Source organism: Janthinobacterium sp. FT14W (genome assembly GCF_009208755.1).
GTDB classification, from domain to species: Bacteria; Pseudomonadota; Gammaproteobacteria; order Burkholderiales; family Burkholderiaceae_D; genus Janthinobacterium; species Janthinobacterium violaceinigrum.
Genome location: NZ_WFLL01000001.1, coordinates 229482 through 285656 on the forward strand (window position 1 = coordinate 229482; position 56175 = coordinate 285656).

Below are 56175 nucleotides of genomic sequence, written 5' to 3' on the forward strand. Positions count from 1 at the left end.
GTGTCGCGCGCTGCCTCTTTTTTAACGCCGAGGATCTTGCGGATGAATTTTTTAATCATTGAATAAGTGGAGTGATGGCCAGCCGTGGAGGGATGCGTGTGCGCTCAAAGCGGTGTTGGGATTGGTCGCGACAGGGTGGGTAACGACGGACAGCAAGGGAATATCGTTGTGTGAATCGCTGTAAAAATAGCTGCGCTCGAACTGTCCCAGGTCCTTGCCCATCTTTTCCAGCCAGGCATGGGTGTGGGTCAGCTTGCCCGCGCCCAGGGTCGGCGTGCCCAGCAGCTTGCCCGTGACATTGCCCTCGGCGTCATATTCGGGCATGGCGGCCAGCAGGTGCTCGACGCCCAGCGCATCGGCGATGGGCTTGGTGATGAAATGGTTGGTGGCCGTGACGATGGCCAGCAGGTCGCCCGCGTCCTGGTGCTGTTTCAGCAGGGCCACGACTTCGGGGCGGATGGCCGGCAAGACCACTTCGGCCATGAACTGCTTGTGCAGCGCTTCCAGGCGTTCGCGCGGGAACTGCGCCAGGGTGCCCAGGGAAAACTCCAGGTATTCCACGGGGTCCAGGGTGCCGGCCTGGTATTGCGCGAAAAATTCGTCGTTGCGGCGGGTGAATTCGGCGGCGTCCACGGCACCGATGCGTACCAGGAATTCGCCCCACTCGTGATCCGAGTCGATGGGCAGCAGGGTGTGGTCGAGGTCAAACAGGGCCAGATTCATCATTCTTTCGCTTCCGCCTGCAGCAACTCGCGCAATAAAGGCAAGGTGATCGGGCGTTGGGTTTCCAGGGAGTAGAGGTCGAGAGAGTCCAGCATCGTCGACAGCGAACGCATGTCGCGCCGGAAATGGGACAGCAGATAGGGTAACACGCCCGGCGATAAGGTCAAGCCGCGGGTGGTGGCCGCCTGGGTCAGGGCGGCGATTTTTTCATCGTCCGTCAAGCCGTGGATTTGATAGATCAGGCCCCAGCCCATGCGCGTGCGCAAGTCTTCGCGTACGGGCAGCACGGCCGGCGGCACGGCGCCGCTGCATACCATGAATGCCTTGTTGGCGCGGATTTCATTGAACAGGGCAAAGGCGTCGATCTGCGCCAGCGGCGACAGCTTTTCGCAGTCGTCGAGCAGGTACAGATCCACGTCAGGCGAATACACGAATTCGGACTCGATCGAGAATGGCGAAATGTAGCGCGCGCGCTCGGTGCTGGCCAGGGCCTTGAGCAGATGGCTCTTGCCGGCAGCCAGTTCGCCCCACAGGTAGGCAAAATGTTCGCGCGAGGTACGCGCGGCGAAGTGGCGCATCAGCTGCGCCACTTCGGCATTCTGTCCCACCTCGAAGGTATCGAGGCTGTGCGCCTGGTCTGTGCCTAAATCGAGCACCAGTTGTTTCATGGCGTACGCCTTGTCCTGTTTTTCATTACTGCATGTGCATCGTGGTATTGCTAGGTTGATATGATATCCGCTTTTATTAGGTATTATAGAAGCTGCTGGAGAGGTAGTGGCGTCTTAGATGCTTAAAAGCGACCATCAGGACGGCAGAAGCGGGCAAAGCCAGCAGAACGCCGACGAAACCAAACAGTTGTCCGAAGGCCAATAAGGCGAAGATCACGGCCAGCGGATTCAATCCGATGCGCTCGCCCACCAGGCGCGGCGTGAGGAAAAAGCCCTCGATGACCTGGCCGCAGCCATAGATGACGGCCACGGCGATCACGCCGCTCCAGTCGGCAAACTGCAGCAGGGCGGCAATCAGCGCCAGCATCAGTCCCAGGCCGAAGCCCAGGTAGGGTATAAACACCAGCAAGCCCGTGATGATGCCCACAGGCAATGCCACTTCGAAGCCGGCGATGGCCAGCGCCACCGAGTAGTACGTGGCCAGCACCAGCATGACGAGCAGCTGGCCGCGCAGGTATTGCGCCAGCAGGGTATCGACTTCCTGCGCCATGCCCACCGTGCGGCCCACCCAGCGGCGCGGCACGGCGCCGGCGATGCGCGCCAGCATCGGGTGCCAGTCCAGCAACAGGTAGAACAGCACCACGGGGATGAGCACGACGGTGGCCAGCCAGCCCAGCACGGCCGTGCCGCCGATACGGGCCGAGGCCAGCACGGTGCTCCAGATTTCATCGCCGCTGGTGGCCATCTGCTGGCTCAGCATGCGCTTGATGCCCGTGCCGTCCAGGCGCACGCGGATGCCCAGGTCGCGCAGTTTGGGCGCCAGGAATTCGTTGGCCTTGCTGAGAAACTGGGGAATCTGCGCCTGCAGCAGGGGGATTTCCTTCTGCAGCACGGGCACGACGATCAGCACCAGCGCCGTAATCGCGAGGAAAAACAACACTACGACGATGAGCACGGCCAGGGGACGGGGCAGGTAAAAACGCTGGTAGTGCAGCCGCTGCAGGCGGTCCACGCCGGGATTGAGCACGTAGGCGAGGATGGCGGCGGCCAGGAAGGGCGTCAGGATGGGGCCCAGGCTGACGAGCAACAGCAAAAATGCCAGCCAGACCGCGATCCAAAATGCTGTTTGCTTCTGTTCGGCGCTGATCGGAAATGGCATGGAGTTGTGTTGTTGCGTTAAAAAAAGGCAGTTAATTACGAAATCGCGGGGGCAGTTTGATAAAATAGCGTCTTGATCGACCGAATTCACCGGCTGGCCGCCTGTCGCAGGATGTCAAAAACATCCATGCGCGCGCGTGCTTGCGGGTATCCGCCTTCTATTTTACCGCCTCCGCTGCCACCACACCATGAACCAGACTTCTAATGTTTCCCTTTCCTACCGTGACGCTGGCGTCGATATCGACGCAGGCGACGCTTTAGTCGAAGCAATCAAGCCGTTTGCCAAGCGCACCCTGCGCGAAGGCGTGATGGGCGGCCTGGGCGGTTTTGGCGCCATGTTTGAAATCAGCAAGAAGTACAAGGAGCCGGTGCTGGTTTCGGGCACCGACGGCGTGGGCACCAAATTGCGCCTGGCATTCGAACTGAACCGCCATGACACGGTCGGCATCGACCTGGTCGCCATGAGCGTCAACGACATCCTGGTGCAAGGCGCCGAGCCCCTGTTCTTCCTCGACTACTTCGCTTGCGGCAAGCTGGACGTGGCCATCGCCACCGACGTCATCAAGGGCATCGCCCAGGGGTGCGAGCAAGCCGGTTGCGCGCTGATCGGCGGCGAAACGGCGGAAATGCCGAGCATGTACCCGGCCGGCGAATACGACCTGGCAGGTTTTGCCGTCGGCGCCGTGGAAAAATCGAAAATCATCGACGGCACCAAGATCGCCCCGGGCGACGTGGTGCTGGGCCTGGCCTCGTCGGGCGTGCACTCGAACGGCTATTCGCTGGTGCGCAAGATCATCGAAGTGGCGAAACCTGACCTGGAAGGCGACTTCCACGGCCGCAAGCTGGCCGACGTGCTGATGCAGCCGACGCGCATCTACGTCAAGCCGCTGCTGGCGCTGATGGATGCCATGGAAGTCAAGGGCATGGTGCACATCACCGGCGGCGGCCTGGTGGAAAACATCCCGCGCGTGCTGCAACCTGGCCTGGTGGCCGAGCTGGACTCGAAGGCATGGACCATGCCGCCGCTGTTCACATGGCTGCAACAGCATGGCGGCGTGGCTGACGCCGAAATGCACCGCGTCTTCAACTGCGGCATCGGCATGACCGTCATCGTCTCGCAGGAAAACGCGGACGCCGCCATCGCCCAGCTGCAAGCGGCCGGCGAAAGCGTCTCGCGCATCGGCACCATCCGTGCCCGCGTGGGCGACGAGCACCAGACCATCGTCATCTAAGTTGTCGTTCGCATGAAAAAGGCAGGCACTCGCAAGAGGCCTGCCTTTTTTTACGTGCCTGCGCCTACCTTGCGTGCGCCGGCTTCATGCCCCCTTCCGGCTGCGCGCCGCCTTTGCCGATCATGGCCACGCTGACGGCCGAGACGAGGGAGGCGAACAGGATGTAGCCGACGATGTGCCACGGTTCGCCATTGCCCGTCTTCAGCAGGTAGGTGGCGATGATGGGCGTCAGGCCGCTGGCGAAGATGCCGGAGAACTGGTACACGAAGGAGATGCCCGTGTAGCGCACCTTGGCGTCGAACAGGTCGCAGAACAGGGCCGCTTCCGGGCCGTACACGGCCGAATACAGCACGCCCAGGGGGATGATCACGGAACACCACAGCAGCAGCGGATTGTCGGCGTGGTTGAGCATGATCCAGAAGGCGGGAATCGACGACACGCCCGTGATCAGCGAACCCCAGAAAAACACCTTGCTGCGGCCGATGCGGTCCGACAGGCGGCCGAAGAACGGGATGCAGAAGCACATCACGACGGCCGACGCCATCACGCCCATCAGCGCTTCCGTGCGGTCTATCTTGATGGTATTGGTCAGGTAGGTGATGGAAAACACGCCGAAGATATTGAAGAACACGCCGTCGATGTAGCGCGCGCCCATGCCTTTCAAGACGTTGCCCGGATAGCGTTTCAAGAGGTCGAAGAACGGGATCTGCGTCTCCGCGTTCTTTTCCTTGACGGCCTGGAATTCCGGCGTTTCCATCACGTTCAAACGTATCCACATGCCGATGAAGACGAGGGCCGCCGACAGGATGAAGGCCACGCGCCAGCCCCAGGACAGGAACTGCGCATCGCTCAAGCTGTACGACAGGATGGCCACCACGCCGGAAGCGAGGCACAGGCCGATGGCCAGGCCGATCTGCGGCAGGCTCGCATAGAAGCCGCGCTCCTTCGGCGGCGCATATTCATACGCCATCAGCACGGCGCCGCCCCATTCGCCGCCCAGGCCGATGCCCTGCAGCACGCGCAGGAACAGCAGCAGGCCTGGCGCCCAGTAGCCGATGTGCTCATAGGTGGGCAGCACGCCGATCAGGAAGGTGGAGATGCCCATGATCATCAGGGTCATGACCAGCATGCTCTTGCGGCCGATCTTGTCGCCGAAGTGGCCGAAGATCACGCCGCCGATGGGACGCGACAAGAAGCCCACGGCAAAGGTGCCATAGGCCAGCATGGTCGAAACGAGCGGATCGCCGCCCGGGAAATACAGTTTGCTGAACACGATGCCGGCCACCACGCCGTATAAAAAGAAGTCGTACCACTCGATGGTGGCGCCGATCACGCTGGCCATCACGACTTTCCGTAGCTCTTTGGCCTTTTTCGGATTGTGCGGATTGTTATCCATAATATCTAGTCTCCAATCGATATCGATTATGTGTTTTTTGATGCTGGGCTGCTTGCCGAGTCATTGGAGGCGGGCCGCTCTGCCCGCCGTTGGCCTCCTCCTTGCTGGGAATGGAACGGGTGGGTCAGGCCGCCTGCGGCAGGCGCACGGCGTCCGCCAGGATCATGTCGGCCGCTTTTTCGGCGATCATGATGGTGGGCGCATTCGTATTGCCCGAGACGATTTCCGGCATGATCGACGCATCGACCACGCGCAGGTTCTGCAAGCCATGCACGCGCAGGCGGTCATCGACGACGGCCATGGCGTCGTGGCCCATCTTGCAGGTGCCGCTGGGGTGGTAGATGGACTGGCTGAAACGGCGCGCCGCGTCCAGCAGCTGCGCATCCGTCTCGAACTGCGGGCCAGGCACGAACTCGGAAATGATGTGCGGCGCCAGCGATGGGGCGGCGGCGATGCGGCGCGCCACGCGCAGGGCGGCAATCGCCGTCTGCTGGTCGCGGGGATCGGACAGGTAGTTCGGGTAGATGCCCGGGTAGGCTAGGGGATCGCTGGATTTGATCGACACGTGGCCGCGGCTGTGCGGGCGCAGCTGGCACACGGACGACGTGAACGCGGAAAACGGATGCGCGCCCTCGCCCGGCTTGTCGGCGCTGAGCGGCTGCATGTGGAACTGGATGTCGGGCCGCTCCACCTCGGGCGAAGACCTGGTAAATACCGTCACCTGGCTGGCCGCCAACGTGAGGGGGCCGGAGCGGGAAAACACATATTGCATGCCCACCCACAGCTTGCCCCACAGGCTGTTGACTTCATCGTTCAGGGTTTTCAGGCGCGTCTTGAAGACCAGGCGGATCTGCAGGTGGTCTTGCAGGTTCTGTCCCACGCCGGGCAAGTCGTGCACGAGCGGCACGCCCACGTCAGCCAGCAGGGCGCGCGGTCCCACGCCCGAGCATTGCAGGATTTGCGGCGAGCCGATGGCGCCCGCGCATAAAATCACTTCGCCGTCGGCACGCGCCTGGCGCAGCTGGCCATCCTGCCTGTACTCGATGCCGACGGCGCGCTTGCCCTCGAACAGCACGCGCGTGATCTGCGCGCGCACTTCCACGCGCAGGTTGGCGCGCTTGCGGGCCGGACGCAAGAAGGCTTTCGCCGTGCTCCAGCGCAAGCCCTTGCTGGCCGTCTGCTGGAAGTAGCCCACGCCTTCCTGCGTGGCGCCGTTGTAATCGGCATTGAAGGGGATGCCGCTTTCCGTGGCGCCCGCAATAAAATGTTCGGCGATGGGACGGCGCAGGCGCAGGTCCGACACTTTCAGGGGACCGCCCACGCCGTGGTAATCGCTGGCGCCCCGTTCCTGGTCTTCCGATTTCTTAAAGTAGGGCAGCACCTCGGCATAGCTCCAGCCTGCATTGCCCAGCTCGGCCCAGCGGTCGTAATCCTCTTTCTGGCCCCGCACGTACAGCAAGCCGTTGAGCGAGCTGGAGCCGCCCAACACCTTGCCGCGCGGCCATTGCAACTGGCGTCCGGCGATGCCGGCGTCCGCTTCCGTGCGGTAGCACCAGTCCAGGTTCGGGTCGTGCATGGTCTTGAAATAGCCGACCGGCACGTGTATCCAGGGATTGTTGTCCTTGCCGCCCGCTTCCAGCAGCAATACCTGCTTATTGCCGTCGTGCGACAGGCGGTTGGCCAGTACGCAGCCGGCCGAACCGGCACCGACGACGATGTAATCGTAGTGTGTTTGCAACATTGCTCTTGTCTCCTGCGTTGCGGTATCGAGCCGCCTCGGCGGGCGTTTTTTGCGATACACTGGTCTTTATTGATTATTTTTGGAACATCTGGTTCCATTTATAAAAGACGTGCGGCACCGGGACAAGCGGAAACCACCGCATACGCGAGAGGTGAAACAGAACATGCATGATGCGTTTCAAAAACGGCCGGCCGAGGCCGAAGAGAGTGGTGCGGCAGGTGGACAGGCAGGCGCCGCTGCCGCGGCCAGTCATGGCGACGAGGCGCGGGGCTTGCGCGTGCTGCGCCTGATCGAGCACCTGGCCAGCGCCAGCCAGCCGCTGACCCTGTCGCAGCTGGCCGCGCGCATGCAGGTGCCCAAGGCCAGCATGATGCGCCTGCTCGATACGCTGGAGCAGCACGGCTATGTGCTGCGCACGCCCGTGGGGCGCGGCTACGTGCCCGGCGCCGCGTCCACCAACCTCGCGCTGGCCACCTTGCGCAACAATGCCCTGATCCGCGTCAGCCGCAGCATCCTGGGCACCCTGGTGGCGGCCACGGGCGAGACGTGCAATCTGGCCATTCCAGAGGGCAATGCGATCGTGTATGTGGACCGGGTGGAAACCCAGGAACCGCTGCGCTTGCACCTGGTGCTGGGCACGCGCGCGCCCATGCATTGCACGGCCAGCGGCAAGCTGTTTTTGGCGCACATGACGTTACTGGAGCGGCGCGAATTGCTGGCCATGCTGACCTTGCAGGCGCGCACGCCGAAAAGCATCACGGACCCCGTGCTGCTCGAGCGCGAGATCGTGCGCATCGCCCGCCTGGGCATCGGCATCGATGACGAGGAATTCGTGCACGGCATGGTGGCCGTGGCCGTGCCCATCTGCGCGGCCGACGGGCGCATCGTGGCGGCCGTGGCCTGCCACGCGCCCGTGGCGCGCAAATCCGTGGAGCAACTGATGCAGCACGTGCCGCAGCTGAAGGAGGCGGCCGTCAAGCTGCGGCCGCTATTGCTGGCGGAAAGCCACTAAGGCTTCAAGACTTTCGCTACCTTGGCGGCGCGCAGGCGGAACGCATCGGGCATGCCGGAACCGAGCAGCGGACGCAGATACAGGCGGAAGGCATCCGTCACGTCCGTGCCGCTGGCGCTGATGAATTCATCTTCCATGGTGCGCGTCTTGCCCGCCACATCGGAAAGGGGCAGCAACTCGTAATCGACGGAATAAAAGCCCGTGCGCTTGATGGCGACGGAACCGTCGCGGTCGCCCCACATGGCGAACTGCACGGCCTTTTCTCCCACTTCGCGGGCTTCGCGTTGATCTACATCAGAGACGCAGCCGATGAAGGAGCGCTGCAGATAGCCGAAGGTATCGCCGCGCACGCGCTTGATGCCCAGCTTCGCCTTGATCTCGTCGCACAGCAGGTCGGCCAGCGCGCCCGTGCCCGACAGCTGCACGTTGCCGTGCGCATCGCGCTCCACCTCATTGCCCACCTGTTTGGCCAGCAGGCTGGCGATCGGCTCGCCCGACGCATCGTGGATGCCTTCCGAGACGGCGATCACGCAGCGGCCATATTTTGCATACGCGGCTTTCACGTCGGCGAGGAAGTGATCGAGCACGAAGACGCGCTCGGGCAGGTAGATCAGGTGCGGGCCGTCGTCGGGGAACTTCTTGCCCAGCGCCGAGGCGGCCGTCAGAAAGCCCGCGTGGCGGCCCATCACCACGCCCACGTAGACGCCGGGCAAGGCCGCGTTGTCGAGGTTGGCGCCCGCGAATGCCTGCGCGACGAAGCGCGCGGCCGAAGGAAAGCCCGGTGTGTGGTCGCTGCCCACCAGGTCGTTGTCGATGGTTTTCGGGATGTGGATGCAGCGCAGCGGATAGCCGGCCTTGTGCGCTTCCTCGCTGACGATGCGCACCGTGTCGGACGAGTCATTGCCGCCGATGTAAAAGAAGTGTTCGATCTCGTGTGCGCGCAGCACTTCGAAGATTTGCTGGCAGTAGGCGATGTCCGGCTTGTCGCGCGTGGAGCCCAGCGCCGAGGACGGCGTGGCGGCCACCAGTTCCAGGTTGTGGCTGGTTTCCTGCGTCAGGTCGACGAACTCTTCATTGATGATGCCGCGCACGCCGTGCAGCGCGCCATACACGCGCGTGACGTGCTGGAAGCGCCGTGATTCGAGCACCACACCCACCAGCGATTGGTTGATGACGGCGGTGGGACCGCCTCCCTGGGCGACAAGAATTTTTCCAGACGGCATGGGATTTCCTCGTAAATGGAACGGCCCTCCAGCCTACTCCTTTTTTGCCGGGGCGCTGTCTTTTCCGATATTCCTGTCGAGAAATTTTTCCACGCGCTGCCAGAAGTCCACGCGCGTGGCCGCCAGGTCCCAATGGTCGCCCTCGTCGGCATACAACTGCCACTCGAGGCGGGAATTGCTCAGCTTGAGCTTGTCGCGCAATTGCGTGCCCTGGTATGGGGGAACGTTGTGGCCGGCTCCTCCGTAGGCCAGTAGCAGGGGTTGCGTCAATTTTTCGGCCTGGTACATGGGGGAGCTGGCCTTGAGCTGGGCAGCATCGTGCACGGGGTCGCCGATGCGTTGCGGCATGACATATTGTCTTGCTTCCTCTCCCAGCCGGTGACCGACGCTCCAGTGCTGGGTGTACATTTGCGGCAAGTCGGTGATGCCGCTCCAGCTGACGCCACAGCGGAACAGATCGCCATTCTTGATTAAGCCCATCAGCGCTGCGTAGCCGCCATAGGCGCCGCCGCCGACGATGCAGATGCGTTGCGGATCGGCAATGCCTTGCGCGATGGCCCAGCGCGCGCCGTCGGCCAGGTCATCTTGCATGGCCAGGCCCCATTGCTTCCAGCCGGCCCGCAGGAACTGGTCGCCGCGCCCGCCGCTGCCGCGAAACTCCGGTTGCAGTACGGCATAGCCGCGCGAGGCGAGGAATTGCCGCTCGCTCATCCAGTACCACAGGCTGCCACGTTCTGCTGGCGCACTGCGCACGAGCAACGCCAGCGGCAGCTTCTTGCCGCCACCCTTGGGCAAGGTCAGCCAGGCGGGAATATCCAGGCCGTCGCGTGCGCGATATGTCATCAAGTCGGTTTGCGCCATGTGCCGCGCATCGATGGCGGGACGGGCATCGCCGATCTTTTGTAATTGACGGGTTTGTTTGTTGTAGAGCAGGAAGGCGCTGGGCTGGCGGTCCGAATATGCCGTCACGATGAGCTGCTGGCTATCCCCCCTGGCATTCATGGCGATCAGATTGATGGTGGCCGGCAGTTGCTTGTCGATGTCTTGCTGCACGGCCTTCCACTCGGCGTCGAACCATTCGGTGGTGGTGGCGTCATTGGTGTAGTAGACACCCAGCAGGCGCTGCTGGTCCGTGAGGATGCCGCCGGCGAAATCGTAGCCGGCCAGCGTAACCAGCGGCTTGCCCGCGACGCGGCTGGCCGCCAGGTCGAACGCGTACAGGGCGCGCTTGTCGCTACCGTTGCGGCTGCTGACATACAGGGTGCCGTCGGGTCCGAATTCCACGGGCGTGATGGTATCGGGTCCGCTGTCATGGAGATCCTGGCTGGCAATGGCGCGCCAGCGCCGCTCGTCCTGTTCAAGGTAGTAAAACGTCTTGCGCCGGCCCTCCACGGCTGTTGCCAGGCGCGGCTTGCCCTGCTGGTCCAGCATCCAGTGGCGCACGCCTTTGGCTGGTGGGGCCACTTTTTCCCACTGCTGGGTCGTGGTGTCGAGGCGCAGCAAGTCGAATTGCCCGACCTCTGCCGTATTCTCATTGCGTTCCTTCAGCACGGCGGCCTTACGGACATAGATGGTGTCGGAATCCTGGGCTCCCGGCTGCTCCAGCAGAAATACGGAGGCCGGCAACTTCCTGGAAGCAAAGCGCGGGTCGTCCGCTGTTCCATCCATGGAAGCGAGCTGGCGGTAATTGCGGCCATCGCGGTCGACGACGAACATGCCCGGCGCATATTTGCGCTGGCCGTCTGCCGCGTGCGTGTCGTTGGTATCGAATACCAAGCGGTTGGCATGGACCCATGCCACATTGCCGATATCGCGGTCGCTAAAGTTGGCCACGATCTTGACTTCCTGGCTAGCCACATCGAGCACGGCCAGGCGCCGGCGCTGGTTGTCGCCCATCAGCAAAATGGCTACCGCGCGTCCATCGGGCGACAGTTCCACCTTGCTGATGTGATCTTCGTCAAAGAAGACGGCAGCGCCTATGCCCGACGGCACGCTAGCCGTGGTGCTGGCCGCTGCCGTTTCGGCCGACACCTGCGGCGATACAAAGGCCAGCAACAGGCAGGCAGTCGCGGCGCGCACGAGCGCTGCATGGCGTACAGGGGGGATACGGCCAGGTGTCATTTTACCTCTGATGAGTTAATAAATAAGGTATCTATTTATGCACTATTTCTTGAGGGTATCATTGTTTTTACGTTTCATCCAGCATGCTGTCATTCCGGCGCCCGGATATGCTCGACCAGTCCTGTGCTGCGGCGTCCCGGCGCGGGCGTCAGCCAGCTGACCAGCACGGCGGCGGCCAAGCCGGCAGGCACGCCGAAGATGCCGGCGGAAATGGGCGCGATATGAAACCATTGACCGCTGGCATTGCCGCCCAGCATGGTGCTCGTGTGCAACATGTAATACAGGCACACGCCAAAGCCCGTGAACATGCCGGCCAGTGCGCCCTGGTAATTGGTGCGTTGCCAGAATACGCCCAGCACCAGCGGCGGGAACAGGGTCGAGGCGGCCAGGGAAAACGCCACGCCCACCAGCGACAGGATGTCGGCCGGCTTTTGCGAGGCGGCATAGGCGGCGATGAAGGCCACGGCCAGCAGCAGCAATTTGGAAATCGTCACGCGCTTTTGCGTCGAGGCGCTGGGATCGACCACCTTGTAATAGATGTCGTGCGACAGGGCATTCGAAATGGCCAGCAGCAAGCCGTCGGCCGTCGACAGGGCGGCAGCCAGGCCGCCTGCCGCCACCAGGCCGGAAATCACGTAGGGCAGGCCGGCGATCTCGGGCGTGGCCAGCACCAGCACGTCGGCGTCGATGGAAATTTCCGCCAGTTGCACGATGCCGTCGCGGTTGACGTCGACGATGCTGATCAGGGGACTGAGCTTGTCCACGTTGGCCCAGTACGACACCCAGGTGGGCAGGTTCGCGTATTGCGTGCCCACCAGTGCCGAGTAAATATCGTACTTGACCAGCACGGCCAGCGCGGGAATCGTGAGGTAGATCAACAAGATGAAGAACAGGGTCCAGAAGACGGATACGCGCGTTTCGTGCACGGACGGCGTGGTGTAGGATCGCATCAGGATATGGGGCAGGGCAGCCGTGCCCAGCATCATGCAAAACACGAGGGCCAGGAAATTGTTGCGTTTGATGTCGGACTGCGCGCGGTCCGCGGCGGGAAACGGCTGCGCATGCGGAATGATCGGCTCGGCGCGTTTCTGGTTCTGCGCCTGCGCCGCCTGCCACAGCACGCGCGCCTCGTCCGGACTTTTCGGATAGGCGATCAGATAGCGCTCCGCGTTGCGGATGTCGAACAGCGAGGTATTGCGCTGGCGCAAACTGTCGAGCTGGCGCTGGGCCGCCAGGCGGCCTTGCTCCCAGGAGCCGGGCAAGCCGTCGATGCGCGCCTGGTAGCTTTGCGCGCGCTGGCGGAAGATGGCGCGCACTTCGTTTTCTTTCGGGTCCGTTTCCAGCACGTGTTCGCGCGCGCTCAGCTGCGGCAGCACCTTGCCGTAGGCGATCTGCGGCACGGGATTGTCCGCATGCTTGACCGACAGCCACATGGCGGGAATCAGGAAGGCGACGAGGATGATGATGTACTGCGCCACTTGCGTCCAGGTGATGGCGCGCATGCCGCCCAGAAAGGAGCAGACGAGGATGCTGGCCAGGCCCAGGAAGATGCCGACGGAAAAATCCACGCCCGTGAAGCGCGAGGCGATCAGGCCGACGGCGTAGATCTGCGCCACCACATAGGTGAACGACACGATGATGGTGGCGGCCACGGCCACCACGCGCACGCTGGCGCCGCGGCCGTCCGCGCCGCTGCCGTAGCGGGCGGCGAGGAAATCGGGAATCGTGTACTGGCCGAACTTGCGCAGGTAGGGGGCGATCAACAGCGCCACCAGGCAATAGCCGCCCGTCCAGCCCATGATGAAGGCCAGGCCGTCGAAGCCGTTCAGGTACAGGCCGCCGGCCAGGCTGATGAAGCTGGCGGCCGAAATCCAGTCGGCGGCCGTGGCCATGCCGTTGAACATGGCCGGCACCCGGCGCCCCGCCACATAGTATTCGGTGACGTTCGAGGTGCGGCTGATGACGCCGATGGTGGCATACAGGGTGATGGTGACCAGCATGAACAGGTAACCGATCCACGCGCGCGGCATGCCTTCCTGTTCCAGCACGGCCAGGGCCAGCAGGAAGGCGGCGAAGCCGCCCGTAAACAGCAGGTAGTAACGGCTCAGCCGGGCAAAGAAGCTGCGCTGCCCGGTCATGTTTGCTCCTCGGCATGAAAAGCCCTGTCGAGGCGCCGCATGCGCCAGGCGTAGAAGGCGATGATGGCCAGGTAGACCAGCGAAGCGCCCTGGGCCGCCATATAGAAGGGCAGGGGCCAGCCGAACAGGTTCAGGTGCAGCAGTTCGCGCGCATAAAACACGGTCAGGAAGCCCGTCAGCAGCCAGATCAGCAGGAGGATGGCCGTCAGGCGCCGCGTCTTGCGCCAGTGCGTATCGAGGCGCGCCTGCAACCCGGGGCCGGGCGTGCGCGCGGGCCGCAGCGGCGGCGCGGGAGGGCTGGGCTTATCCATATGTGATCTCATCTTCTTCTGGCGCATCCGGCAACAGCAGGGCGATGCTCAGGCGCAGCAGGGTGCCCGGCAGCTTCGGCGAGTGTGCGCGGGGATTATTGAAAATATCGACTTCGGCGCCGTGCTGCTGGGCGATTTCGCGCACGATGGCCAGGCCCAGTCCGCTACCGTCGACATTGCTGCCGAGAATACGGTAAAAGCGCTCGAATACGTGCGCCCGCTCGGCCGGCGGTATGCCGGGGCCCGTATCTTCCACTTCCAGGATGGCCAGTTCCAGGGTGCTGCGCACGCGCACCGTGACGCTGCCCCCGGCCGGCGTGTAGCGCAGGGCATTGTCGATCAGATTACTCAGCAGTTCACGCAGCATCATGGCATTGCCGGAAATCATGATCGAATACGCGGGCTGTTCGAAGCCCAGGTCGATATGCTGGGCAAACGAGGCTTGCACCCAGTCCTGCACCACGCCGCGCGCCAGTTCGCTCAGCTCGATCGGTTCGAACGCCGTGCCCGCCTGCGGCTGGTTTTCCGCGCGTGCCAGGGCCAGCAGCTGGTTCACCAGCCGCGTGGCCGCTTCCGAGCTTTTCGCCAGCTGCAGCAGCGAGCGGTGGATCTCGTCGTGGTCTGTCTGGCGCAGGGCCAGTTCCGACTGCATGCGCATGCCCGCCAGCGGCGTCTTCATCTGGTGCGCGGCATCGGCGATGAAGCGTTTCTGCATGTCGATCGACAGCGACAGACGGGCCAGCATTTCGTTGAGCGAGCCGACCAGCGGCGTGATTTCCTCGGGCACCTGGCCCGATTCGATGGGCGATAAATCGTCGGGCGGCCGGGCGCGTATGCGCTCCTGCAACTGCGCCAGCGGCGACAGGCCGCGCGCCAGGGCAAACCAGACGAGGGCCAGGATCACAGGCAGGATGATGAACTGCGGCAAGATCACGCCCTTGATGATTTCATTCGCCAGTTGGGCCCGTTTTTCCAGCGTTTCGGCCACCTGCACCAGCGCGCGGCGCGGGTCGTCGTCGGTGCTGGACGGCATGTCGAGGTAGGTGAACGCCACGCGCACGGGCGTGCCATGGATGGTGTCGTTGCGAAACAGCACCATGCCGCTGCGGTATTTGTCGGGGTCCTGGGGCGGCGGCAAGTCGCGGTCGCCGTCCAGGTATTCGCCGCGCGCGCCCACCACCAGGTAATACAGGGTGTCGACATCGTCGCCGCGCAGGAAGTCGCGGCCCTTGCCGTTTTTTTCCGGTACGTGGCGCAGCACGGCGCCATCGGCTTGCTTGACCTGCTGCGTCAGGACCGTCACGCTGTCTTCCAGCGCATGGTCGAACGGTTGATTGGCGATGCTCTTGGCCACCAGATAGGTGATGGCGATGCTCATCGGCCACAGCAGCAGCAGGGGCGCCAGCATCCAGTCGAGGATTTCGCCGAACAGCGAATGCTCGATGGTGTCATCCTGCTCCGTGGTGGGCGGCTCGAACCAGTCGTCGTCGTCCGCCTCGTCCGCTGGCGCCTCGCGTGCCTTCACTTGCTGGCGGGTCCGTTGGCCAGGCCTGCCGACTCGCCCGCTTCGGCGTTCAGGCGCGCCGCTTCCGAGTATTTTTCCAGGCAATAGCCGAGGCCGCGCACGGTGGCGATGCGCACGCCGCCCACCTCGATCTTCTTGCGCAGGCGGTGCACATACACTTCGATGGCGTTGTTCGACACTTCTTCACCCCATTCGCACAGGTGGTCGACCAGCTGCTCTTTCGAGACGAGGCGGCCCGTGCGGCCCAGCAGGATTTCCAGCAAGCCCAGTTCGCGCGCGGACAGGTCGAGCATCTGGTCGTTGATGTAGGCGCTGCGCCCCACCTGGTCGTAGCTGAGGGGGCCGTGCTTGATGATGGTGGCGCCGCCGCCGGCGCCGCGGCGCGTCAGGGCGCGCACTCTTGCCTCCAGTTCCGACAGCGCGAACGGCTTGGCCATATAATCGTCGGCACCCAGGTCGAGGCCATTGACGCGTTGTTCGATGGAATCGGCGGCCGTCAGGATCAGTACCGGCAGCAGCGAGGCGCGCGCGCGCAGGCGGCGCAGCACTTCCAGGCCGGACATCTTCGGCAGGCCCAGGTCGAGGATCAGCAAGTCGAATTCCTGGGTGGACAGGGCCGTATCGGCCTCTTGCCCCGTCTTGACGTAGTCGATCGCATAACCGGACTGGCGCAGCGAGCGGGTCAGGCCATCGGCCAGCACGCTGTCATCTTCGGCAAGTAAAATACGCATGGTGCAGTTCCTATGCTTGCGGCGGTAGAAGCTTGTATTGTGTTTCATTTTCCGCAAGGTGGCGAATTTTTGTGAAAAACAGGGTTGTATTGATCTGTTTCAAAACAAATCCACGTTCCGCTTGCATTGATCACTGTTTTTTTATACAGTACTGTCTGTGTAAAGAATTTAACCCACTGGCGCTATCGCAGGCCGACCGATTCATGTGAATCGTCGACTGTAGAACGGCTGAAAGAACATATGGACGATAAAAAAGCTGTAGTACCCGCATCGGAAAAAGCCAAGGCGCTCGCCGCCGCACTGGCGCAGATCGAGAAGCAGTTTGGCAAAGGTTCGGTCATGCGCATGGATGCCAGCGCACCGATCGAAGAAGTGCAAGTCGTGTCGACCGGTTCGCTCGGCCTCGATATCGCGCTGGGCGTGGGCGGCTTGCCGCGTGGCCGTATCGTGGAAATCTACGGTCCTGAATCGTCGGGCAAAACCACCCTGACCCTGCAAACCGTCGCCGAAATGCAAAAACTGGGCGGCACCTGCGCCTTTATCGATGCCGAGCACGCGCTTGACGTCGGTTATGCGCAAAAGCTGGGCGTGAACCTGCATGAATTGCTGATCTCGCAACCGGATACGGGCGAGCAGGCTCTGGAAATCTGCGACGCCCTCGTGCGTTCGGGCAGCGTCGACCTCGTCGTCATCGACTCCGTGGCCGCACTGACGCCACGCGCCGAGATCGAAGGCGACATGGGCGATTCCCTGCCAGGCCTGCAAGCGCGCCTGATGTCGCAAGCCCTGCGCAAGCTGACCGGTTCCATCAACCGCACGAATACCCTGGTCGTCTTCATCAACCAGATCCGCATGAAGATCGGCGTGATGTTCGGCAGCCCGGAAACCACCACCGGTGGTAACGCATTGAAATTCTATGCGTCCGTACGCCTGGATATCCGCCGCACCGGCTCGATCAAGTCCGGCGATGAAGTGATCGGCAACGAAACCAAGGTCAAGGTCGTCAAGAACAAGATCGCGCCGCCGTTCAAGGAAGCGCACTTCGACATCCTGTACGGCGCCGGCACGTCACGCGAAGGCGAAATCCTGGACCTGGGTTCGGATGCCAAGATCGTGGAAAAATCCGGTTCGTGGTACAGCTACAACGGCGAACGCATCGGCCAGGGCAAGGACAACGCCCGCGCCTTCCTGCAAGAGCGTCCGGCGCTGGCCCGCGAAATCGAAAACAAGGTCCGCGCCTCGCTGGGCGTGCGCGAACTGCCGCCGCTGGCTGCTGAAAAGCCGGAAAAAGCGGATAAGGCTGCCGACAAGGCTGCCAAGGCTGCGGAAGCGAAAGCGGCCGAGTAAGAAGGCAGCGCAGCTCGGCTGCGCTGGCATGGCCAGCTGCAGCTGCAGCTGGTCTTGCCTGCGACGCGTTGCGACACGTGACGGCCCTTTGCGCCGTGGTTTGCCGTCCAAAAGATCTACAATGAATGCCGCCTTGCGCCTGTGCGCCAGGCGGCATTTGTTTTTTTGACGGCATTGTTGACGGCATGTCGGGCGGCACAGCCGTTGTGTTGATGTCGTGTTTGAATTGTCTTGTCTTGTCTTGTCTTGTCTTGAGTTGATGTTGTATTTATTTGAATTGTCCTGATGTGTTGAACGATAGGGTGGAATGATGGCAGCGGTACAACTGAGCCTGAAGGGCAGGGCGCTACGCTTTTTGTCGATGCGCGAGCATAGCCGCATGGAATTGCGGCGCAAGCTGCAGCGGCATGCGCAGGAGGGCGACGATGTGGAAGCCCTGCTTGACAGCCTGGAGCAGGCCAACTGGCTGTCGCAGGAGCGCTTTTCCGAGTCGCTGATTCACCGCCGCTCGGCCCGCTTCGGCAACAGCCGCATCATGGCGGAATTGCAAAGCCATGGCATCGCCGGCGAGGCGTTGCAGGAACTCAAGGCGGGCCTGGCCGAGGGCGAGACCGCACGCGCCTGCGAAGTGTGGCGCCGCAAGTTTGGGCAAGTGGCGCAGGATGCCGAGCAGCGCAGCAAGCAGATGCGCTTCCTGATGCAGCGCGGCTTTTCCCAGCGCGCCGTGCTGGTGGCGTTGAAGGGGCTTGAGCCTGACGAGGACTAAGGCCGCCGCGCGCGCACTGGCGCCCCCGTTTGCTGCCAGGTAAGGTCGCTTCGCCGCTCCTGCCGCCTGCTTTCCGCCCTGGCCATGACGCGGCCGCCGCGCCGTGCCGCCGTGAACTGCGCTTTCAAATGTCCTCTGTTCGCGCTACTGGGCTCCCGGGATATCGGGTATTCTGGCGCTCGAACCCGGTGCGCTGCGTGCACCGCCATTGATCGAGACAGGAAGCGCAATGAGCAACTGGAATGCCGGCTACATGGCCGAGGTCGCCTATACCTATAGCTATTACGAAGAATTGAATCCCCTGCGTCTGCGCCTGCCGCTGCTGGCCGCCGGCCTGGTCCTGCCTGCCAATGGCACGGCTTGCGAACTGGGCTTCGGTCAGGGCGTCAGTGCCAACTTCCATGCGGCGGCGTCCGCCACGCGCTGGTATGGCAATGATTTCAATCCGGCCCAGGCAGCCTATGCCCAGGAACTGGCCGGCGCCGCTGGCGCCGGGGCGCAGTTCACGGACGAATCGTTCGAACAGTTTTGCCGCCGCGACGACTTGCCCGATTTCGATTTTATCTGCCTGCACGGTATCTGGAGCTGGATCTCGGCGGCAAACCGTGCTTTGATCGTGGACTTCCTGCAGCGCAAGCTGAAAGTGGGCGGCGTCGCCTACCTCAGCTACAACACCCAGCCTGGCTGGGCCGCCATGATGCCGATGCGCGACTTGCTGACCGAACATGGCCGCGTCATGGGTGCTCCGGGCCAAGGCGTGCTGGCGCGTATCGAGGGCGCCATCGATTTCGTCGACAGGATGATCGCCACGAAGCCGCGCTATCTCGAGGCCAATCCCTTGCTGGCCGATCGCTTCGAGAAGCTGAAATCGTTTGAGCGTCATTATGTCGCGCACGAGTATTTCAATGCGGACTGGCAGCCGATGGCCTTTTCCCAGGTGGCTGCCATGTTGAGCGAAGCCAAACTGGAGTTCGCCGCTTCCGCCACCTATACCGAGCATGTCGACATGCTCAATCTGACGGCCGAGCACCAGCACTTCCTGGCCGAGATTCCTGATCCCATCTTCCGCGAAACGACGCGGGCTTTCCTGATCAACCAGCAATTTCGCAGGGATTACTGGATCAAGGGGGCGCGTACGCTGACGCCGTTCGCCCAGGCCACGGCCTTGCGGGCCGTGCGCGTGATGCTGGCGGTGCCGCGCGATACGGTGGTGTTGAGCGTGCATGGCGTGCTGGGCGATGCCGATATGGATGAGCGCGTATATGCGCCCGTGCTCGATGCGCTTGCCGATCACCGCGTGCACACGATCGGGGAACTGGAGCAGCAACTGGCCGGCACCGAAGCCAGCCTGGCTGCCTTGTTGCAGATCATGTTGATTCTGATCAGCAAGGGGAGTGTCTACGCCGTCCAGGACGATGCTGACATTGCCGTGGCGCGGCCGCAGACGGCGCGCCTGAATGCATATTTGCTGGAGCAGGCGCTGGCAAGGTCCGACCTGTATAGCCTTGCCAGCCCGATGACGGGCGGCGGCGTATTTGTACCGCATTTACAACAGCTGTTCCTGTGGGCGAAAATGCAAGGATGGCAAGAGCCGCAGGACTGGGTGCGCGAGACATGGCCCGTGCTGATAAGCCTGAAGCAGTTGCTGTCGAAGGATGGCCAGCCATTGCTGACGGAACAAGAGAACCTGGCCGAACTGTGGGAGCATGCCCGCCATTTTGCCGAGCGTACCTTGCCTGTTTTGCGCGCGCTGGGCGTGACTGACTGAGGCAGCGTGTCGGCACGTCCGTGCCATGCCGGAAGTTATGCGAATTGCGAATGATCGTCATTGATTTTGCGATTTGCATCAATAATCGCAGGCAGGCGAGCAGACCGATGAAAAATTATGTTGCGGCGCAACCAGCGCCCAATGTGCTACACTTTTAGGGTTTTTGCGGCGCCGCAGGTGCGGTTGCTGTTCGTAGAAGCTGCGAACGGCGTGCTTTATGCACATGGCTGCTTACTAATTATGGCCGCGCAAGCGGCATCGGTCTTATGCCCCTGTCAACTCCCGTATCCCGGCGCGCCCTACGGCACTCCCGCGTTATCGACGTCCAAGCGTATCTGCGCGACGACGGCCTGTGGGATATTGACGCCCGTATTACCGATATCAAAAGCTACGACGCGACCCTGGCCTCGGGCCCCCGTCCCGCCGGCACTCCTCTGCATGACCTCCATCTCCGCATTACCGTCGATCGCGAACTGACCATCGTCGAGGCCGAAGCCGCCTCCGATGCCGTGCCCTATCCCGGTTTTTGCGATACCATCGGCCCCGCTTACAGGGCGCTGATCGGTTTGAATTTATTGAAGAATTTCCGCCGCGACTTGAAACAGCGCCTGGCGGGAATCGCCGGCTGTACCCATTTGACGGAACTGGCGCAAGTCTTGCCGACTGCGACGGTTCAGGCATTTGCCGGCGATGTCTGGTCGACCCGTGACGGTGCGAATGCTGACTTGTCGCATGAAAAGCCGTTTCAACTCGACAAATGCCACGCCCTGCGCACCGATGGCGGGGCAGTTGCACGGTATTACCCGCGCTGGGTAGCCAAAGCGTGACCCCGGCGCTCTGTTTTTCCTGTTTTTTTTGCACCACTAACCGTATTTTTACAAATCAGTATCAGAAGGGAAGCCAGCATGAAAATCCATGAGTATCAAGCCAAAGAAATCCTCCGGCAATTCGGAGTGACGGTACCACGCGGTATTCCGTGCATGTCCGTCGACGAGGCAGTCAAGGCTGCGGAAACCCTGGGCGGCCCGGTGTGGGTAGTCAAGGCGCAGATCCACGCAGGTGGCCGCGGCAAGGGCGGCGGCGTGAAAGTGGCAAAATCGATCGAGCAGGTCAAGGAATACGCTGACCAGATCATGGGCATGCAGCTGATCACGCACCAGACCAGCGCCGAAGGCCAGAAAGTCAACCGCCTGCTGGTGGAAGAAGGCGCCGACATCAAGCAAGAACTGTACGTTTCGCTGGTCACCGACCGCGTTACCCAGAAGATCGTCCTGATGGCTTCGTCCGAAGGCGGCATGGACATCGAAGAAGTGGCCGAGAGCCACCCGGAGAAGATCCACCACGTTACCGTCGAGCCGAGCGTTGGCCTGACCGATGCCCAGGCAGACGACATCGCGACCAAGATCGGCGTGCCTGCCGGTTCCATCGTCGACGCACGCGTCAACCTGCAAGGCCTGTACAAAGCGTATTGGGAAACCGATTGCTCGCTGGCCGAGATCAATCCGCTGATCGTCACCGGCAGCGGCAAAGTCATCGCCCTGGACGCCAAGTTCAACTTTGACCCGAATGCCCTGTTCCGTCACCCGGAAATCGTCGCCCTGCGCGATCTGGACGAAGAAGATCCGGCGGAAATCGAAGCGTCGAAATTCGACCTGGCCTACATCTCGCTCGACGGCAACATCGGTTGCCTGGTGAACGGTGCCGGCCTGGCCATGGCCACCATGGACACGATCAAACTGTTCGGCGGCGAGCCAGCCAACTTCCTGGACGTCGGCGGCGGCGCCACGGCAGAAAAAGTAACCGAAGCGTTCAAGATCATGCTGAAAAACCCAGGCCTGAAAGCCATCCTGGTGAACATTTTCGGCGGCATCATGCGTTGCGACGTGATCGCCGAAGGCGTCATCGCCGCGGTGAAAGCCGTTTCGCTGAACGTACCGCTGGTGGTGCGCATGAAGGGCACCAACGAAGACCTGGGCAAAAAGATGCTGGCCGATTCCGGTCTGCCTATCATCGCAGCCGACACCATGGAAGATGCAGCAAAGAGCGTCGTTGCCGCCGCTGCCGGTCAAGCTTAATTAAGGAATCAACATGTCCATTCTGATCAATAAAGATACCAAAGTCGTAACCCAAGGGATCACCGGCAAGACCGGCCAGTTCCACACCCGCGGTTGCCGCGACTACGCGAACGGCAAAGCTGCCTTCGTGGCAGGCGTGAACCCGAAGAAAGCCGGCGAAGATTTCGAAGGCATTCCAATTTTCGCTAACGTTACCGAAGCGAAAAAAGAAACCGGCGCCAACGTTTCCGTGATCTACGTGCCGCCAGCAGGCGCGGCAGCGGCGATCTGGGAAGCGGTCGAAGCTGAAATGGATCTGGCCATTTGCATCACCGAAGGCATTCCTGTGCGCGACATGATGGCCCTGAAAGACCGTATGGCCAAAGTCAACAGCAAAACCTTGCTGCTGGGCCCTAACTGCCCAGGCTTGATCACGCCAGACGAAATCAAGATCGGCATTATGCCAGGCCACATCCATAAAAAAGGCCGCATCGGCGTGGTATCGCGTTCGGGCACCCTGACCTATGAAGCAGTGGGTCAGCTGACCGCACTGGGCCTGGGCCAATCGTCGGCAGTCGGCATCGGCGGCGACCCGATCAACGGTCTGAAGCACATCGACATCATGAAGATGTTCAATGACGATCCAGATACCGACGCGGTCATCATGATCGGCGAAATCGGCGGTCCGGACGAAGCCAACGCGGCTTATTGGATCAAAGACAACATGAAAAAACCGGTCGTCGGCTTCATCGCCGGCGTGACCGCTCCTCCAGGCAAGCGCATGGGCCACGCCGGCGCGCTGATCTCGGGCGGTGCCGATACGGCACAAGCCAAGCTGGAAATCATGGAAGCTTGCGGCATTACCGTGACCAAGAACCCGTCGGAAATGGCGCGTCTGCTGAAAGCCATGCTGTAATTTCAGCCGGCTTGCCGCAGTACAAAAAAGGAGCTTCGGCTCCTTTTTTTCGTTCCATGCATCGCCGCTCCGAGCTCCTTCCTGCCGTCCGTCTCCCTTTTCCAGCCGCGCACCATTGCCGTGCCCGCAACCATTGGCACGGGCCATGACAGGCATGTGACATTACCAACTTGTAACACCGTTCGGCGCACCGCGCGCCTATGATTCGGCCTGTCAGCACCATCTTCGCGCGCCGCGTGCGCGCCTACTTTCTACATCGGAAATATGCACTATGGATGCCATGAAACCGGGCGTGGCCGCGCTATGCCTGTTGCTGTTATGCGCCTGCGCCGAGGCGCCCAAGGTGGACTGGCAGCGGGGGGCGAAGCGTGCCTGGGTCGTCGCTGCGTACGGGCCGGGACGCGCCGCCGATTTGCCGGCCTGCCTGGCGCGCCTGTCCGACGCCGAACTGGCGAGCCGCCATTTTGTCGAGCTGCGCTACCACCATGTGCGGGTCATGCGCACGGCCGTGGCCGAGGTGCCGCCGGATATCGACGCCAGGCCCGAGATGCAGGTGGAACTGTGGCCGGAGGATTGCGGGCAGGGCCATTTGTCGCGCATATCCAAGTTATTGCCCGCCGACAGTAATTAATCCGAGAGAACGCGAAAGCGAACACCATGTCCATGAAACGTTTCCTGTGGCCAGCGGCGCTGCTGCCCTTGTGCCTGCCACTGCTGCTGCATGCGCAGACCCCGCTGGCAGACAGCCTGGGACTGGAGCAGCTGCAGCGCATTGCGCTCGAACGCAACCACGACGTGCGCGTGTCGGCACTGGCGCTCGATGGTGCCGCCGCCGCCGTGACCAGTGCTGCCGCGGCGCCCAATCCCATGCTGACGCTGCAAACCATGAACATCAACCCCGGCCTTGGCGTGGGTGCAGGCAGCTTGCGCAGCAAGACCGTCGACAGCAGCGTGCGTATCGACCAGCTGCTGGAGCGGGGCGGCAAGCGCGGCCTGCGCCGCGATGGCGCGCTGCACCAGGAGGAGGGGGCGCGCGAAGATGTGCGCGAGGCGCGGCGCCAGTTGCGTCTCGCCGTCAGCCAGGCGTATTACGATGCGCTGGCGGCGGGCGAGCGCCTGGCCATCCTCGGCGATACGGCGCAGCTGTACCAGCGTACCGTCGAGGTGGCGCAGAAGCAGCGGCAGGCGGGAGAAGTGTCGCCGGCGGACGTGGCGCGGCTGCAAGTTGAGGCGCTGCGCGCCAGCAACGATGCAGTGCAGGCGCGCAGCGATGTGGCGCACGCGCGCCAGGCGCTGGCCTTGCTGACGGGTATCGACAGCCGCCAGGCGCAGCTGCCGCTGGCCGATGGCTGGCCAGCGGCCGTCGCCGCCGGCACGCTGGCGCAGGCCGATCTGGCCGGTGCAGCCAGCGATGCTGCCATCGCGCGGCGGCCCGACGTGATGGCGGCCCAGGCGAGGGTGGCGGCAGCCCGGTCGGCGCACCAGCTGGCGCTCGCCGCACGCACGCGCGACGTGTCCATCGGCGTGCAAGCGGAACATTATCCGGCCAGCGCCAGCAATCCGCAGGGCAGCGGCAACAGTTTCGGCATATCCGTGCAGGTGCCGCTCTTCCTGCGCTACCAGTATGACGGCGAGATCCGCAGCGCCCAGGCGGCGCTGGACCTGGCGCAGGAAAACCTGGAGCAGGCGCGCATCCAGGCCAGGGCAGAGCTGAGTCGTTCCGCCCTCGACGTGCGCAGCAATGGCGAGCGTTTGCAGCGTATCGACGACAGCCTGCTGCCTGCCGCGCAAAAGTCGGCGCAGGCAGCGGAATTCGCGTACCAGCACGGCGCCCTGCCGATCGCAGATGTACTGGATGTGCGGCGCAGCTACCGTGCCGTGCAGCTCGACGCACTGGCCGCCCGCAACGACTACGCCAAGGCGCTGGCCGCCTGGCTGGCATCCTTTCCCACCGCATCTCTTGAAAGTACGACACCATGATATCGCGCAGCACGTTAACCTATGGCGCCCTGTTCGTCCTGCTGTGCGGCGGGTCCGCCGCGGGCGTGCAGTATCTGCAGCGGGCGCACGCCGCCGCCTTGCCGGCCGCAGCCGTTGCCAGCAGCGTCGCCGCGCCTGGCGTGCTGCATTTTGCCGTGAATGCGCCGCAGATGGCCACGCTGAAGATCGCCGCCGTGAGCGCCGTGCCGCTGCCGGCCAGCGCCGCGCTGAACGGACGTATTTCCTATGACGAAAACGTCACCACCCGCGTCAGTTCGCCCGTGCTGGGCCGCGTGCTGGCCTTGCATGCGGACAGCGGCGACAAGGTGGTGCGCGGCGCCCTGCTGGCTGACCTGGATTCGCCCGACCTGGCCAGTGCCGAGGCCGACTGGCGCAAGGCCCAGGCCGACGAAATGCGCAAGCAGCTGGCCTATCAGCGCGCCGACACGCTGTTCCGGGGAGAGGTGCTGGCGCGCAAGGATTACGAGTCGGCCGATGCCGACTTCCAGCAGGCACGCGCGGAAACGCGGCGCGCAGCCCTGCGCATGCATAGCCTGAACGCGGCCGGCAGCGACAACGGCCGCTACACGCTGCGCGCGCCGCTGGCCGGCACCATCGCCGACCGCCAGATCAACCCGGGCCAGGAAGTGCGTCCCGACGCCCCCGCGCCCCTGTTCGTCATCAGCGACTTGCGCCACCTGTGGCTGCTGGTCGACGTGCCGGAAAGCGCCGTCGCCAGCGTACGCCAGGGACAGGCTGTCAGTGTCGAGACGGATGCCTACCCGGGACGCCGCTTCAGCGCCACGGTGGCGCACGTGGCGCCGGTGCTGGACCCGCAGACGCGGCGCATCCAGGTGCGTTGCACACTGGATAATGCCGATGGCGCCCTGAAGCCGGAAATGTTTGCGCGCGCCTCCTTCCTGGCCGGCGACGGCAGCATGCTGGCCGTGGCCTTGCCGAATACCAGCCTGTTTGCCGAAGGCGTGTACAGTTATGTCTTCGTGGAAAAACAGCCTGGCACGTTTGAAAAGCGCCGGGTGAACGTGCGCATCAAGGGACGCGACAGCAGCTTTGTCGATGCGGGCGTGAGCGCCGGCGAGCGGGTCGTCACGGAAGGCGCCTTCCTCCTCAACGCCGAGGTGGCCAGCAATGCTCGCTAAGCTGATCGATTTTGTCCTGGCGCAGCGCGTCTTTGTGCTGATCCTGACGGCGGCGCTGGCCGTCTTCGGCTACCGCGCGCTGAGCAACCTGCCCATCGAAGCCTTTCCCGACGTGCAGGACGTGCAGGTGCAGATCGTCACGCAGTACCCGGGCCAGGCGCCGGAGGAAGTCGAACGCAACGTCACCTTGCCCATCGAGCGGGAAATGAGCGGCGTGCCACAGCAGACGCAACTGCGTTCCGTGACGATCACGGGCCTGTCCGTGGTGACCCTGACCTTTGCCGATGGCACGGACGACTATTTTGCGCGGCAGCAAGTGCTGGAAAAATTGCAGAACGTTACCTTGCCCACGGGCGTGCAGGCAAGCCTGGCGCCGTTGTCGACGGCGGTCGGTGAAATCTTCCGCTATGTGATCGAGGTGCCGCCAGGCATGGATGCGAACGAAGTGCGGGCCTTGCAGGACTGGGTCGTGCGTCCCGCGCTGCGCATCGTGCCCGGCGTGGCCGACGTCGTCAGCTTCGGCGGCACTGTCAAGGAATACCAGGTGCAGGTCGATCCGGCCGCCCTGCAGCGCTATGGCGTGACCATCGACCAGCTCAGCGCGGCCTTGAACAACAACAGCGCCAACGTGGGCGGCGGCCTGGTGCGGCGTGGCGACGAGGCGCTGGTGGTGCGCGGCATCGGCATCTTCGGCAGCATCGACGATATCGGCCGCGTCATCGTCAGCGCTAAGGGCGGGCGCACGGTGCTCGTGTCGGACCTGGCCGAAGTGACCGTGGGCAATCGTCCCCGTTCCGGCGTGGTGGCTTTCAACCGCGAAAACAGCGTGGTGGAAGGCATCGTGCAGATGAGCAAGGGCAGCAATGCCGCCAAGGTGGTGGCCGACGTCAAGCTGGCCATCGCCGGCCTCGATGCGCGCCTGCCGAAAGGCGTGCACCTGCGCACGATCTATGACCGCACGGAACTGATCGGCCACACGGTGCACACGGTGGCGGAAAACTTGCTGCTGGGCGCTGCGCTGGTGATCGCCATCCTGGTGATTTTCCTGGGCAACTGGCGCGCCGCCCTCATCGTCGCGGCCGTGATTCCCCTGTCGCTGCTGTTCGCCTTCATCATGCTCGACGCGCGCGGCATTCCCGCCAACCTGATTTCGCTGGGGGCGGTCGACTTCGGCATCATCATCGACAGCGCCGTGGTGCTGGTCGAGGCCTTGCTGGTGCGGCTGGCGCTGCTGGGCGAGCAGGAGCGGCACGATGCCTCCCTGCGCGAGCGCACGCTGAAGCAGACGGTCGTCGACCTGGGCCACCCCATCCTGTTTGCCAAGGCCATCATCATTGTCGCCTTCATCCCCATCTACACCTTCCAGCGCGTGGAAGGAAAGATCTTCTCGCCCGTCGCCTTCACGCTGAGCTTTGCCATGCTGGGCGCCATCATCCTGACCATGACCCTGGTGCCGACCTTGCTGGCCTGGACCATGCGCCGCCATCCGATGGCCGAAAAGCACAGCGCATGGCTGCAGCGCATCCAGGACGGCTATGGCCGCCTGTTGGCGGCGGCGCAGCGCCAGCGCATCTTCGTCATGCTCGCCTCGGTGCTGGCGCTGATCGTGACCCTGGCGCTGGCGCCCCTGCTGGGCAGCGAATTCCTGCCCAAGCTCGACGAGGGCAACCTGTGGCTGACGGTCAGCCTGCCGACCTCCAGTTCGCTGGAAAAGACACGCGCCGTGGAGCAGCAGGTACGCGCCATCATCCTGTCCTATCCGGAAGTGGGCAATGTCATCTCGCACGTGGGCCGGCCCGACGACGGGACCGACCCCAAGGGCAGCAACAACATGGAAATCCTGGCGGACCTGAAACCGCGCGGCAGCTGGCGCTTTGCGGACAAGGACGCGCTGGTGGCCGACATGTCGGCGAAGATACGCACCTTGCCCGGCGTGCCGACGAACTTTTCGCAAGTCATCGAAGACAATGTGGAAGAGGCGCTGTCCGGCGTGAAGGGCGAGATTGCCGTGAAGATCTACGGCCCCGACCTGGACGTGCTGACGCAAAAGAGCGAGCAGATCGCCGGCATCCTGGGCAGCATTGCGGGCGCGGCCGACGTGGGCGCCGTCAAGATCGGCGGACAAAGCGAACTCGACATCGTTATCGACCGCGAACGCATCGCCCGCCTGGGCGTCAACGTGGCCGATGTGAACACGGCGATCCAGACTGCGCTGGCGGGCAACGTCGTCAACGCGTATTTCGAAGGCGACCGGCGTTTCGACATTACCGTGCGCCTGAAGGAAGCGGCGCGCGATTCCGTCGACGCCATCGGCGCCCTGCAGGTCAATTTGCCAGGTGGCGCGGGCACGGTGGCGTTGGCCGAGCTGGCGCATATCGAGGTACGCCAGGGCGCGGCCCGCATCAGCCGCGAAGCGGGCGGGCGCAATGCGTCCGTCAAGGCCAATCTGCTGGGCCGCGACCAGGGCAGTTTTGTTGCTGAGGCTCAAGAAAAAGTGGCGCGGCTCGTGCACCTGCCGCCTGGCTACCAGATCACCTGGGGGGGGCAGTTCGAAAACCAGCAGCGCGCCGTAAAGCGCCTGGAAGTAATCGTGCCGATCACCGCGCTGATGATCTTTTCGCTGCTGTTCTGGGCCTTCCGCTCCGTGCGCAAGGCCATGCTGATCCTGTCCATCGTGCCGTTTACCCTGATCGGCGGCATCCTGGGCCTGGCGCTGGTCGGCCTGCATTTTTCCGTCTCGGCGGCGGTCGGCTTCATTGCCGTGGCCGGTATCTCGGTACAGAATGGCGTCATCATGGTCGAGCAGATCGTCGAGATCGCCCGGCACAATGGCAGCGCCGTCGATAGCGCCATCGCCGGCGCCGTGGCACGCCTGCGGCCCATTCTGATGACGGCGTTGATGGCGGGGCTGGGCTTGTTGCCGGCGGCGCTGTCGCATGGCATCGGCTCGGAAACCCAGCGCCCGTTCGCCGTGGTGATCGTGGGCGGCATCGTGTCGGCCACCTTCTTTACCTTGCTGCTGTTGCCTCTGGCCTATCCTTATTTTGCGGAAAAGAAAGGACTGTCCGCGGACGCGACCTGACGCAGCGGGTCCGAACCTGCCCAAAAGTGTCGCTTTTCTTTCCATGTGTGCCACCTCTGCCCGGGCGTGCCGCTGGCATGGCGCTTGCACCATGCACGGCATGAGCAATGCACAATGGGAGGATACGATGCGCGCGCAAAGCGGATTTACCCTGATAGAACTGATGATCGTGGTGGCCATCGCCGGCATCCTGGCGGCCGTGGCCATTCCCCAGTATGGCGACTATACGATGCGGGCCAAGGTCAGCAATGTGCTGGCGGCCGCCGCGCCGCTGAAGACGGCCGTGGCCCTGTGCGTGCAGGAAAACGGAGGCGAGGCGACGGCCTGCAGCACGCCCACCGCGGCCGTGCCAAGTTCCATTCCCGTCTTCAGCGCCACGCGCGAAGTGGCGAGCGCCACTGTGGACAAGGGCAATATCGTACTGACTCTCGCTGCCGACCTGGGCACGGGGATCGGCGGACAAAGCGTGACGATGACCATGAAGCCGGGCAGCAGCAGCCTGAGCTGGTTCAACAGCACCACCGTGACGAATCTGGCGGCGAAGGAAGCGATTACCAAAAACAACATTCCCGACGTGACCCCGACCCTGTAAGCGAGGCTTGCCAGCAGGGCATTACACGATTTTTTGCCGGTCCGCGATCAGCGCTTCATAGGTGAGGTTTTGCAGCAGGGTGTAGTGGGTCGGTTCCAGGTCGATGAATTGCACGCCATACGTGTAGATTTCAGCCACCTCGGCGGCATGGCCATTCGACGGCTTGCCCACGCTGACGTTCTGGATGCGCGCGCGCGTGTTGACGCGCATCTGATGCTTGTTCGGCTGCACCAGCAAGGTAAAGCTCAGTGCCACGCCCTCGTCGTCCGGCGTGAGCATGCTGGGCGCTTCGATCAGCGCGCCCGAGACGCTGAGGTTGACGATAAACACGGGCACGGGCGCCACGTCGCGATAGCTGAGCTGCGCGGGGATTTCCACTTTCACGCGCATGGCCGTGCGCAGGCTGGTGCCCTGGATGGCGTCGGGAAAACTCAGGTGGACATAATTGAGCGGGCGGCCAAAAATGCGCAGCACGCTACAGGCAAACGAACAGACGGTGACGCCGGAAAACACGCGGATGGTCAGCTTGTCGCCCTCGTTGAGCACGATGGCGGCGCCGTTTTCCATGGGAATCTTGACGATCAGGTACTCGTCTTTCACGTAGCCGATCAGGGTCGAGAAATGCTGGATGGGTTTGATGGTGCGATGCGTGATGAACTGGATGCGTCCGCCCACCTGCAGATTCATCGCCTCGAATTCGAAGTCCTGGAGCTTGGTTTCCGCGGCGGGCTTGTTGCTGGTCATGCGATGCTCATCTGGATATGGTCGACTCGCAGTATGCATGATTTCTTAATGAAAAAGCATTTATATCAATGAAATTCATATTGACATCGAAAAGTGCCCTGTGCACGTGCCGCTGCGGGATGCAGGCTTTACAATTGCGCCAATATTGACGAATGTAAATTTTATGTCACGCAGCTACTTCTGGACCATGTTGTTGTTGATCCTGCATCAAATCGACGCTGCCTACTGGAAAGAGTGGGAGATGTTTCATGTGCCGGGCGGCGTGCAGGGTTTTCTGATCTTTAACCTGGCTGCGATTGCCCTAGTGCTGGCCGGTTACCGGCACGTGCTGCTGGCCACCCCGCGGGCGACCCTGTATGCGGCAGTGTGCGCCGCGCTGGGTGTGGGAACCTGTCTGATCCATGCCGGCTTTGCGCTGGCGGGGCAGGAGCAGTTCCACTTGCCCCTGTCCGTGGCCATCATCGTGCTGTGCCTGGGCTGCGCCGTATGGCTGCTGTGCGACTTGCGCCGCGTCCAGGAGCAACTGGCGCGCCAGGCAGCCTAGTTACACCGCGGCGTGCCAGTCGCCCGACTTGCCGCCATGCTTTTCCAGCACGCGCACGTTCGTCATGACCATGCCCCGGTCGACGGCCTTGCACATGTCGTAGATCGTCAATAAACCGATCTGCACGGACGTCAGCGCTTCCATTTCCACGCCCGTCTTGCCCGTGGTGTCGACCTGGGCGCGGCAGTGCACGCTGTTGGCCGCTGCGTCCACTTCGAAATCGACGGTGACGCGCGTGAGGGCCAGCGGGTGGCACAGGGGTATCAGGTCGCTGGTGCGCTTGGCGCCCATGATGGCGGCGATGCGGGCGATGCCCAGCACGTCGCCTTTCTTGGCGTTGCCGGAAATAATCAATGCCAGGGTGGCGGGCTGCATGCGGATGGTGCCGGCGGCCACGGCGCTGCGGCGCGTGTCGTCCTTGTTGCCCACGTCGACCATATGGGCCTGGCCCGTGGCGTCGAAATGGGTCAGTTCCCCGGCGGGGGCTTGCTTGTCTGCTGTTGTCATGGCGTCAAAATAGGTGAGAAGTGGGGGTGCGGCGCGCCGTGCCACCGCGTCATGCCGCTGGCATGGCGCATGCTTGTTGCGTGGGAATGGGCGCCGCGAACAAGGTATGATAGCACCCGTGAATTCAAAAACTACCCTTCCGACCGTACTTGAAAACGCCCGTGCGGCATTGCTGCGCAGCCCCTGGCGCGTGTCCGTGCTCGCGGCCCTCTGCCTGGCTGCGCCATGCGCGCCGGCACAAACCTATACGTCCGCGCCGGCTGCCGGCACGGCGGCCAAGCCGGCCGGCAACTGGACGCCGCTGGCCGTGCCGCCGGCGCCGAACCTGCCCAACCTGGGCGATACCTCGCGCGAAGACCTGTCGCCGGCGATGGAGCGCAAGATCGGCGAGGAAATCATGCGGGGCATCCGTGGCGACCGCGACTACCTCGACGACGCGCCCCTGCTCGAATACCTGAATACCTTCGGCAACGCTCTCGTGGCGGCACGCCCCAGCGTGCGCGGCGAAACGAATTACGATTACTTTTTCTTTGCCGTGCGCGACCCGCAATTGAACGCATTTGCCTTGCCCGGCGGCTTCATCGGCGTCCACTCGGCCCTGGTGCTGGCGGCGCAAACGGAGGCGGAACTGGCTTCCGTGCTATCGCACGAGATCGGCCACGTGGCGCAGCGCCATATCGCGCGCATGCTGGGCCAGCAGCGCCAGGATGCGCTGATGCCGCTGGCGGCCATGCTGCTGGCGGCGCTGGCTTCGCGCGCGGGCGGCGACGTGGCCCTGGGCGTGTTTGCCGCCGGCCAGGGCCTGGCCATCCAGCGCCAGCTCAATTTCGGCCGCGATGCGGAACGCGAGGCGGACCGCATCGGCTTCCAGATCATGGGCGAGGCCGGTTTCGATACTACCGGCATGGTGGCCTTCTTCGGTCGCATGCAGGCGGCCAGCCGCTCGTACAGCGACCTGATGCCCGCCTATCTGCAGACGCACCCGCTGACGACGGAACGTATCGCCGACATCCAGGCGCGCATCCGCGAGCAGCCGTACAAGCAGCGCCCGGACAGCCTGAGTTTCCACCTGGCCCGCGCGCGCGCCCGCGTGCTGCAGGATGAAAGCGTGCAAGGCCTGTTGAATGCCAGGGCCGCGTTCAAGACGCAGCTGGAACAGCAAAGCCGCTTCCAGGTGACGGCCGCCCATTACGGCTTGTCTTTCGTTGCCGTCAAGCAGGGCAAGCCTGCCGAGGCGCAAAAGGAACTCGATGCGGCCAATGCCGCCCTGCACCAGCCTGCCGGACCGAATGTGTTTACTTCAGGCGGCACGCAGGGCCCCAATTCGCTGCTGGCGGCGATGGAGCTGGAAGTGTTGTTGATGCCGGCGCAAAAGAAGGAAGTGGCGCAGCAGGCGCTGAAGGCGGCCGATGCGGCGCGCCAGCAGTTTCCCCTGTCGCGCGGCATTGCCCACCAGTATGCGGAAGCGCTGATGGCTGCCGGCAAACTGGAGCAATCGACCGTGTACTTGCGCGACCAGGTGCAGCTGTACAAGGAAGAGCCGGAACTGTATGACTTGCTGGCAAAAGCCTATGCGGACCAGGGCAAGATGACCTTGCAGCACATGGCGCTGGCCGAATCCTACGTGCTGCAGGGCGCCACCATGGCCGCGCTGGACCAGCTGACGATCGCCCGCAAGTCGACGGACGCGACTTTCTATGACCAGGCCGTGATCGATGCGCGCGAGCGGGAATTGCAGGAAAAACGCCGCGAACAGCTCAAGGACCAGAAGGGCTAGCCCTTCTCCGCTTGCGGCGCGCGCTGGAAGCCGAAGGTGGGCGGCACGGCATCGTAGCTCAGGGGCTGCACGGCAATCTCCTTGCCGTTATGTAATAACACCAAGCTTCCCTGGCCATTTTCCAGCCAGGCCAGCAGCGCGTCGTCGCTCAAGGCTTGTCCGTCCAGGCGCAGCGCCGGCAGCACTTGCGCCATGTCGCGGTCGTCGACTTGCGCGACGACGTCGCCCTGGCGCAAGATCAGCGCGCCGTTGTCGCACAAATACGCGTGCGCGATCTGTTCCAGCGGCGCGCCCGTCTGCAGCAGGAAGCCGTGCTGCGGGTCGCTGCGGGCGATGTACGGCGTCGCTTCCAGATTCAGGTAGACGCGTTGCGGGCCATTCTGGAAAAACCAGCAGCCCCGTTCGTCATGGTCGTAATTGCGGTTGATAAAGTTCAACAGGGCCACGTGGGCGATCTTGTCGCCGGGCAATTGTTGCTGTTGCGCATGCTGGTCGCGCATGCGCCAGTGGCCGCGCGCGTCCAGGCCCAGCCAGCCGTAGCAGTGGGGCACGTTCGGCCATTTGGCCAGGGCCTGTTTGACGAGTTCATCCATGTGTAGCGTCTTCCGTGTGAGTGCGCGCATCGCCAGCGTGACAGCTTTGCGGCGCCAGTGGCGCCGTGTTGCCGCCTTCAAAAAAATGGAGCAGGCGCTGCGGCAGCCAGCGTGTGCTTCCCGGCAACTTGCCCACGGCAAAGCCGACGTGGCCGCCGTGACGCGGATACTCGAGCGTGACCCTGGGCGCCGCGCTGCGGGGCAGGAAGCGTCCGGGCAGGAAAGGATCATTTTGCGCATTCAGCACCAGGGTCGGCACGGTGATGTCCGGCAAGACGTGCTTGGCGCTGGCGCGGTGCCAGTAATCGTCGGCGTCGCGGTAGCCGTGCAGGGGCGCCGTGACGACATTGTCGAAGGCGTGCAGGTCGCGCGCGGCCAGCATGGCGTCGCGCGCGAACAGGCCGGGAAACTGTTCCAGCTTGGCCAGGCATTTGGGCTTGAGCGTGTTCAGGAACATGCGCGTATAGAGCCGGTTGGCGCCGGAAGACAGGGCCTTGCCCCCTTGCGCCAGGTCCAGCGGGGCCGACACGGCCGCGGCCGCATCGATGAAATCGGCCCGGTGCTGCGACTGGCCCAGCCAGCACAGCAGGGCGTTGCCGCCCAGCGAGACGCCGGCCGCGTAAAACTTGCCTGTCGCGCGCGGGCGCAGGCGCTGCACGATCCAGTCCACTTCCTGCGCATCGCCCGAATGGTAGAAGCGGGGCGCCAGGTTGGCTTCGCCCGAGCAGCCGCGAAAATGCGGCACGGCGCCCGACCAGCCGCGCGCGGCCACCTCGGCCATCAGGGCGCGCGCGTAGTGGCTGCTGGACGAGCCTTCCAGGCCGTGGAACAGCACCACGAAGGGCTGGCCCGGCTGGCCGTCGACCAGGTCGACGTCGACGAAATCGCCATCGGGCGCCTGCCAGCGTTCGCGGCGGAAGGCCACGGCGGGCTTGGCAAGGCACACGGCAGGGTAAATCGTCTGCGCATGGCCGCCAGGCAGCCAGAGCGGGGCGGTGTAGGAAAGAGATAAAGCCATCAGTGCAGGATCTGCGCTCCCGCGGCGTCGGCCGGCGCGCCACCGGGGGCGATGGAGGCGTGGTGCAGCACGATGCGCCAGCCGCGCGGCGTTTTCACATATACATTCGTGGCCAGCAGGTGGGCGGGAGCGCCATCTTCATTGGTGACGCCTTCGATCACCGTGTGTACCGAACTCATCAAATTATGCGTTTCATGCAGCTGGGCCGGCACGATATGCAGGCCGCCGCCCGCCAAGATGGCTTCCCACGAGGCGCGGATGGCGGCATGGCCGATCAGGCGGGCGCCGCCCGGGTGGATGCAGACGATCTCTTCATCGTCGGCCCAGAGCGCCATCAGCGCTTCGAGGTCGGCGCGGTGCAAGGCATCGTAGAAGGCCGCCTCGATTTCCGCGGCGCTGCCATTGAGTTCTTTCAGACGTTTCATGACGACTCCGGCTTGAGCGGTACAGCTAGCTGTGTAAATGAAAACGGCGCGCTGGGGGCGCGCCGCTGGGCAGTTTAATGATGGCCGGCGCTGGCGCCTTCCTTCAGGGTGTAGGCCGTGCCGCAGTACGGGCACTTGGCGATACCGTCCTTGTTGAATTCCAGGAAGACACGCGGATGCGACGACCACAGCGGCATGGCCGGGTTAGGGCAGTGGGCTGGCAGGTCTTTACTGTCGAGTTCGACCGCTGGCTGGGTGGTTTTTGTCATCTTGTCATGCTCCGTGAGGCTGTATGGAAGGAAGTCGGCTGCTGCCAAAAGCACGATTTTAACGGATTCAGGCAGACAGCAAAAATCATGGCTAAAATGGCGGCTCGACCCTCTTCGGCTGCGGCGCGTTTTTTTGCGGAAATTTGGCGCCTGCAGCGCCACACTGACTGGATTTGCCTTGCCGGTATCGCCGTTGTCGCCCTTGTCGCCACGCACCATTGTTGTGCAGTTACCACACTCAGCCAGCCGGAGCGCCGCATGAACGCCATCGCGGCCGCCCGTGACGATGCCCTGCTGAAAGACGCCTGGCGCGCGGGATTGAAACTGGGCGCGCCCAGCCTGCTGGGCATTGCCGCCTGGGGCATGGTGGTGGGCGTGGCCATGGTGAAAAGCGGCCTGACGGTGGCGCAGGCAGGGGCGATGACCCTGTTGGTCTTTGCCGGTTCGGCCCAGCTCGCTTCCCTGCCTTTGCTGGCGGCGCACGCGCCCGTGTGGGTGATCTTTGCCACGGCCCTCGTCGTCAATTTGCGTTTTGTCATCTTTTCCGTGCTGCTGGCCCCCCATTTTTCCCATCTGCCGTGGCGCCAGCGCTTTGCGCTCGGTTATGTGTCCGGCGATATCACGGTGGGCCTGTTCCTGCAGCGCTATCCCCATGAAACGCCGGACCCGGCCAAGCTGCCCTTCCTCAAGGGCCTGATCTACCCCAACTGGATGGCCTGGCAAATCGGTTCCTTCATCGGCATCGTGCTGGGCGCCGTCGTGCCGGCCGACTGGGGGCTGGGCTTTGCCGGCACCCTGGCGATCCTGTGCGTGACCGTGCCCCTGATCCTCAGCCGCGCGGCCCTGTGCGGCGTGCTGGTGGCGGGCACGGTGGCCGTGCTGGCCTATGGCTTGCCATATAAACTGGGCTTGCTGGTGGCCGTGCTGGTGGGCATGGTCAGCGCCATGGCCGTGGAAGAATTGACAGAAAAATGGACAAAACGCCATGTTTGACGGTATCGACTGGGGCAGGACCGACGTGTGGATCGCCATCGCCGTGCTGACGGTGGCCACGGCCGCCACGCGCAGCACATTCTGGCTGATCGGCCATCACATCAGCATCCCGCGCCGCATCAACGAGATGTTGCGCTATGCGCCGGCGTGCGCGCTGGCCGCCATCATCGCGCCCGACATGCTGATGGAGGGGCAGCAGGTGCACTTCGAATTATCTAATTTGAAACTCTTGTCGGGTATTGCCGCCACGATCTTTTTTGTGATCCGGCGCAATATGCTGCAAACCATCGTGTTTGGCATGCTGGTTTTCACGGGCTTGCGACTGTTGCACGTTTTTCAGTAAAGCAGGACAAATCGGCGATTTGCTCTGGTCATTGCGGTAAAATAGCGCACTTCCTTCCACTCGTCATCTGGATCGCCATGTCAGCTGTTCTCAACTTCATCCGTCTGCAAGATTTGATCGCCCAAAATGCACTGCAAGGCAAGCGCGTGTTTATCCGCGCCGACCTGAACGTCCCGCAAGATGACAGTGGCAAGATTACCGAAGACACGCGCATCCGCGCCTCGGTGCCGGCCATCCGCGCCGCCCTCGACGCTGGCGCTGCCGTCATGGTGACGTCGCACCTGGGCCGTCCGACGGAAGGCGAATTCAAGCCGGCCGACAGCCTGGCGCCCGTGGCGGCACGCCTGTCCGAGCTGCTGGGTCAGGAAGTTGCACTGAAACAAAACTGGATCGACGGCGCCGGCCTGGAAAACCTGGCTGCCGGCCAGGTCGTCTTGCTGGAAAACGTGCGCGTCAACAAGGGCGAAAAGAAAAACAGCGATGAGCTGGCGCAAAAAATGGCCAAATTGTGCGATATCTATGTCAATGACGCGTTTGGCACGGCCCACCGCGCCGAGGCGTCCACGCACGGCATCGCCAAGTTCGCGCCCGTCGCCTGCGCCGGCCCGCTGCTGGCTGCCGAACTGGACGCGCTGGGCAAGGCCTTGCACGCGCCGGCCCGCCCATTGCTGGCCATCGTTGCTGGTTCGAAAGTATCGAGCAAGCTGACCATCTTGAAAGCCCTGTCCGACAAGGTCGATAACCTGATCGTCGGCGGCGGCATCGCCAACACTTTCATGAAAGCCGTTGGCTTGAACGTGGGCAAGTCGCTGGTGGAAGCGGAACTCGTCGATGAAGCAAAAGCCATCATCGAGATCATGGCCAAGCGCGGCGCGCAAGTGCCGATTCCTGTCGATGTCGTGTGCGCCAAGGAGTTTTCGCCCACGGCCGTCGCCACCGTCAAGGACGTGGCCGACGTGGCGGACGACGACATGATCCTCGATATCGGCCCGAAAACGGCTGCCCTGCTGGCGCAGCAGATCGCCGCCGCCGGCACCATCGTGTGGAACGGCCCCGTGGGCGTGTTCGAATTCGACCAGTTTGGCAACGGCACCAAAACCCTGGCGCTGGCCATTGCTGAATCGAAAGCTTTTTCGATTGCCGGCGGTGGCGACACCCTGGCGGCGATTGCCAAATACGACATTACCGATCAAATCAGCTATATCTCGACGGGCGGCGGCGCTTTCCTGGAATTCTTGGAAGGCAAGACTTTGCCAGCAGTCGAAATTCTGATGCAGCGCGCCGGCTAAGACGGCGTGTTCAGCAGTTCAGTACCAAGCGCAGCCTGACCGCTGCGCTTTTACCTTGCCGGATGCCTGCTCAACCGGCCTTGCTCACCTTCGCTCGCGCACAAGGATTCCTATGCCACGTGGTACAAAAATCGTAGCAACAATCGGCCCCGCCTCCACTGACTTCGATATCCTGGTCAAGATGATACGGGCGGGCGTCGACGTGGTGCGTTTGAATTTTTCCCACGGCAAGGCGCAAGACCATATCGACCGGGCGGCGCTGGTACGCCTGGCTGCGCTCGAGTGCGGCCGCGAAGTGGCCATCATGGCCGACATGCAGGGGCCGAAGATTCGCGTCGGCAAGTTTGAAAATTCCCGCATCCAGCTCGAGGCGGGCGACAAGTTCATCCTCGACGCCAAGTGGGGCGAGAACGGCGAACTGGGCAACCAGGAAAGAGTCGGCCTCGACTACAAGGCCCTGCCGCGCGACCTGCACAAGCATGACGTGCTGCTGCTCAACGATGGCCTCATCGTGCTGATCGTCGAGCGCATCCACGGCAGCGAAATCCACACGACCGTGAAAATCGGCGGCGAGTTGTCGAACAACAAGGGCATCAACCGCCAGGGCGGCGGCTTGTCCGCGCCCGCGCTGACGGCCAAGGATATGGAAGATATCAAGACGGCCATGAGTTTCCAGGCCGACTATCTGGCGATTTCCTTCCCAAAATGCGCGACCGACATGGAAATGGCGCGCCAGCTGGCCAATATCGCGGGCGAACCGTACCACCACAAGCCGATGATGATCGCCAAGATCGAGCGCGCGGAAGCCATTCCTGCCCTGCAGGAAATCCTCGACGCGTCAGACGGCATCATGGTGGCGCGCGGCGACCTGGCCGTTGAGGTGGGCAATGCGGCCGTGCCGGCCCTGCAGAAGCGCATGATCAAGATGGCGCGCGCGTCGAACAAGCTGGCGATCACGGCCACGCAGATGATGGAATCGATGATCGTCCACGCCGTGCCCACCCGCGCCGAAGTATCGGACGTGGCCAACGCCGTGCTGGACGGCACCGACGCCGTCATGACGTCGGCCGAGACGGCGTCGGGCAAGTACCCGATCGAAACGGTGGAAATGATGGCCGCCATCTGCGTCGAGGCGGAACAGTCCGAATACAACAAGCTGGACGCCGATTTCCTCAACGTCACGTTTACCCGCATCGACCAGTCGATCGCCTACGGCGCCCTGTTCACGGCCCACCATTTGCGCGTGAAAGCCATCGTGGCCCTGACGGAGTCCGGCTCCACCGCTTTGTGGATGAGCCGCCACAGCATCGACACGCCGATCTACGCGCTCACGCCCAGTGTGACGACTTTGCGCAAAGCCGCGCTGTACCGCAATGTTCGGGCGTATCATCTGATGCAGAACGCCCCCAGCGCGCAGGTGCTGAAACAGGCGGAAGACTTGCTGGTGGAACAGGGCATCGTCCGGAAGGGCGACATGATCGTCGTCACCTGGGGCGAGCCCATGGGCCAGGTGGGGGGCACGAACGCCCTTAAGATTGTCAAGGTGGGCGACCTTGAATCAGTGCTGATCTGATGTAAAGAATTCAGGCGCCGGCGCGGCCATCCGCCACGAGCCGCGCAGCGCCGCAACGGTTTCTATTGTTATCTGGAGTATTACCATGTCTCTCGTATCCATGCGTCAACTGCTGGACCATGCCGCCGAAAACGGTTATGGCATTCCTGCTTTCAACGTCAATAACCTGGAGCAAGTGCAAGCCATCATGGCCGCCGCCGATGCCCTGAACTCGCCGGTGATCATGCAGGCGTCCGCTGGCGCGCGCAAGTACGCCGGTGAAGCGTTCCTGCGCCACCTGATCGACGCCGCCGTCGAAGCCTACCCGCACATTCCCGTCGTCATGCACCAGGATCACGGCCAGTCGCCGGCCGTCTGCATGGCCGCCATCCGCTCGGGTTTTACTTCCGTGATGATGGACGGTTCGCTGGAAGCCGATGGCAAGTCGGTGGCTTCCTACGAATACAACGTGGAAGTGTCGCGTGAAGTGGTGAAATTCTCGCACGCCATCGGCGTGACGGTGGAAGCGGAGCTGGGCGTGCTCGGTTCGCTGGAAACCATGAAGGGCGACAAGGAAGACGGCCACGGCGCCGACGGCACCATGACGCGCGAACAACTGTTGACGGACGTGGCGCAAGCGGCCGACTTCGTGCAGCGCACCCAGTGCGACGCCCTGGCCATCGCCATCGGCACCTCGCACGGCGCCTACAAATTCACGCGCAAGCCGACGGGCGACATCCTGGCCATCGACCGCATCAAGGAAATCCACGCGCGTATCCCGAACACCCACCTGGTGATGCACGGCTCGTCGTCGGTGCCGCAGGAATTGCTGGCCATCATCCGCGAATTCGGCGGCGACATGAAGGAAACCTACGGCGTGCCCGTCGAGGAAATCCAGGAAGGCATCCGTCACGGCGTGCGCAAGATCAACATCGACACCGACATCCGCCTGGCGATGACGGCCGCGATCCGCAAGTACCTGTTCGAGAACCCGTCGAAATTCGACCCGCGCGACTTCCTGAAGCCAGCGCGCACCGCTGCCGAGCAGATCGTGCGCGCCCGCATGCAGGCATTCGGCTGCGAAGGCCAGGCCTCGAAAATCAAGGCCATGCCACTGGAAAAAATGGCCGAGCGCTACAAGGCCGGCGAGCTGTCGCAAATTGTGAAGTAAAATTCTGTCTGGAACGGGCAGCTGGCATGCGCATACCGCGCATGCCAGCACCCGATTTTCTCGACCGGCGGGCGCCCCCTGCCTGCCGGTTTCGTTTCATCCAACTATTCCCCCGCTATGAACAGCCTCTATCAGACTTCCATCCACTCCCTGCCATTGCTGGGCCACGGCAAGGTCCGCGACAACTACGCCGTTGGCGACGACAAGATCCTGATCGTCACCACGGACCGCCTGTCGGCCTTCGATGTCGTCATGAACGAGCCTATCCCCGGCAAGGGCAAGGTACTCAACCAGATGAGCGACTTCTGGTTCGAGAAACTGGGCCATATCGTGCCGAACCACCTGACCGGCGTGGCGCCGGAATCCGTGGTGGCGCCCGAGGAAGTGGAGCAAGTGCAAGGCCGCGCCGTCGTGGCCAAGCGTCTGAAGCCCATCATGGTCGAGGCGGTCGTGCGCGGCTACATCATCGGTTCGGGCTGGAAAGATTACCAGGATACGGGCAGCATCTGCGGCATCGCGTTGCCAGCGGGCCTGCAACAGGCGGAAAAACTGCCGGAACCGATCTTCACCCCGGCAGCCAAGGCCGAGCTGGGCGAGCATGACGAAAACATCAGCTTTGCTGAAATGGAAGAACGCATCGGTGCCGACCTGGCTGCCAAGATGCGCGACGTGGCCATCGCCCTGTACAAGACGGCCGCCGAATACGCGGCCACGCGCGGCATCATCATTGCCGACACCAAGTTCGAATTCGGCCTGGACGACAATGGCGTCATGCACCTGATGGATGAAGTGCTGACGGCCGACTCGTCGCGCTTCTGGCCTGCGGATTCGTACCGGCCTGGCATCTCGCCGCCGTCGTTCGACAAGCAATTCGTGCGCGACTACCTGGAAACGCTGACCTGGGGCAAGACCGCACCGGCGCCAGCGCTGCCGGCCGACGTCATCGAAAAAACCCAGGCCAAGTACTTTGAAGCCATCGAACGCCTGACGGGCGAGAAGCTGAAGGCCTGAGATGAGCGAGCACAATAAGCCGCTGGTCGGCGTCATCATGGGCTCGTCCTCGGACTGGGACGTGATGCAGAATGCGGTGGCCATCCTGAAACAGTTTGGCGTGCCGTACGAAGCGCAAGTCATTTCCGCGCACCGCATGCCCGACGAGATGTATGCGTATGCCAAAAGCGCGCGCGCGCGCGGCCTGCGCGCCATCATTGCCGGCGCCGGCGGCGCCGCCCACCTGCCTGGCATGGTGGCGGCGATGACCATCGTGCCCGTGCTGGGCGTGCCCGTGCCGTCGAAATACCTGCGCGGCGAAGATTCCATGCTGTCCATCCTGCAAATGCCCAAGGGCGTGCCGGTAGCCACCTTCGCCATCGGCGAAGCGGGCGCCGCGAATGCGGCGCTGACGGCGGTGGCGTTGCTTGCCGCCAACGACGATGCCCTGGCCGACCAGCTGGAAGTCTTCCGTGCCACGCAAACGGCTGCCGCCAAGGCCATGGTCTTGCCTGAATAATGTGTTTGAAAAATAATGAATAGTAAATCGACTTCCCCATTGCTGCCTGCCGCCCATCCACCGGCATGGCTGGGCGTGATGGGCGGCGGCCAGCTCGGCCGCATGTTTGCCCAGGCCGCCCAGAGCATGGGCTATCAGGTGGCCGTCCTGGAACCGTCGGACGCCTGCCCTGCGGGGCAGGTGGCGCAGCGCCTGGTGAATGCCGGCTACGATGATGCGGCCGGCCTCGACGCGCTGGCCGCGCAATGCCTGGCCGTCACCACGGAATTCGAAAACGTGCCGGCCGACAGCCTGTCGCGCCTGGCTGGGCACGTGTTCGTGGCGCCCGACGCGCACGGCGTATCGGTGGCGCAGGACCGCATCGCGGAAAAGCGTTTCTTTGTCGACTGCGCCCCGAAATCGGGCGTACTGCCGGCGCCGCACATGGTCATCGCCGCGCAGCCAGACATCGATGCCATCGGCGACGACTTGCTGCCCGGCATACTGAAAACCGTGCGCATGGGCTATGACGGCAAGGGCCAGTACCGCGTGCGCACGCGCGACGACGTGCGCGCCGCGTTTGCGGAAATGGGCGAGGTGACTTGCCTGTTGGAAAAAATGTTGCCGCTGGCCTATGAAGTGTCCGTGCTGACGGCGCGCGGCGTGGACGGCCAGTCGGTCGTGTACCCGATCGCCGAAAACGTGCACCGCGACGGCGTGCTGTTTACCACCACGGTGCCGGGCCCGAACGTGTCGGACGACTGCGCCGCCAGGGCGCAGCGGGCGGCGCAAGCCATGGTCGCCGAACTGGGCTATGTCGGCGTGCTGTGCATCGAATTCTTCGTGCTGGCAGACGGCAGCCTGGTGGTCAATGAAATGGCGCCCCGCCCGCACAACAGCGGCCACTACACGATGGATGCCTGCGTCACCAGCCAGTTCGCGCAGCAGGTACGCGCCATGGCGCGCTTGCCGCTGGGCGACGTGCGCCAGCATTCGCCGGCCGTCATGCTCAACATCCTGGGCGACGCCTGGTTTGCCGGCGACAGCGACGTCGCCATCGAACCGGCCTGGGACCAGGTGCTGGCGCTGCCGGGCGCCTGCCTGCACCTGTATGGCAAGGACGACCCGCGCCGCGGCCGCAAGATGGGGCATCTGACCCTGGTGGCGGTCACCCTGGCGCAAGCGCAGCAGCGCCTGCGCGACGCGTGCCTGATCCTGGGAATTGCGCCGTGAGCGTGCCCGCACAAGACCTGGACCAGGCCGCCGTCGCGGCGGCCGCCGCCGTGCTGGAAGCGGGCGGCCTCGTCGCATTTCCGACGGAAACGGTGTACGGCCTGGGCGCCGATGCGGAAAACCCCGCCGCCGTGGCGCGCATCTACGAAGCCAAGGGCCGGCCATCGGACCACCCCGTGATCGTGCACGTGGCGCCCGGCGCCGACCTGGCGCACTGGTCCGACGATATCCCGCCCGAAGCGCAGCAGCTGGTGGCCGCCTTCTGGCCCGGTCCGCTGACCCTGATCGTCAAGCGCGCCGCGCACATTCCCGACGCCGTGTCCGGCGGCCAGGATACGGTGGGCCTGCGCTGCCCGTCGCATCCGGTGGCTATCGCATTGCTACGCGCTTTCAAGGGCGGCAAGGGCGGCCTGGCGGCGCCGTCGGCGAACAAATTCGGCAATGTCAGCCCCACCACGGCGCAGCACGTGCGCGACGAGTTCGCGGCGGAACTGGACAGCGGCCTGCTGGGCCAGGTCCTCGACGGCGGGCAGAGCGACGTGGGCATCGAGTCGACCATCGTCGACCTGTCGCGCCTGGCCACGCACGGTCCCGTGCTGCTGCGTCCCGGCCATATCAGCAGCGAGCAGATCGCCGCCGTCATCCAACGGGCGCCGGCGATGGCCGATGCGGCCGCGCCGCGCGCCTCGGGCACCCTGGAATCGCATTACGCACCGCATACGCCTGTTGCGATGCAGCACAGCGACGACGTGCGCGCCACCTTGAACCGCCTGCTCAATGACGGGCGCCGCGTGGCCCTGATCCACTACTCGGATCTGCCGCCGGCCAGCGCCAGCGTGCGCCTGGCCGCCAGCCCGGAAAACTACGCGCACGCGCTGTACGCCTCGCTGCGCACGATGGACCAGGTCGGCGCCGAGCTGATACTCGTCGAAGCGCCGCCCACCGACCCCGCGTGGCTGGGCGTGAATGACCGTTTGCGGCGTGCCGCATTCGGCTCAAGTGGTATCTTGCAGCAATTTCTATCCGCATAAAAAGAGCCCCGCAAGGGGCTTTTTCTTGATGCAGCGCAATAGAGATGCTTGCCACGGAACATCTTAATTCCTCCATAATTCATGCGATCGCCCTGTCGCGGCAGGGTGCTGGCAGTGTTGTTATTTCGTTGATTTTTAAAACATATTTTCTATACAAGCCTGAGGAACGATGGCATATTAGTTGGGTAGCGAATAGCACGCCCGTTCGTATAGAACCCAGAAAAAAGACCGAGGAGACAAAATGCATCAAACAAAATTCGCGCTGGCCGTGCTGGCTGCGGCTGTCCTGGCAGGTTGCGGTGGCGCCAGCGGCGGCGATCAAACCTTGAAAGTCAAATACACGGCGCAGGTGTCGTTCGGCGACAGCCTGTCCGACGTCGGTTCGTACGCGGTCGCCGGCGTGGCGGCGAGCGGTGGCGGCAAGTTCACCATCAATGGCGACAATACCAAGATCAATCCTGAACTGACGGGCAAGAACTGGACCGAGCATCTGGCCGCGCAATTCGGCTTGCCGGCGCCATGCGCTGCAGAAACGGGCCTGGAAGGCAGCATTCCTTCCCTGCAGGCTCCGCGCGTCAAGCATGCCGGCTGCTTCGGCTATGCCATGGGCGGTTCGCGCGTCACCAACCCCGTCGGCCCGAACAACAAGTTGGCGGGTGGTGCGCTGGGTGCCCTGACCGTGCCCGTGGTGACGCAGATTGCGAACCACCTGGCCGTTTCCGGCGGCAAGTTCAGCGGCACGGAAGCCGTCTTCGTGATGGCCGGCGGGAATGACGTGCTGTATCTGCTCGGTGCATTGCAAACGGGCGCGACTTCTGCTGGCCAGGCTGCTGGCGCGGCCGCTGGCGCCCAGGCTTTCGCCACCAACCTGGCCATGGCCCTGGCGGCCGGCGCCACCAACCCTGCCACGGCAGCGGCCGCCATCGGCGCCGCCATCCAGACAGCCAGCGCGGCGCCGGGCGCTACGCCGACAACGATCGTCGGTGCCGCGGTGCAAGCGGCCGTGATTGCCGGCAATACAGCGGCCGCTTCGCCTGCCGTGTATGGTCCGCTGGCCGCCAAGGCACAAGCCGATGCGACGGTGACGGGCAACGCTGCCGGCGCCAAGGCCGGTGCCGATTACGCTGCGGCCCAGGGGCCGTCGCTGGTTGCTGCCATGAAACAAGCGGGTACCGAGCTGGTGGCGCTGGTCAAGGATCAGATCATTGCCAAGGGCGCCAACTATGTGGTGGTCAACAACCTGCCTGACGTGGCCGGTACGCCATCGGGCTTGAGCAAGGATGCCAATACCAAGGCGCTCATCAATGCCATGGTCAGCGCCTTCAATGGCGAACTGAGCGGGGGCTTGAACGGCAACGCGAAAGTCTTGCTGGTCGACGTGTTTGCCGTCAGCCATGACCAGGGCGTCAACCCTGGCCCGTACGGCTTGACCAACGTCACGGAAACGGCGTGCGACCTGACGCCAGCGAAAAACTTCCTGGGCAGCTCGCTGGTGTGCAATGGCACGAACCTGAAAGCGGGCGACGTCAGCCACTACGCGTATGCCGACGATGTGCACCCTACGCCGTTCAACAACCTGTTGCTGGCCCGTTATGTGGCCAAGGACATGGTCGTGCGGGGCTGGCTGTAAGGGATGGCCGCGCCAGCTGCATCCCCGCGATGTGGCTGGCGCTGGCAGCGACAAGACTGGATAGCGGGGCTATCCGCACATAATGAATCAGGAGACAAGATGAAGAATCGTTTGAATACCGCTGTACGCGTGCTGGCCGCGGCTGCCGCGATGGCCATGGCGACGGGCGCTTCGGCGCAAAGCGCAGGCACCTGGATGGCCAAGGTCGGCCTCAACAAGATCACGCCGCACGTCGATAGCGGCGACATTTCCGCTCCGGCACTGCCGGGCACGAAAGCGGACGTCAAGTCGGATACCAAGCCCATCCTGACCTTTGCCTACATGATCACGGACAATATTTCCGCTGAAATGATCCTGGGCGTGCCGTACAAGCATGACCTGATCGGTGATGGATCGATCAAAGGCACGGGCAAGCTGGGGACGGCGGAAGCCTTGCCGCCGACGGCCTTCATCCAGTACCGTTTCTTCCAGCCAACGACGAAGATCCGTCCTTACGTGGGCGCGGGCCTCACGTATGCCTATTTCCAGAAGGAAAAAGGCTCGGGCCAGATGACGGCCTTGCTGGATCCGGGTGGATCGCCCGTCACCTACCGCCTGGACAACAAGCTGGCAGGCAGCCTGGTGGTCGGCAGCACCCTGGCCATCAACGAGCGCTGGTTTGCGGATGTGGCCGTGGTTAAGACGTTCCTGAAAACCAAGGCGAAGTTCTCGACGGGGCAGACGCAGGACATCAAGCTCGACCCGGTCGCCGTGAGTGTCAGCATCGGGTACAACTTTACCCTGTAATGCAAAAAAATCCGCCTCGGCGGATTTTTTTTGTCCCGTCGATCAGGCTGGCGGTATATTGAACTTCCCATTGTGGAAAATCAAGGGCGGTTGCGCGGCAAACGCGCATTGTTCCACTTCGCCCACGAAAATGACGTGGTCGCCTTCCGGATAGCGGCTGCGGTTGTGGCATTCGAACCAGGCCGATGCGCCTTTCAGGATGGGCTGGCCCGTGCGCGACAGCTCGTATTCCACGTCGTCGAACGGATTCGGGGTGCGGCGCGAAAAACGCTGCGCCAGTTCCGCCTGGTCGGCGCCCAGCACATTGATCACATAATGCGAGTTGCCGCTGAAAATCGGCATGCTGTTGGCCACGGAACCGAGGCTCCACAGCACCAGGGGGGGCGACAGCGAAACGGAATTGAAGGAACTGGCCGTCAAGCCGCGGAAACTGCCGTCGGCCAGGCGCGTGGTAATGACCGTCACGCCGGTCGCAAACTGCGATAGTGCTTGGCGGAAATGCGTCGTATCGAATTCTTGCGCTGGCGCGCGGGGAGAGCGTGTGTTCATGGGGGACCTGTCTATTTGCTGACATTATGCCAAAAATCGGCCGCGCCAGCGCAATCGTGGCTGGCATGCCCCTATGTGCGGTACGCCGCGCACCGTTTCAAGCGGCGCTGCAGGCCGTGGCGCTTTGCGCTACAGTGGTGAAATGATAAGTCGCAGTGGCGTTGCGGGAGGACATCATGAATCAACAGACGGAAGTGGCGGTACTGGGCGGCGGCTGTTTCTGGTGCCTGGCTGCCGTGTACGGGGAAGTGCGGGGCGTGGCGCGCGTCGAGTCCGGCTACGCGGGAGGCGGCGTGCCCGACCCCACATATGAACAGGTGTGCGCGGGCGGGACGGGCCACGCGGAAGTGGTGCGTCTGGAATTCGATCCCGCCGTCATCAGCTACCACGACTTGCTGGAAATCTTTTTTACGCTGCACGATCCCACCACCGTGAACCGGCAGGGCAACGATGTCGGCACGCAATACCGTTCCGTCATCTATTACCAGTCGGCCGGGCAGGAAAAGGTGGCGCGCAAGGTGCTCGCCGAGATGGCTGGCGTGTGGGATGCGCCCCTCGTCACGCAACTGGCGCCGGCGCCCGCCTTTTACAAGGCCGAGCAATACCACCAGAATTATGTCGAGCAGCACCCCTTGCAGGGCTATTGCGCGCTGGTCGTCGCGCCCAAGGTGGAGAAATTCCGCGCCATGTATGCGGGGCGCCTGAAGTGAGCGCCCCGCGCGCCTGTCAGCTGGCGAGCACGGGCGCCGGGCTGGTGTCCTGCGCATACATGTAGTTGCGCGACCAGGGCAGGGTGGAGGAGCGCCGGCCCGCCTTCACGCAGACGATCTGGTACAGGCTGATCAAATCCTGTTCGAAGGCGTAGGCGCAGCCGGCCAGGTAGACATGCCAGATGCGGAAGCGCCGTTCGCCCGCCAGCGGGCGGATCTGCTCGGCATGGGCTTCGAAATTCTCCGTCCACAGGGCGCAGGTGCGCGCATAGTGGCGCCGCAGGTTTTCCACATCGAGCACTTCCAGCCCGCCTTGCTGCATGGTCTTGAGCACATTGCCGATGTGCGCCAGTTCGCCGTGCGGAAACACATATTTTTCGATGAATTCGCCGCCGCCATACGGCGTTTCGCCATTGTCCGGATCCGTGGAGGTGATGCCGTGGTTCATCGCCATGCCGTCCGGCGCCAGCAGCTTGTTGATGATGCTGAAATACTCGGGCAAATGCTTGAGGCCCACGTGCTCGAACATGCCCACGCTGGTGATGCGGTCGAACTGGCCCGTCACGTCGCGGTAGTCCTGCAGGCGGATGTCGATGAGGTGGGCGAGGCCGGCCGCCTCCACGCGCTCGCGCGCCAGCGCGTACTGGTTTTCCGACAGGGTCACGCCCACGCAGCGGGCGCCATATTGCTGTGCGGCACGAATGACGAGTGCGCCCCAGCCGCAGCCGATGTCGAGCAGGGTCTGGCCCGGCTGCAGCTGGATTTTCTTCAGGATATGGTCGATCTTCTTGACCTGCGCCTGCGCCAGGGTCTCATCGCCGTGTTCGAAATATGCGCAGGAATACACGAGGGCGGGATCGAGAAACTGCTCGTAAAAGGCATTCGACACGTCGTAGTGGTAGCGGATGGCTTCCGCATCCTTGCTCTTGTCGTGCGTAAAGCTGCGCACGATACGGGCCAGCTTGCCTTCCGGTTTCAAGGTATTGCGCGCCAGCGCATTGCAGATGGAAATCATGTCCATCGCCGTGCCTTTCACCTCGATATTGCCTTCCACATAGGCCGAGCCCAGATTGGCCAGCGAGGGATTGAGCAGGTAGCGGGCCGAGGCGGCTGTCGGCAGGCGGATGGTGACGCGCGGCGCTTCGCTGGACAGGTCGACATGCTGGCCGTTCCACAATTCTATGCGCAGCGGCAAGGCGGTCTTGCTGCGGATGCCGGCGATCCAGGACTTGAGTTGGTTTTGTACAAACAAGATGGCCTCCAACGAAGCGGCCGCTGTGGCGGCCGCAAATTGAGAAACAATGTTATTTAGTAACTTCTACCCTCATAGCCTACACCTATATTGAACAGCTTGCTTTGCGCCGCCCTCAAGGCGTGCTTACGGTTGCAAGCGCTGCATGCTCCATTGTCCGTCAGCACCGCGCGTAAACACGATGCGGTCGTGGAAGCGCGAGCGGCGGCCTTGCCAGAATTCGATGCGTTCCGGCTGCAGACGGTAGCCGCCCCAATGGGCGGGGCGGGGCGGCTGGGCGTCGCCGATGGCGGCGGCCACGGCCTCGTAATTGCTTTCCAGCGCGACCCGGCTGGCGATCGGTGTACTTTGCTGCGAGGCAATCGCCGACAAACGGCTTTGCAGGGGGCGCACATTGAAATACTCGTCGCTCTCGGCCGCCGTGGTTTTCACTACCGTGCCTTCGATGCGCACCTGCCGCTCCAGCTCGCGCCAGAAGAACAGCAGGGCCGCGTGCGGGTTGTGCTCCAGCTGCTGGCCCTTGTCGCTGTTGTAATTCGTGTACCAGGTGAAACCCCGTTCGTCGAACTGCTTGACCAGCACGATGCGCGAGCTGGGCTTGCCGTCGGGGCTGACGGTCGCCAGGTCCATGGCGTTCGGCTCGACGACCTGGGCCTTGACGGCTTCGGCGAACCATTTCTGGAACTGGGCGACGGGATCGGCCAGCACGTCCGTCTCGCTCAGGCTGGATTGCACGTAATCGGTGCGCATGGCGGCCAGCCTGGCGGCCGGGTCCGGCGCTTCGGCCGCATCGGGTGCGATGCCGCGGCGGCGCTGCATGGCCGTGCCCAGCTGCGCCATCTGCTGCGCGCTGAACAGGCGCCTGGCCATGGGCGCCAGCTGGCCCTCTTCCTTGGCCATGTGGGCCTGGTAGGCGGCGACATAGTCGCGCACGCCGTCGGCGGACAGCTGCGTGTCCGTGCCGGCGGCGATGGCGTCCAGTTCCGGGCGCAGCGTCAGCCAGGCCTGGTCCATGCGCTGGTGGTCGGCCAGGATCTCCGGCACCAGGGTGGCCAGCAGGGCCGCATCGTCGCCCGTGGCGGTGGCTTGCAGCATGGGCATCAAGTCCTGCTCTTCATCGTCATGGTGCAGATGGGCGGCTTTATTGAAATATTGCAACACCGCCCTGGCTGCCTGCTGTGCGTCCGCCGTGTTGCCGTGCTGTGCCAGATGGCCCAGCAGGTTTTGCAGGGTCGTCAGCTGCTTGCGGATCTTGTCGTGGCAATGCTTGAGCACGGCGATGGGCTGGTCAAAGCCGGGAACGGAGTCGAACAGGGGAGAGGTCATGGCGAGTTCTCGTGGTGGGCGGTGTGGGGGCGCGGCGACAATGTGGCTTGTCGCTGTGTCAATCCGGCTATTTTAGAATATCCGCCAGCGCAGTGTCCGTTAAAATGGCGCCATGCATACCTCCACCAATGAACTAATTTCCATGGACTTGACCGAGATCGATTTTGAACGGCGTTTCGGCGGCATTGCCCGCCTGTACGGCGCGCCCGCGCTGGCACGCTTCCGGGCAGCCCATGTGTGTGTGATCGGCGTGGGCGGCGTCGGTTCCTGGATCGTCGAAGCGCTGGCGCGCAGCGCCATCGGCCGCCTGACCTTGATCGACCTCGACAATGTTGCGGAATCGAACATCAACCGCCAGATCCAGGCCATGAGCGACACCATCGGCAAGGCCAAGATCACGGCGCTGGCCGAACGCATCGAACTGATCAACCCGTTTTGCCAGGTCACGCAGATCGAGGATTTCATTACCCCCGAGAACCTGGAACAATTGCTGGGCGGGCGCGATTTCGACTACCTGGTCGACGCCATCGACAATGCCAAGGCCAAGGCCGCCGCGATCGCGTATTGCCGCGCGCGCAATGTGCCCATGCTGACCATCGGCAGCGCGGGCGGGCAGACGGACCCGACCCTGATCGCCGTGCGCGACCTGTCGAAGACGGAACAGGAACCGCTGCTCAAGCGGGTACGAAAACTGTTGCGCACTGAATATGGTTTCCCCCGTGGCGTGAAAAACAAATTCAATGTCGACGCCGTGTTTTCCATGGAACCGTTGAGCACGCCCGAGAGCGCCGAAGCGTGCGCCATCGACGGCAGCGCGCCCGCCGGCGTGACGGGCCTGAACTGCGCCGGCTTCGGCTCCAGCGTGGTGGTGACGGCCAGCTTCGGCATGGTGGCGGCCGCGCACGCGCTGAAAAGCTTGCGCCAGGACCAGCTTGCCGCAGCGCCAGCACCAGTGCCGGACGTCGCCTAAGCCAGTTGCCGGCTGGCCAGGATGCGGTAGTCGCCGCTGCTTTTCAGCGATTCCACCAGTACCAGTTCGCTTGCCTGCCAGGCGATGGGCGCGAAGTCCTGGCCGGCCGGCGGCGGCGCCTGGCGCGCCAGGGTCACGTGCGGCGTGAAACGGTCGTGCTCGAAGCGGGGCGCCAGCGCCTGTTGCGCCAGGGCGCGCATGCAGGCCGCGCGCAAGTCCAGCAGGGCTGGCGATGGCTGCGCCAGGGCGGCCCAGGCCAGCGCCAGCTTCGTGAAGTGGCTGGCGTGATCGAACAGCAGGGGCATGGCGCGCGCCGGCATCTGCGCCAGGATAGCGAGCAGGGCCGGCAAGTCGCTGGCCGGGCGCTGTCCCAGGAAAGCCAGGGTCAGGTGCAGTTTCTCCGCGCGCACGGGCTGGCCTTGCAATTGCGCCTGCCAGGCCGCCAGCGCTGCGCGCGTGGCGTCGTCGGGCCACAGGGCGTAAAACAGGCGGGGAGTGTGTGTATCGGGCGACAAGTTTTTCATATCGTTGCGGCGGTTTGCTATTATTGGCGTTCCCTGCCGGTTCGCTGGCGCAGGGATCTCACCGAAACTCACTGAAAGAATACATCATGACGCGTAGCTCCGTTTTGTTTGCCCTGATCTGCTCCGTCGCCGCGTCGCTGGCGCAGGCACAGGCGCCAGCGCCTGTTCCCGCCTCCGCCGTATCGCTGAGCCCTGGCCCTGCCGCCGATAAATTGATTCTGATCGACAACAAGGTCGGCACGGGCAAGGAAGCGTCCGTCGGCAGCAACGTCACCGTGCACTACACGGGCTGGCTGTACCGTCCCCTGGCGAAAGATTCGCGCGGCAAGAAGTTCGACAGCTCCGTGGGCCGCGGCCCGTTTGATTTCCCGCTCGGCAAGGGCATGGTCATCAAGGGCTGGGACCAGGGCGTGGCCGGCATGAAAGTGGGCGGCAAGCGCACCCTGATCATTCCTGGCGAACTGGCCTACGGCCCGCGCGGCGCCGGCAATGGCGACATTCCGCCGAACTCGGCACTGATCTTCGACGTGGAATTGCTGGACGTTAAGTAATTCTTCCGTTCGGCGGCGGCGCATGTTTGCGCCGCCGCCATCTGCAGGTAGCAAAATGTTCAGGCAAGGCATGGCAACAACGCCATGAACTTTTTGTTGAGTGTCTTGAAACGCGGTAGACTGGGTTCTTCTGTAATTGCTGTGGAGACCACACCCATGAACATCGCCAACGACGTCACTGAACTGATCGGCAACACCCCTCTGGTGCGCATCAACCGCATCGCCGCCGGCAGCGTGGCCACCATCCTGGCCAAACTCGAATTCTACAATCCCGCGCACAGCGTCAAGGACCGTATCGGCCTGTCCATGATCGTTGCCGCCGAAGCGGCAGGCAAGATCCATCCCGACACCGTCATCGTCGAACCCACCAGCGGCAACACGGGCATCGCGCTGGCCATGGTGTGCGCCGCGCGCGGCTACCGCTGCACCCTCGTCATGCCCGACACCATGAGCCGCGAGCGGCGCATCCTGCTGCGCGCCTATGGCGCCGAACTGGTGCTCACGCCCGGCAGCGAAGGCATGCTGGGCGCCATCCGCAAGGCAGAGGAGCTGGTGGCGGCCGACTCGCGCTATCTGATGCTGCAGCAATTCAATAATCCCGCCAATCCCGCCATCCACCGCGCCACGACGGCAGAGGAAATCTGGCGCGATACGGATGGGCAAGTGGACATCGTCGTGGCCGGCGTGGGCACGGGCGGCACGATCACGGGCATCGGCGAAGTGCTCAAGGAGCGCAAGCCTGGCCTGCAAGTGATTGCCGTGGAACCGGAAGCGTCGCCGATGTTGTCGAAGGGCACGAAAGGACCGCACCCGATCCAGGGCATCGGCGCCGGCTTCGTGCCGCAGATCCTGAACACGACCATCTACGACGAGATCATCTGCGTGAAGAACGACGATGCCTTCGCCACGGCGCGCCTGGCCGCCAGCGACGAAGGCTTGCTGGTCGGCATCTCGTCGGGCGCCGCCCTGTGGGCTGCCCTGCAAGTGGCGCGCCGTCCGGAAAATGCGGGCAAGACCATCGTCACCATCATTCCGTCGTTTGGCGAGCGCTACTTGAGCACGGCCCTGTACGCGGGCCTGGGCGACTGATCCTGATCAAACAGTAGCGACAGGTCTATCTTTTCCGCCAGCGCCCGGTTGCCCGCATCGCCCGGGTGCAGGCGGTCGCCCGAATCGTAGGCGGGCAGCAGGCGCAGCGGATGCTCAGGGTCGCGCGTCCACGCGTCGAAGTCGAGCACGGCGTCGAAAGTGCCGCTGGCGCGTATCCACGCGTTCAATTGCTGGCGCAGCGCATCTTTATCAGGCTGGTAATAGTCGTCCAGGGGCGTGCCGGGCAGGGCGCCCGCGAACGGCGTCAGGGTGGCGCCGACCACGCGCACGCCGCGGCTGCGGGCGCGGGCGACCAGCCGGGCGTAGCCGGCTGTCAATTCTTCCAGCGTGGGCCTTTGTTCCTGTGGCGCGAACGCCGTGCCGGGCCAGCTGATGTCATTGATTCCCAACAAGACGACCACCGTGCGCACGCCCGGCTGCGCCAGCACGTCGCGCTCGAAGCGGGCCAGGGCGCTCTCGCCCATGCCGTCGGACAACAGCCTCCCGCCGGAAATGCCCGCATTGATCACGGCCACGCCATGCGGCGCCAGGCGGGCGGCGAGGAAATCCGGCCAGCGGGTGTCCTGCCCCAGGCTGGCGCTGGCGCCGTCCGTGATCGAGTCTCCCAGGATGGCCACGGCTTGCGCGGCCGGCGCCGCCTCGACCTCGATGGCGCTCAGCAGCAGGCGCGCCGTGGTGGTCTGCACGCCGGGCTGCGCGGCATCGATGCGGGCGGCACGCGTCTGGTCGCGCGGCGCGATCCACGCCGTCTCGCGGCCATCCCAGTGAAACGTGGATGCCGGACTGGGCTGCGGCAGGTGGACGCTCACCGTCAGCCGGGCCAGGTCCGGCACGGACAGTTCGACGGGGTCGCTGACGAGGGGGGCGCCCGGCGCTGCCGTGGCCGAGGGCATGCCGGCAAAGGTCAGCGTGCGCAGGCTGACCGGGCGGATCGCCGATGCGCTGTCCGCCAGGGCCACGGTGGCCGCGCCGATGCGCAGCGGCACCTTGCCGTAGGCATTCGACAGCACGATGCGCACGCGGGGGCCGCCCACGCTGATGCGCGCCACCTGGCGCACGGTCTGGTCGCGCAACACGGCCGGCACGTTGCTGGGAAACAGGAAATCGGCGCCCCACACGGCTTGCGGGCTGGCCGTCCAGCTGGCCAGCCAGGCCGGGGTGGGAGCGGTATCGGCGGCCCGCGCCGGGGCGGCGTTCAGGGCCAGGGCCAGCAGGGCGGCGGGGAGGGCAGGGTATCGGTGCATGGCGGTTCGCTTCATCAAGGGGAATGTGCGCATGATGCAAGCAAAGCCATTTATGCACTAGACTATCTCATCGAAGAACATTTATGAGTTGAATTCACAATGGCCAGACTGGATGTCAACCGCTCCGGCGAGCTGGAAGTATTCGTGCGCGTGGTCGAGCTGGGAGGTTTTTCCGCCGCTGCGCGCGCCTGCGGCATGACGCCGTCGGCCGTCAGCAAGCTCGTCTCGCGGCTGGAAGAGCGCCTGGGCGCGCGCCTGCTGAACCGTTCCACGCGCCAGCTGCAGCTGACGGCCGAGGGCTGCGGCCTGTACGAGCGGGGCAGGCAGGTGCTGGCGGCCCTGGACGAGGCCGAGCGCTGCGCGGGCGCACAGGATGTGCCGCGCGGCAAAATACGCGTCAATGCGAACGTGCCGTTCGGCCAGCATTTTTTGCTGCCGCTGGCGCCGCTGTTTCTCGAACGCTATCCGGACGTGACGCTCGACATCGTGCTCACGGATGCCGTGGTCGATATCCTGGAGCAGCGCACGGACGTGGCCGTGCGGGCCGGTCCCCTGAAAAGTTCCGGCTTGCTGGCGCGCAAACTGGGCCAGACGCGCATGGCGATCGTGGCATCGCCATCCTACCTGGCGCGGCGCGGCACGCCGCTGCTGGCGGCCGAGCTGGCGTCGCACAACTTGCTCGACGCCAATTATGCGCGCGCCCGCTCCGGCTGGCCGCTGCGCCTGCCCGAGGGCGATATCGTCGTGCCCGTCACGGGCAATGCGCAGGCCAGCGATGGCGAAGCCTTGCGGCAACTGGCGCTGGCGGGACTGGGACTGGCACGCCTGGCCGCCTTCCAGGTGCGCGCCGATATCGCGGCCGGCCGTTTGCAGGCGCTGCTGGAAGAGTGCAATCCGGGCG

General features: G+C 63.6%; 54 protein-coding genes (2 of these 54 running past the window's edge). 31 read left to right on the plus strand and 23 right to left on the minus strand.

Annotation, left to right across the window (positions count from 1 at the left end; translation table 11 throughout):
• From pcnB to GCN74_RS01025, 4 genes are all read right to left on the minus strand, one after another.
• Window positions 1–59, minus strand: the 5' end (the start) of a protein-coding gene (gene pcnB, locus GCN74_RS01010; RefSeq protein WP_152254925.1) for a polynucleotide adenylyltransferase PcnB. Its footprint begins 1315 nt before the window's first position; the window shows 59 of its 1374 coding nt (coding positions 1–59); the start codon lies at window positions 57–59; the stop codon falls past the left edge of the window.
• The gene (locus GCN74_RS01015; RefSeq protein ID WP_152255138.1) at window positions 52–723 is read right to left on the minus strand and encodes an HAD family hydrolase; all 672 of its coding nucleotides are present in this window, start codon (window positions 721–723) and stop codon (window positions 52–54) included. The genes pcnB and GCN74_RS01015 overlap by 8 nt, the downstream gene beginning before the upstream one ends.
• On the minus strand, window positions 723–1391 hold the full coding sequence (gene hda, locus GCN74_RS01020) for a DnaA regulatory inactivator Hda (RefSeq protein WP_152254926.1): 669 nt from the start codon (window positions 1389–1391) through the stop codon (window positions 723–725). Before hda ends, GCN74_RS01015 begins: the two co-directional genes overlap by 1 nt.
• Before the next feature lie 76 nt (window positions 1392–1467).
• Entirely contained in the window at window positions 1468–2550 is a 1083-nt protein-coding gene (locus tag GCN74_RS01025) for an AI-2E family transporter (RefSeq protein WP_152254927.1), read from the minus strand.
• A gap of 187 nt (window positions 2551–2737) precedes the next feature.
• Between GCN74_RS01025 and purM the strand changes: the two genes are divergently transcribed.
• Entirely contained in the window at window positions 2738–3781 is a 1044-nt protein-coding gene (gene purM / locus GCN74_RS01030; protein ID WP_096238012.1) for a phosphoribosylformylglycinamidine cyclo-ligase, read from the plus strand.
• A gap of 64 nt (window positions 3782–3845) precedes the next feature.
• On the opposite strand, the gene GCN74_RS01035 is transcribed toward purM, so the two are convergent.
• Together GCN74_RS01035 and GCN74_RS01040 are read right to left on the minus strand one after the other, a co-directional pair.
• Complete coding sequence (locus GCN74_RS01035; RefSeq protein ID WP_152254928.1) at window positions 3846–5177, minus strand: MFS transporter; 1332 nt, start codon at window positions 5175–5177, stop codon at window positions 3846–3848.
• 124 nt (window positions 5178–5301) lie between these two features.
• A complete protein-coding gene (locus GCN74_RS01040; RefSeq protein ID WP_152254929.1) occupies window positions 5302–6918 on the minus strand; it encodes a GMC family oxidoreductase in 1617 nt (538 codons plus the stop codon).
• Between the two features lie 163 nt (window positions 6919–7081).
• Here GCN74_RS01040 and GCN74_RS01045 point away from each other — a divergent pair, with 163 nt between their 5' ends.
• A complete protein-coding gene (locus GCN74_RS01045; RefSeq protein WP_152254930.1) occupies window positions 7082–7930 on the plus strand; it encodes an IclR family transcriptional regulator in 849 nt (282 codons plus the stop codon).
• Here GCN74_RS01045 and GCN74_RS01050 read toward each other — a convergent pair.
• The 6 genes from GCN74_RS01050 to GCN74_RS01075 all read right to left on the minus strand — a co-directional run bounded on the left by GCN74_RS01050 (window position 7927) and on the right by GCN74_RS01075 (window position 15979).
• Entirely contained in the window at window positions 7927–9153 is a 1227-nt protein-coding gene (locus GCN74_RS01050; RefSeq protein WP_152254931.1) for a 6-phosphofructokinase, read from the minus strand. The two genes, GCN74_RS01045 and GCN74_RS01050, sit on opposite strands and share 4 nt — an antisense overlap.
• A gap of 33 nt (window positions 9154–9186) precedes the next feature.
• Window positions 9187–11232 carry an alpha/beta hydrolase family protein gene (locus GCN74_RS01055; RefSeq protein ID WP_193316920.1) on the minus strand — a complete coding sequence of 682 codons (2046 nt, stop codon included), beginning with the start codon at window positions 11230–11232 and terminating at the stop codon, window positions 9187–9189.
• Window positions 11233–11363: 131 nt separating this feature from the next.
• Entirely contained in the window at window positions 11364–13412 is a 2049-nt protein-coding gene (locus tag GCN74_RS01060; RefSeq protein ID WP_152254933.1) for a sodium:solute symporter family protein, read from the minus strand.
• Entirely contained in the window at window positions 13409–13723 is a 315-nt protein-coding gene (locus GCN74_RS01065) for a DUF4212 domain-containing protein (RefSeq protein WP_152254934.1), read from the minus strand. Before GCN74_RS01065 ends, GCN74_RS01060 begins: the two co-directional genes overlap by 4 nt.
• Window positions 13716–15248, minus strand: a complete 1533-nt coding sequence (locus GCN74_RS01070) for a sensor histidine kinase (protein ID WP_226938803.1) — start codon at window positions 15246–15248, stop codon at window positions 13716–13718. The genes GCN74_RS01065 and GCN74_RS01070 overlap by 8 nt, the downstream gene beginning before the upstream one ends.
• On the minus strand, window positions 15245–15979 hold the full coding sequence (locus GCN74_RS01075) for a response regulator transcription factor (protein ID WP_152254935.1): 735 nt from the start codon (window positions 15977–15979) through the stop codon (window positions 15245–15247). Before GCN74_RS01075 ends, GCN74_RS01070 begins: the two co-directional genes overlap by 4 nt.
• 240 nt (window positions 15980–16219) lie before the next feature.
• Here GCN74_RS01075 and recA point away from each other — a divergent pair, with 240 nt between their 5' ends.
• From recA to GCN74_RS01130, 11 genes are all read left to right on the plus strand, one after another.
• Window positions 16220–17326, plus strand: a complete 1107-nt coding sequence (recA, locus tag GCN74_RS01080) for a recombinase RecA (protein ID WP_152254936.1) — start codon at window positions 16220–16222, stop codon at window positions 17324–17326.
• Window positions 17327–17636: 310 nt separating this feature from the next.
• Window positions 17637–18092, plus strand: a complete 456-nt coding sequence (recX, locus tag GCN74_RS01085) for a recombination regulator RecX (RefSeq protein ID WP_152255140.1) — start codon at window positions 17637–17639, stop codon at window positions 18090–18092.
• A 229-nt stretch (window positions 18093–18321) separates the two neighbouring features.
• Entirely contained in the window at window positions 18322–19860 is a 1539-nt protein-coding gene (locus GCN74_RS01090; protein WP_152254937.1) for a class I SAM-dependent methyltransferase, read from the plus strand.
• 266 nt (window positions 19861–20126) lie between these two features.
• Window positions 20127–20687, plus strand: coding sequence for a DUF2889 domain-containing protein (locus GCN74_RS01095; RefSeq protein WP_152254938.1), 561 nt, complete (start codon window positions 20127–20129; stop codon window positions 20685–20687).
• Window positions 20688–20765: 78 nt separating this feature from the next.
• Window positions 20766–21935, plus strand: a complete 1170-nt coding sequence (gene sucC / locus GCN74_RS01100; protein WP_152254939.1) for an ADP-forming succinate--CoA ligase subunit beta — start codon at window positions 20766–20768, stop codon at window positions 21933–21935.
• Window positions 21936–21948: 13 nt separating this feature from the next.
• Entirely contained in the window at window positions 21949–22830 is an 882-nt protein-coding gene (gene sucD, locus GCN74_RS01105; RefSeq protein WP_152254940.1) for a succinate--CoA ligase subunit alpha, read from the plus strand.
• 271 nt (window positions 22831–23101) lie between these two features.
• Window positions 23102–23461: a hypothetical protein gene (locus tag GCN74_RS01110; RefSeq protein WP_152254941.1), complete on the plus strand. Its 360-nt coding sequence runs from the start codon at window positions 23102–23104 to the stop codon at window positions 23459–23461.
• Between the two features lie 26 nt (window positions 23462–23487).
• A complete protein-coding gene (locus GCN74_RS01115; RefSeq protein WP_152254942.1) occupies window positions 23488–24810 on the plus strand; it encodes a TolC family protein in 1323 nt (440 codons plus the stop codon).
• Window positions 24807–25970, plus strand: coding sequence for an efflux RND transporter periplasmic adaptor subunit (locus GCN74_RS01120; protein WP_152254943.1), 1164 nt, complete (start codon window positions 24807–24809; stop codon window positions 25968–25970). Before GCN74_RS01115 ends, GCN74_RS01120 begins: the two co-directional genes overlap by 4 nt.
• Window positions 25960–29052 (plus strand): efflux RND transporter permease subunit, encoded by a 3093-nt coding sequence (locus GCN74_RS01125; protein WP_152254944.1) that lies wholly within the window; start codon window positions 25960–25962, stop codon window positions 29050–29052. The genes GCN74_RS01120 and GCN74_RS01125 overlap by 11 nt, the downstream gene beginning before the upstream one ends.
• A gap of 100 nt (window positions 29053–29152) precedes the next feature.
• Window positions 29153–29644: a pilin gene (locus GCN74_RS01130; protein WP_319633443.1), complete on the plus strand. Its 492-nt coding sequence runs from the start codon at window positions 29153–29155 to the stop codon at window positions 29642–29644.
• 21 nt (window positions 29645–29665) lie between these two features.
• Here the strand turns inward: GCN74_RS01130 and GCN74_RS01135 are convergent, their stop codons facing one another.
• Complete coding sequence (locus tag GCN74_RS01135; RefSeq protein WP_152254945.1) at window positions 29666–30388, minus strand: flagellar brake protein; 723 nt, start codon at window positions 30386–30388, stop codon at window positions 29666–29668.
• Window positions 30389–30551: 163 nt separating this feature from the next.
• On the opposite strand from GCN74_RS01135, the gene GCN74_RS01140 reads away from it, so the two are divergent.
• Window positions 30552–30932, plus strand: coding sequence for a DUF6713 family protein (locus tag GCN74_RS01140; protein WP_152254946.1), 381 nt, complete (start codon window positions 30552–30554; stop codon window positions 30930–30932).
• Here GCN74_RS01140 and moaC read toward each other — a convergent pair whose 3' ends face one another.
• Window positions 30933–31439 carry a cyclic pyranopterin monophosphate synthase MoaC gene (moaC, locus tag GCN74_RS01145; protein WP_152254947.1) on the minus strand — a complete coding sequence of 169 codons (507 nt, stop codon included), beginning with the start codon at window positions 31437–31439 and terminating at the stop codon, window positions 30933–30935.
• A 196-nt stretch (window positions 31440–31635) separates the two neighbouring features.
• Between moaC and GCN74_RS01150 the strand changes: the two genes are divergently transcribed.
• Window positions 31636–33216, plus strand: a complete 1581-nt coding sequence (locus GCN74_RS01150; RefSeq protein ID WP_152254948.1) for a M48 family metalloprotease — start codon at window positions 31636–31638, stop codon at window positions 33214–33216.
• On the opposite strand, the gene GCN74_RS01155 is transcribed toward GCN74_RS01150, so the two are convergent.
• From GCN74_RS01155 to GCN74_RS01170, 4 genes are all read right to left on the minus strand, one after another.
• Window positions 33213–33809 (minus strand): DUF2946 family protein, encoded by a 597-nt coding sequence (locus GCN74_RS01155; RefSeq protein WP_152254949.1) that lies wholly within the window; start codon window positions 33807–33809, stop codon window positions 33213–33215. The genes GCN74_RS01150 and GCN74_RS01155 overlap by 4 nt on opposite strands.
• Window positions 33802–34827: a YheT family hydrolase gene (locus tag GCN74_RS01160; RefSeq protein ID WP_152254950.1), complete on the minus strand. Its 1026-nt coding sequence runs from the start codon at window positions 34825–34827 to the stop codon at window positions 33802–33804. Before GCN74_RS01160 ends, GCN74_RS01155 begins: the two co-directional genes overlap by 8 nt.
• Window positions 34827–35252, minus strand: a complete 426-nt coding sequence (locus GCN74_RS01165; RefSeq protein WP_152254951.1) for a YybH family protein — start codon at window positions 35250–35252, stop codon at window positions 34827–34829. The genes GCN74_RS01160 and GCN74_RS01165 overlap by 1 nt, the downstream gene beginning before the upstream one ends.
• Before the next feature lie 74 nt (window positions 35253–35326).
• Entirely contained in the window at window positions 35327–35521 is a 195-nt protein-coding gene (locus tag GCN74_RS01170) for a zinc-finger domain-containing protein (protein WP_034780619.1), read from the minus strand.
• A 258-nt stretch (window positions 35522–35779) separates the two neighbouring features.
• Here GCN74_RS01170 and GCN74_RS01175 point away from each other — a divergent pair, with 258 nt between their 5' ends.
• The 11 genes from GCN74_RS01175 (at window position 35780) to GCN74_RS01225 (ending at window position 47038) form a co-directional block, all read left to right on the plus strand.
• On the plus strand, window positions 35780–36514 hold the full coding sequence (locus GCN74_RS01175) for an AzlC family ABC transporter permease (RefSeq protein WP_152254952.1): 735 nt from the start codon (window positions 35780–35782) through the stop codon (window positions 36512–36514).
• Window positions 36507–36857: an AzlD domain-containing protein gene (locus GCN74_RS01180; protein WP_152254953.1), complete on the plus strand. Its 351-nt coding sequence runs from the start codon at window positions 36507–36509 to the stop codon at window positions 36855–36857. Before GCN74_RS01175 ends, GCN74_RS01180 begins: the two co-directional genes overlap by 8 nt.
• 77 nt (window positions 36858–36934) lie before the next feature.
• Complete coding sequence (locus GCN74_RS01185; RefSeq protein WP_152254954.1) at window positions 36935–38146, plus strand: phosphoglycerate kinase; 1212 nt, start codon at window positions 36935–36937, stop codon at window positions 38144–38146.
• A 112-nt stretch (window positions 38147–38258) separates the two neighbouring features.
• On the plus strand, window positions 38259–39719 hold the full coding sequence (gene pyk, locus GCN74_RS01190) for a pyruvate kinase (RefSeq protein WP_152254955.1): 1461 nt from the start codon (window positions 38259–38261) through the stop codon (window positions 39717–39719).
• Window positions 39720–39804: 85 nt separating this feature from the next.
• Window positions 39805–40869 carry a class II fructose-bisphosphate aldolase gene (fba, locus tag GCN74_RS01195; protein WP_131373443.1) on the plus strand — a complete coding sequence of 355 codons (1065 nt, stop codon included), beginning with the start codon at window positions 39805–39807 and terminating at the stop codon, window positions 40867–40869.
• Window positions 40870–40986: 117 nt separating this feature from the next.
• The gene (locus GCN74_RS01200) at window positions 40987–41880 is read left to right on the plus strand and encodes a phosphoribosylaminoimidazolesuccinocarboxamide synthase (RefSeq protein ID WP_152254956.1); all 894 of its coding nucleotides are present in this window, start codon (window positions 40987–40989) and stop codon (window positions 41878–41880) included.
• A gap of 1 nt (window position 41881) precedes the next feature.
• Window positions 41882–42379, plus strand: coding sequence for a 5-(carboxyamino)imidazole ribonucleotide mutase (gene purE / locus GCN74_RS01205; RefSeq protein ID WP_152254957.1), 498 nt, complete (start codon window positions 41882–41884; stop codon window positions 42377–42379).
• A 15-nt stretch (window positions 42380–42394) separates the two neighbouring features.
• Window positions 42395–43591 carry a 5-(carboxyamino)imidazole ribonucleotide synthase gene (locus tag GCN74_RS01210; protein WP_152254958.1) on the plus strand — a complete coding sequence of 399 codons (1197 nt, stop codon included), beginning with the start codon at window positions 42395–42397 and terminating at the stop codon, window positions 43589–43591.
• Complete coding sequence (locus tag GCN74_RS01215; protein ID WP_152254959.1) at window positions 43588–44622, plus strand: L-threonylcarbamoyladenylate synthase; 1035 nt, start codon at window positions 43588–43590, stop codon at window positions 44620–44622. Before GCN74_RS01210 ends, GCN74_RS01215 begins: the two co-directional genes overlap by 4 nt.
• Window positions 44623–44863: 241 nt before the next feature.
• Window positions 44864–46252, plus strand: coding sequence for an SGNH/GDSL hydrolase family protein (locus GCN74_RS01220; RefSeq protein ID WP_152254960.1), 1389 nt, complete (start codon window positions 44864–44866; stop codon window positions 46250–46252).
• Window positions 46253–46351: 99 nt separating this feature from the next.
• Entirely contained in the window at window positions 46352–47038 is a 687-nt protein-coding gene (locus tag GCN74_RS01225) for an OmpW/AlkL family protein (RefSeq protein WP_193316921.1), read from the plus strand.
• 42 nt (window positions 47039–47080) lie between these two features.
• On the opposite strand, the gene GCN74_RS01230 is transcribed toward GCN74_RS01225, so the two are convergent.
• Window positions 47081–47587: a flavin reductase family protein gene (locus GCN74_RS01230; protein ID WP_152254961.1), complete on the minus strand. Its 507-nt coding sequence runs from the start codon at window positions 47585–47587 to the stop codon at window positions 47081–47083.
• A gap of 176 nt (window positions 47588–47763) precedes the next feature.
• Here GCN74_RS01230 and msrA point away from each other — a divergent pair, with 176 nt between their 5' ends.
• Window positions 47764–48297 carry a peptide-methionine (S)-S-oxide reductase MsrA gene (msrA, locus tag GCN74_RS01235; RefSeq protein WP_152254962.1) on the plus strand — a complete coding sequence of 178 codons (534 nt, stop codon included), beginning with the start codon at window positions 47764–47766 and terminating at the stop codon, window positions 48295–48297.
• 16 nt (window positions 48298–48313) lie between these two features.
• On the opposite strand, the gene GCN74_RS01240 is transcribed toward msrA, so the two are convergent.
• A complete protein-coding gene (locus GCN74_RS01240) occupies window positions 48314–49549 on the minus strand; it encodes an SAM-dependent methyltransferase (protein ID WP_152254963.1) in 1236 nt (411 codons plus the stop codon).
• Window positions 49550–49675: 126 nt separating this feature from the next.
• On the minus strand, window positions 49676–50875 hold the full coding sequence (pdxH, locus tag GCN74_RS01245; protein ID WP_152254964.1) for a pyridoxamine 5'-phosphate oxidase: 1200 nt from the start codon (window positions 50873–50875) through the stop codon (window positions 49676–49678).
• A gap of 112 nt (window positions 50876–50987) precedes the next feature.
• On the opposite strand from pdxH, the gene GCN74_RS01250 reads away from it, so the two are divergent.
• The gene (locus GCN74_RS01250; protein ID WP_226938804.1) at window positions 50988–51845 is read left to right on the plus strand and encodes a ThiF family adenylyltransferase; all 858 of its coding nucleotides are present in this window, start codon (window positions 50988–50990) and stop codon (window positions 51843–51845) included.
• Here GCN74_RS01250 and thpR read toward each other — a convergent pair.
• Entirely contained in the window at window positions 51842–52360 is a 519-nt protein-coding gene (gene thpR / locus GCN74_RS01255) for an RNA 2',3'-cyclic phosphodiesterase (protein WP_193316922.1), read from the minus strand. The genes GCN74_RS01250 and thpR overlap by 4 nt on opposite strands.
• Before the next feature lie 95 nt (window positions 52361–52455).
• Here thpR and GCN74_RS01260 point away from each other — a divergent pair, with 95 nt between their 5' ends.
• Both GCN74_RS01260 and cysK read left to right on the plus strand, forming a co-directional pair.
• The gene (locus GCN74_RS01260) at window positions 52456–52920 is read left to right on the plus strand and encodes an FKBP-type peptidyl-prolyl cis-trans isomerase (RefSeq protein WP_152254966.1); all 465 of its coding nucleotides are present in this window, start codon (window positions 52456–52458) and stop codon (window positions 52918–52920) included.
• 156 nt (window positions 52921–53076) lie between these two features.
• On the plus strand, window positions 53077–54009 hold the full coding sequence (cysK, locus tag GCN74_RS01265; RefSeq protein ID WP_152254967.1) for a cysteine synthase A: 933 nt from the start codon (window positions 53077–53079) through the stop codon (window positions 54007–54009).
• Here cysK and GCN74_RS01270 read toward each other — a convergent pair.
• Window positions 53970–55274, minus strand: a complete 1305-nt coding sequence (locus GCN74_RS01270) for an SGNH/GDSL hydrolase family protein (protein ID WP_193316923.1) — start codon at window positions 55272–55274, stop codon at window positions 53970–53972. The two genes, cysK and GCN74_RS01270, sit on opposite strands and share 40 nt — an antisense overlap.
• Before the next feature lie 99 nt (window positions 55275–55373).
• Here GCN74_RS01270 and GCN74_RS01275 point away from each other — a divergent pair, with 99 nt between their 5' ends.
• Window positions 55374–56175, plus strand: the 5' portion of a protein-coding gene (locus tag GCN74_RS01275; protein ID WP_152254969.1) for a LysR family transcriptional regulator. It continues 104 nt past the right edge of the window; 802 of the gene's 906 nt are visible here — the first part of the coding sequence; its start codon is at window positions 55374–55376; the stop codon falls past the right edge of the window.

What these genes read in the sequence shown, in the direction of transcription:
- GCN74_RS01015 (WP_152255138.1), bottom strand. Translation starts at nt 723, where the DNA reads ATGAATCTGGCCCTGTTTGACCTCGACCACACCCTGCTGCCCATCGAC.
- hda (WP_152254926.1), bottom strand. Translation starts at nt 1,391, where the DNA reads ATGAAACAACTGGTGCTCGATTTAGGCACAGACCAGGCGCACAGCCTC.
- GCN74_RS01025 (WP_152254927.1), bottom strand. Translation starts at nt 2,550, where the DNA reads ATGCCATTTCCGATCAGCGCCGAACAGAAGCAAACAGCATTTTGGATC.
- purM (WP_096238012.1), top strand. Translation starts at nt 2,738, where the DNA reads ATGAACCAGACTTCTAATGTTTCCCTTTCCTACCGTGACGCTGGCGTC.
- GCN74_RS01035 (WP_152254928.1), bottom strand. Translation starts at nt 5,177, where the DNA reads ATGGATAACAATCCGCACAATCCGAAAAAGGCCAAAGAGCTACGGAAA.
- GCN74_RS01040 (WP_152254929.1), bottom strand. Translation starts at nt 6,918, where the DNA reads ATGTTGCAAACACACTACGATTACATCGTCGTCGGTGCCGGTTCGGCC.
- GCN74_RS01045 (WP_152254930.1), top strand. Translation starts at nt 7,082, where the DNA reads ATGCATGATGCGTTTCAAAAACGGCCGGCCGAGGCCGAAGAGAGTGGT.
- GCN74_RS01050 (WP_152254931.1), bottom strand. Translation starts at nt 9,153, where the DNA reads ATGCCGTCTGGAAAAATTCTTGTCGCCCAGGGAGGCGGTCCCACCGCC.
- GCN74_RS01060 (WP_152254933.1), bottom strand. Translation starts at nt 13,412, where the DNA reads ATGACCGGGCAGCGCAGCTTCTTTGCCCGGCTGAGCCGTTACTACCTG.
- GCN74_RS01065 (WP_152254934.1), bottom strand. Translation starts at nt 13,723, where the DNA reads ATGGATAAGCCCAGCCCTCCCGCGCCGCCGCTGCGGCCCGCGCGCACG.
- GCN74_RS01075 (WP_152254935.1), bottom strand. Translation starts at nt 15,979, where the DNA reads ATGCGTATTTTACTTGCCGAAGATGACAGCGTGCTGGCCGATGGCCTG.
- recA (WP_152254936.1), top strand. Translation starts at nt 16,220, where the DNA reads ATGGACGATAAAAAAGCTGTAGTACCCGCATCGGAAAAAGCCAAGGCG.
- recX (WP_152255140.1), top strand. Translation starts at nt 17,637, where the DNA reads ATGGCAGCGGTACAACTGAGCCTGAAGGGCAGGGCGCTACGCTTTTTG.
- GCN74_RS01090 (WP_152254937.1), top strand. Translation starts at nt 18,322, where the DNA reads ATGAGCAACTGGAATGCCGGCTACATGGCCGAGGTCGCCTATACCTAT.
- GCN74_RS01095 (WP_152254938.1), top strand. Translation starts at nt 20,127, where the DNA reads ATGCCCCTGTCAACTCCCGTATCCCGGCGCGCCCTACGGCACTCCCGC.
- sucC (WP_152254939.1), top strand. Translation starts at nt 20,766, where the DNA reads ATGAAAATCCATGAGTATCAAGCCAAAGAAATCCTCCGGCAATTCGGA.
- sucD (WP_152254940.1), top strand. Translation starts at nt 21,949, where the DNA reads ATGTCCATTCTGATCAATAAAGATACCAAAGTCGTAACCCAAGGGATC.
- GCN74_RS01110 (WP_152254941.1), top strand. Translation starts at nt 23,102, where the DNA reads ATGGATGCCATGAAACCGGGCGTGGCCGCGCTATGCCTGTTGCTGTTA.
- GCN74_RS01115 (WP_152254942.1), top strand. Translation starts at nt 23,488, where the DNA reads ATGTCCATGAAACGTTTCCTGTGGCCAGCGGCGCTGCTGCCCTTGTGC.
- GCN74_RS01120 (WP_152254943.1), top strand. Translation starts at nt 24,807, where the DNA reads ATGATATCGCGCAGCACGTTAACCTATGGCGCCCTGTTCGTCCTGCTG.
- GCN74_RS01125 (WP_152254944.1), top strand. Translation starts at nt 25,960, where the DNA reads ATGCTCGCTAAGCTGATCGATTTTGTCCTGGCGCAGCGCGTCTTTGTG.
- GCN74_RS01130 (WP_319633443.1), top strand. Translation starts at nt 29,153, where the DNA reads ATGAGCAATGCACAATGGGAGGATACGATGCGCGCGCAAAGCGGATTT.
- GCN74_RS01135 (WP_152254945.1), bottom strand. Translation starts at nt 30,388, where the DNA reads ATGACCAGCAACAAGCCCGCCGCGGAAACCAAGCTCCAGGACTTCGAA.
- GCN74_RS01140 (WP_152254946.1), top strand. Translation starts at nt 30,552, where the DNA reads ATGTCACGCAGCTACTTCTGGACCATGTTGTTGTTGATCCTGCATCAA.
- moaC (WP_152254947.1), bottom strand. Translation starts at nt 31,439, where the DNA reads ATGACAACAGCAGACAAGCAAGCCCCCGCCGGGGAACTGACCCATTTC.
- GCN74_RS01155 (WP_152254949.1), bottom strand. Translation starts at nt 33,809, where the DNA reads ATGGATGAACTCGTCAAACAGGCCCTGGCCAAATGGCCGAACGTGCCC.
- GCN74_RS01160 (WP_152254950.1), bottom strand. Translation starts at nt 34,827, where the DNA reads ATGGCTTTATCTCTTTCCTACACCGCCCCGCTCTGGCTGCCTGGCGGC.
- GCN74_RS01165 (WP_152254951.1), bottom strand. Translation starts at nt 35,252, where the DNA reads ATGAAACGTCTGAAAGAACTCAATGGCAGCGCCGCGGAAATCGAGGCG.
- GCN74_RS01170 (WP_034780619.1), bottom strand. Translation starts at nt 35,521, where the DNA reads ATGACAAAAACCACCCAGCCAGCGGTCGAACTCGACAGTAAAGACCTG.
- GCN74_RS01175 (WP_152254952.1), top strand. Translation starts at nt 35,780, where the DNA reads ATGAACGCCATCGCGGCCGCCCGTGACGATGCCCTGCTGAAAGACGCC.
- GCN74_RS01180 (WP_152254953.1), top strand. Translation starts at nt 36,507, where the DNA reads ATGTTTGACGGTATCGACTGGGGCAGGACCGACGTGTGGATCGCCATC.
- GCN74_RS01185 (WP_152254954.1), top strand. Translation starts at nt 36,935, where the DNA reads ATGTCAGCTGTTCTCAACTTCATCCGTCTGCAAGATTTGATCGCCCAA.
- pyk (WP_152254955.1), top strand. Translation starts at nt 38,259, where the DNA reads ATGCCACGTGGTACAAAAATCGTAGCAACAATCGGCCCCGCCTCCACT.
- fba (WP_131373443.1), top strand. Translation starts at nt 39,805, where the DNA reads ATGTCTCTCGTATCCATGCGTCAACTGCTGGACCATGCCGCCGAAAAC.
- GCN74_RS01200 (WP_152254956.1), top strand. Translation starts at nt 40,987, where the DNA reads ATGAACAGCCTCTATCAGACTTCCATCCACTCCCTGCCATTGCTGGGC.
- purE (WP_152254957.1), top strand. Translation starts at nt 41,882, where the DNA reads ATGAGCGAGCACAATAAGCCGCTGGTCGGCGTCATCATGGGCTCGTCC.
- GCN74_RS01210 (WP_152254958.1), top strand. Translation starts at nt 42,395, where the DNA reads ATGAATAGTAAATCGACTTCCCCATTGCTGCCTGCCGCCCATCCACCG.
- GCN74_RS01220 (WP_152254960.1), top strand. Translation starts at nt 44,864, where the DNA reads ATGCATCAAACAAAATTCGCGCTGGCCGTGCTGGCTGCGGCTGTCCTG.
- GCN74_RS01225 (WP_193316921.1), top strand. Translation starts at nt 46,352, where the DNA reads ATGAAGAATCGTTTGAATACCGCTGTACGCGTGCTGGCCGCGGCTGCC.
- GCN74_RS01230 (WP_152254961.1), bottom strand. Translation starts at nt 47,587, where the DNA reads ATGAACACACGCTCTCCCCGCGCGCCAGCGCAAGAATTCGATACGACG.
- msrA (WP_152254962.1), top strand. Translation starts at nt 47,764, where the DNA reads ATGAATCAACAGACGGAAGTGGCGGTACTGGGCGGCGGCTGTTTCTGG.
- pdxH (WP_152254964.1), bottom strand. Translation starts at nt 50,875, where the DNA reads ATGACCTCTCCCCTGTTCGACTCCGTTCCCGGCTTTGACCAGCCCATC.
- GCN74_RS01250 (WP_226938804.1), top strand. Translation starts at nt 50,988, where the DNA reads ATGCATACCTCCACCAATGAACTAATTTCCATGGACTTGACCGAGATC.
- GCN74_RS01260 (WP_152254966.1), top strand. Translation starts at nt 52,456, where the DNA reads ATGACGCGTAGCTCCGTTTTGTTTGCCCTGATCTGCTCCGTCGCCGCG.
- cysK (WP_152254967.1), top strand. Translation starts at nt 53,077, where the DNA reads ATGAACATCGCCAACGACGTCACTGAACTGATCGGCAACACCCCTCTG.
- GCN74_RS01270 (WP_193316923.1), bottom strand. Translation starts at nt 55,274, where the DNA reads ATGCACCGATACCCTGCCCTCCCCGCCGCCCTGCTGGCCCTGGCCCTG.